We start from the raw sequence: 55,874 nt of genomic DNA on the forward strand, positions 1-55,874 counted from the left end.
ACGAGTTCACTCACCGACGTGGCGCCGGGCTCCAGCGTCGCCACCGTGCGCCCGCCGCGCATCACCGTCACGCGGTCGGCGTAGGTCTTCACGTCGGCCATCTTGTGCGTGACCAGCACCACGGCGGCGCCGCTGCGCGCGAGCCCTTGCACCGTCTGCAAGAGGCGTGCGGCCTCTTGGTCGGTCAGCACGGCCGTGGGTTCATCCAGGATCAGGATGCGCGCCCCTGCGAGCAGCACCTTGAGAATTTCGACGCGCTGCTGCTCCGCAATCGAGAGTGCATCAACACGCTTGGACGGATCGATCTCGAAGCCCAGTTCCGCGGCCTTGTTGTGGATGTCGCGTTCGATCTCGCGCAGCCGCTCGCCGTGGCTCTGGAACCCGGCCGGCGGCGGTGCGGTGAGCAGGATGTTCTGTGCCACCGTGAACGGTCGCACCAGCTTGAAGTGCTGGTGGACCATGCCGATGCGGTGCTTCGCCGCATCGCGCGGGCCGGCAAAGCGAACGATGTTGTCGTCGACCAGCAGTTGCCCCGCTTCGGGCGCATAGAGCCCGGCGGCGATGTTCATCAGCGACGACTTGCCCGCGCCGTTCTCACCGAGCAGCGCATGCACCTCGCCCCAGCGTGCGGCGAAGTGGGCGTCGGTGAGGGCCGCGAAGCCGTCGAAGGTCTTGCGGATGCCGGTGAGTTCGAGCGCGTTGGGCATGGCTTCTTCTGGGCTCCGGCCTACTTTTGCGTGACCACGCCCTTGACGAACCAGTCCATCTTCCAGAGGTCGGCATCCGAGAGCACCGCGCCCTTGGCCACGCGCTCCTTGCCATCGCGGTCCGCGAGCGGGCCGGCGTAGACCTGCTTGCCCTTGAGGATCGCTTCGCGCTCGGCGGTGATCACCGCGGCCTTGTCCTTGGGCACCGCGGGGCCGAAGCCCGCGATGTCGGTGCCGCCGTCCTTCATGGCGATGAAGGCGCCGTATGGCGCGGGCTTCCAGCCGCCGGCCATCACCTTCTTGAGTTCAGGCACAAGGAACCGGTCCCACACCCACACCGACGAGCACAGCGTGGCCTTGGGCGCGAACTGGCGAAGGTCCCGGTGGTGGCCGGTGCCGTACACGCCGCGCTCCTGCGCCACGATCTGGGGCGTGGGGCTGTCCACGTGCTGGCCGATCACGTCGGCGCCCTGGTCGATGAGGGCTGCCGCGGCGGCGCGTTCCTTGATGGGGTCGTTCCACGCGCCGGTGTAGATCACGTTGACGGTGGCGTTGGGGTTCATCTTCTGCGCACCGAGCGCGAAGGCGTTGATGGTCCAGTTCACCACGCCGAAGGGGTTGGCCGCGACGAAGCCGAGCTTGCCGGTCTTGGACGCCGCCCCCGCGGCCATGCCGCACAGGTACTGGCTCTCGTAGGTGCGGCCGTAGAACGATTCGAGGTTCGTGCCGTTGGTGGTGCCCGAGCCGTTCAAGAAGGCGACATCGGGGTACTTGGCGGCCAGGTCCTTGAAGCTGTCGGAGTAGCCGAAGGCGGTGCCGATCACGATGTTGGCGCCGCGCTGGATGAACTTCTCGGCGGCCGGCTTGATGGCCGAGGCGTCTTCGGGCACGTTCTCCACGAACTGGATCTTCTGGCCGATTTCTTTCTCGATCTTGATGCGCGCTTCGTCGAAGGCCTGTGTCCAGCCGCCATCGTTCTTGGGGCCGAAGTACAGCATCGCGATCTTGGGCTTGTCCTTGAGCGTGAAGCCGTCGGCGGCCATGGCGGGCAGCGTGAAGAAGAACGCGCCGCCGGCTGCGAGCGTCAGTGCAAGGCCGAGGAAGCCAGTGGTGGGTGTGCGCAGCATGGAGCAACCTTTCGTGGGAAGCAGGGGAAGTGACAGAAGGAAAAGAGAAGAGGCGTCGCGCGCGTCACATCATGAAGTTGATGCGGAACACATTGCCCTCGGGATCGAGCAGCACCGACTGGTACCAGTTGTAGTAGGTGACGTAGGGAGGCTTGATCAGCGTGGCGCCGGCCTCGAGCGCAACGGGCACCATGCGGTCGACATCGGCCTGGCTGTCGACGTCGATGTTCAGCAGGAACTTCACGCCGCGCGTGTCGGAGAACTCGGCCAGGTGCAGCAGCTCGTAGGCATCGAGCGCGTTGAAGCCCAGGCTCGACTTGCCGGTGTCCAGGCCGCGGAAGATCGGCGAGCGGATCGCCTCGATCTCGGGGAAGCCGAACACGCGCCGGTAGAAACCGCTGAGCGCGACCACGTCTTTTGCGAAGACGTTGACGTAGGAGAGGTGGGCCATATCGGGTTTCAGCTCAGGCCGTCGCCTTGGTGCCGCCGAAGGTCGTTTGTTTCACGAACTTGGAGGTGAGGTGATCGCCCGACGAAATGGGCGCGTACTTGGGCGACTCGCCCGGCGCGAGGCAGCTCGGCAGGCACTCGACCATCGCGTCGTAGTTCGGCTGGTGGAAGAACACCAGCGACTGGCGGCGGTTGGTGCTCGCCACTTCGAAAGGCGGATTCACCACGCGGTGCAGCGTCGACACCCACAGGTCGTTGGTCCACTGCATCATCAGATCGGCGATGTTGACGACCATGCCGCCCTCGACCTGCGGCACGTCGACCCACTGCCCCGCCTTGTTGAAGACCTGCAGGCCCTTGTCGTCGGGCAGCACGATCGTGAGGCTGCCGTAGTCGCTGTGCGCGCCCGCGCGCAGCTGGCCGGGCAGCGGCTGCTCGCGCTGCGGCGGATAGCTCAGCACGCGGAACATGCTGATGTGCGCGTCGATCTTGTCGTCGAAAAAGGTCTCGGGCAGTTCGAGGCCGAGCGCGAAGATGCGCATCAGCGAACGCGAGAGATCGCTCATGGCCTCGAAGTAGCCTTCGTACGCTTCGCGGAAACCATCGATGGGCGGCCAGCTGTTGGGTTCGAAATGCGGGCCGGCGGCGGGGCCGTGGTGGTAGTCGTCGTCGGGCACGTTCGAGGGACCGATGGAAAACGATTCCTTCAGGTCGCCGGGCGCCGCTTCTTCGAGGCTGTACGAGAGGCCCTCTTCGCCGACCGCGCTGTAGCCGCGCACCGCGTCTTCGCGCGGACGGTCGACCTTGCGTTTTTCCGCCAGCGGCATGTTGAAGAATTCGCGCGAGAGCGACGAGACGCGCGATACCAGCTCGGGTGGAATGCCGTGGTTGGTGATGACAAGGAAGCCGATGCTGCGGCAGGCCTCGTCGACTTTCTTCGCGATCTGCGCCTTGCCTTCGGCCGTGCCGGCGAAGTAGGGCGCGAGATCGATGATGGGTACGGACAGCAGGGTCATGGGCGGGTCCTCATGCTTGGCATGCCTTTCGCCATGCAACGTCTGTGCCAGTTGGACCAAATGGACAAATCGCATTTGTCGCGTCAGCATGGTGCGCGCCGCGAGGGCCTGAGGGCCGCCGTGGCGCAACGCGATGCACCGCGGCCTTACAGTGGTGCGCCGTTCAGAGAACCTGCAATCCGTACATGAAGAGCGAGGGAAGATGCCGAAGACCAAGGCGCTGGCAGCAGCCAGCAGCACCGACAAGAGCCCGGCGCGCAAGCGCGCGAAACCCGCGGTGCGGAGCGCCTCCGCCGTGAGCCGGCGCCTGCGCCAGATCGAGGACAAGCGCAGCGCCATCCTCGGCGCGGCGCTGGGTCTGTTCTCGCGCTTCGGGTTGCACGGCACCTCGATCGACCAGGTGGCGGCGCGCGCCGATGTGTCCAAGAGCAACCTGCTCTATTACTTCGCGAACAAGGAGGAGCTGTACGTCAACGTGCTGCGCGATCTGCTCGCGGTGTGGCTCGAGCCGCTGCGCGGCTTCAGCGCCGAGCAGGACCCCAGTGAAGCCATTGGCGACTACATCCGCCGCAAGCTCGTGATCTCGCGCGACAGGCCCGATGCATCACGCCTGTTCTGTCTTGAAATGATCCAGGGCGCGCCGTTGTTGCGCGACGAACTCGACCGCGAACTGCGCACGCTGGTGGAGCGCAAATCGGAGGTGATTCGCGCCTGGGTGGAGGCCGGCAAGCTCGCACCGGTCGATCCGCATCACCTGATCTTCGCGCTGTGGGCGATCACGCAGCACTATGCCGATTTCGGTGTGCAGGTGCATGCGCTGTCGGGACACACGCTGGACGATGCGGGCTTCTTCGAGCAGACAGTGGAGAACGTGCAGCGCATCGTTCTCCAGGGCATCACGGTGCGCTGACTCAGTGCGGCGGTGCCGCGATCTCGTGGTACTTGCGATCGAAGTAGATGAGGCTTTGCGCCGCACCACCCATGGCGATCGCCACTGCTTCGCAGAACAGCACATCGTGCGTGCCGGCGCTGGTGGCGCTCACCACGCGGCAGTCGAAGGACGCGGCCGCATCGTCGAGCACCGGCGAGCCGGTGGCCTTGCGGCTCCAGCGGCCGGCGGCGAAGCGTTCGTCCATCGGCGTCTTGCCGCCGAACAGGCCCGAGAGCGTCTGGTGGCCCGCGGCCAGCACGTTCACGCAGAGCACGCCGTTGGTGGCGAAAGCGGGGTACACCGAAGCCGAGCGGTTCAGGCACACGAGCAGCATCGGCGGCTCGTCGGTCACGCTGCACACCGCCGAAGCGGTGAAGCCGGCGCGGCCTGCGGGGCCATCGGTCGTGATGATGTTCACCGCCGCACCCAGCCGCGCCATCGCGTTGCGGTAGTCGGCCTTGGGCAGCGCCGGCAGCAGGCCGCTCGGCGGAACATGGGATGCAGTGGCGTTCAGCATGGAGAACTCCGGAGGCGTCAGGCCAGGATGCAGGCTTCGTCGAAAGGAAGGCGCGGCAAACGCCCGAACACCTTCGACGCATCGCCGTGGCCGAGGTTGATGAGGAAGTTGGCGGTCCAGTCGGTGCCTTCGAAGAAAGCGGCATCGACCTTCGCCTTGTCGAAGCCCGACATCGGGCCGGCGTCGAGGCCCACGGCGCGCGCGGCGAGCAGCAGGTAGCCCGCCTGCAGGCTGGCATTGCGGAAGGCGGTCTCGTGCGCGGCCTCGGGGCTGCCGGTGAACCAGCTGCGCGCATCGGCATGCGGAAACAGCGTGGGCAGCCTGTCGTAGAACTTGCGGTCCCATGCGGCGATGACCGTGACCGGCGCGCTCATGGTCTTGTCGAGGTTGCCTTTGGAAAGCGCGGGCGCGAGGCGCTGCTTGCCTTCGGGCGTTCGCACGAACACGAAGCGCGCGGGCGAGCAGTTGGCCGAGGTCGGTCCCAGGCTGGCGAGTGTGTAGATGCGCTGCAGCTGGGCATCGGGCACGGGCTCGCCGGTCCAGCCGTTGTGGCTGCGCGCGCTGGTGAAGAGGAGTGCCAGTGCGGCATCTTCGAGAATCTGTGTGGAGGTCATGCGGGAATGGGGGGAAGGGCGGGTGTGCCGACCCGGGCAAGAAAATCGAGCAGGCTGCGGTTGAAGGCATCGGCTTCGGTCACGCTGTGCGCGTGGCCGCCGTGCGGCATGAAATCGAGCGTGACATCGCGCAGGCCATCGGCGAGGCGTTGCGAACAGGTCCAGGGGACGAGCACATCGTCTCTTGCGGCCGCCACCAGCGTGGGCACCGTGATGTCGGCAAGGTGCGCATCGATGTCGAAGGCGCGTAGTGCGGCGATGCGCGCGCGCATGTTGGATTCACCGGGGAAATGCGCGAAGGCGTGATCGACTTCGTCGGCCACGCGCTGCGCATGTTCGGCGCACCAGGCGGCGGGGTACAGGAAGATCGGCTGCGCTTCCACATATGCGCGCGGACCGAGTGCGCCGAGCAGTGCGAGCCGCGCATCGAAGCAGCGCGCCGAATGCGGGTTCGGCTTCGACCATGCGTTGACGAGCACCAGGCTCGCCACGCAGTCCGGCGCATCGAGCGCGAGCTGCAAGCCGACCAGTCCACCGAGCGCATGGCCCGCGAAGTGGCATTGCGCCGTGTCGGTGGCATCGAGGATCTCGATCACGTCGAGCGCCATGTCAGCGATCGCGTAGTCGCCCTCGGGCAGCGTGTCGGGGCTGCGGCCCGTGCCGCGCTGGTCGTACACGATGACGCGATGGCCCGCATCGACCAGCGCGCCGAGCTGCGGCTTCCAGAAGCCGGCCGAGCCGCCGAGGCCGGAGGACAGCAGCACGGTGGCGATCGCATCCGACGGCCCATGCACCTCGTAGTGCAGCGAGGTCATGAGGCTCAGGCCTTCTTGCCGACGTGGGCGATCGAGGCGATCTCGATCAACGCGTCGGGCTTCACCAGGCCGCACTGGATGCAGTAGCGCGCGGGCTTGGTGCCGGGAAAGAACTCCGCATACACCGCGTTGATCTTCGCGTAGTCGGCCCAGTCCTTGAGCATGATCTGGTTGAAGGTCACGTCGTCCATGGTGCCGCCCGCAGCCTCGACCACGCCCTGGATGGTGGTGAGCACATGCCGCGCCTGCGCGCTCGCGTCGCCGACGTGGACCACGTTGTTGTCCTTGTCGAAGGGCAGCGTGCCCGAGACGTAGAGCACACCATCGGCGAGCGTGCCGGGAACGTAGGGGGCGAGGGGCACGCCGGTGCCGGGCGGGATGATGGCTTGCTTGGGCATTCGGGGACTCCTTGAAAAACTTGAAAAATGAATCAGGCGATGGCCGCTTCGGCCGTTGCGGGTCGAGTGGCGGCTTGCGGCGCGAAGGTGCTGCAGAACTGATCGACCGTGGAGACCCAGCCGAAGAAGGTCTCGACGTTGTAGACCGAGGCCTTCTGGATGGCCGCGCCGCCCAGTTCGTGCGTCGCGTCTTCGAGCATCACGGCGAAATATTCGAGATGGAAGGCATCGCGCAGCGTCGATTCGACGCACACGTTGGTTGCGATGCCGGTGAATACCAGGTGGCGGATGCCGCGTGCGCGCAGGCTGCTGTCGAGCGTGCTGTTGAAGAAGCCGCTGTAGCGCGTCTTGGGCACCACGATGTCGCCGGGCTGCGGCTTCATCTGGTCGATGAGTTCGTAGTCCCAGCCGCCCTTGGCGAGGAACTTGCCCTGCAGCTCGGGCCGGGCGCGCATGGTTTTGAGCGCGTTCGACTTGTGCCAGTTGGGCGAGCCAGGGCCGCCCGCTTCGACATATGCCGCGTCCCAGCCGTTCTGCAGGAACACGACCAGCATGCCGGCCGCGCGCGCGGCGGCGATGGTGCGCGCGATGTTGGCGATGGTGCCCTGGGCGCCCGAGATGTCGAAGCCGGCCGAGTCGACATACCCGCCGAGCGAGGCGTAGGCGTTCTGCATGTCGACGACGATGAGTGCGCAGTCGCTGGCGTGCAGCGCGAGTGGCTCGGGGCGCGCGGGCAGCACGAGCGGGGCGGGCGCACCGGGCAGGCGCGGCGCGCCGACGGGCGTGGTTGAAGTGAGGGTGGTGTTCTTCGGAGTGGGCGTGGTCATGCGCGTCTCCTTTCAGGCCGCAAGGCGCTCGGGCTCGACCTGCGAAGGCACGGGGCTCTGCACGTGCGCGCGGCTCTTCATCAGCGGCTGGATGCGCTCGCCGAAAGCCTCGACGCCCTGCACGAAATCGTCGAAGGTCAGCAGCACGCCTTCGGTGCCAGGCACCTCGGCCACTTCGTCGAGCAGGCGCGCGACGGTTGCGTAGGAGCCGACGAGCGTGCCCATGTTGATGTTCACGGCCGAGGTCGGGTCGGCCATCTGGCGCACGTTGGTGTCGGCGCCGGACTTGGTGTCGGCCGCGCCCTGCTGCCCGAGCCAGGCGATGGCCTCGTGGTCGGCGCCGGCCTTGTAGTGCTCCCACTTGGCGCGTGCGGCCTCGTCGGTTTCGTCGGCGATCACCATCATCAGCACGTAGGTGGTGACGTGGCGGCCGGTCTTGCGCGTGGCCTCGATGAGCTTTTCGGCGGCGGGCGCGAAGGCCTTGGGCGTGTTCACGCCCTTGCCGAAGCAGAAGTTGTAGTCGGCGTACTTCGCGGAGAAGTCCATGCCTGCGTCGCTCTGGCCGGCGCAGATCACCTTCATGTCGGCCTGTGGCTGCGGGCTCAGGCGGCAGTCGTCCATCTGGAAGTGGTCGCCCTTGAAGTCGGACTTGCCGGTGCCCCAGAGGTCGCGCAGCACCTGGATGTATTCGGAGAGGTACTGGTAGCGCGTGCCGAAGAACTGGTCGCCGGGCCACATGCCCATCTGCGAATACTCTGGGCGCTGCCAGCCGGTGACGAGGTTCAGGCCAAAGCGGCCGCCGGAGATGGAGTCGATGGTCGAGGCCATGCGCGCGACGATGGCCGGCGGCATCACCAGCGAGGCGGAGGTGGCGAAGAGCTTGATCTTCGTCGTGACGGCCGCGAGCCCGGCCATGAGCGTGAAGGACTCGAGGTTGTGGTCCCAGAACTCGGTCTTGCCGCCGAAGCCACGCAGCTTGATCATCGACAGCGCGAAGTCGACACCGTAGTGCTCGGCCTTCAGCGTGATCTCCTTGTTGAGCGCGAAGCTGGGCTTGTACTGCGGTGCGTTCTCGGAAAGCAGCCAGCCGTTGTTGCCGATGGGAATGAAGATGCCGACGTTCATGAAGGGCTCCTGTTGCGGGGTTACAGAGCCCTATGCATGGTGCGTGCCAGTCGGATAAGTCGTTTCAAATCAATGAGTTATGGTTTTTTCATGTTTTTGTTTTGACCACTTGGTCCAAAGTGGAGCAGGCGAACCGGAAAAACTGCGGCGACGCGGTGCAGGCCGGACCAAAGCGGTGCAGCGTCGGCGTCACGAACGGCACGGCAAAATCACGCCATGCCCAAGACCCCACACCGCACTGCCGCGGCCATCGGCGGCACCGCCGACGACGTCGAGGCGGCTTTCTACGAAGCGCTGCAGCGCGGCGACATCGACGCGCTGATGGCCTGCTGGGCCGACGAGGACGAGGTGTTCTGCGTACACCCTGGCGGCCCGCGGCTTGTAGGCGCCGTGGCGATCCGCGCGGCCTTCGAGCAGATGTTCGGCAACGGCGCGATCCACGCCATGCCGGCGCGGGTGCGCAAGATCGAGTCGCTCGCGAGCGCGGTGCACAACGTGCTGGAGCGCATCGAGGTGCTCACCGCCGAAGGCCCGCGCCATGCCTTCGTGCTGGCCACCAACGTCTATCACAAGACCGCGCAGGGCTGGCGCATGGTGGCGCACCACGCGAGCCCGGGCAGCGCGCGCGAGCCGGACGACGCGAACGATCCGCCTCAGACCCTGCATTGATGTCTTCCGCCGATTCTTCTTCTTCCTCTCTTCGGTCGTCGATGGACTACGTGGCGCCGCGCTGGCTGCCCGGCGGCAACCTGCAGACCATCTGGGCCGCGCTCTATGCGCGCCGCTTCGACGGTGCCGCGCCGGTGTACCGCCGCGAGCGCTGGAATGCGCCCGACGGGGATTTCATCGACGTCGATTTCATCGATGCGCCGCTGTCGGGCCCACGGCCGCTGCTGGTGCTGTTCCATGGGCTCGAGGGCTCGTCGCGCAGCCACTATGCGGAGGCTTTCGCGGCATTTGCGGCCGAGCGCGGCATGGCCTTCGCGGTGCCGCATTTCCGGGGCTGCAGCGGCGAGCTGAACCTCGCGCCGCGCGCGTACCACTCCGGCGACTACGAAGAGATCGGCTGGATCCTGCGGCGCATGCACGAGCAGCACACGCTGCGCGGCGGCGGCCCGGTGCTCGCCGCGGGCGTCTCGCTCGGCGGCAACGCATTGCTGCGCTGGGCCTGCGAGGCGGGCGACACGGCGCGCGAATCGGTCAGCGCCGTGGCTTCGGTGAGCGCGCCGCTCGACCTGGCCGCGGGCGGTGAGGCGATCGGCCGGGGCTTCAACAGGCTGGTCTACACGCGCATGTTCCTCGCGACCATGAAGCCCAAGGCGATGGCCAAGCTCGCGCAGTTCCCGGGCCTGTTCGACCGCGACCGGCTGCTGGCCGCACGCGACCTCTATACCTTCGACGACGTGTTCACCGCGCCGCTGCACGGGTTTCGCAACACCGACGACTACTGGGCGCGAGGCTCGTCCAAGCCGCACCTGGGCCAGATCCGCGTGCCCACGCTGGTGGTGAATGCGCTCAACGATCCGTTCATTCCGGCCCGCAGCCTGCCGGGGCCGGGCGAGGTCGGGCGGCACGTCACGCTGTGGCAGCCGGCGCATGGCGGGCACGTCGGCTTTCCGCTGGGGCTGCCGCCGGGGCACGTGCGCGGGATGCCGGAGCGTGTCGGCGGCTGGCTGCAGGTGCATGGCGGCGTTTTGGCTGACGCCTCCGTGGCGCAACCGGCAGGAGAATGACCAGATGGACGACATCGTCAAACAGGCGCTCGCCAAATGGCCCAACGTGCCGCACTGCTACGGCTGGCTGGGTCTCGACGCGCGCGGCAACTGGTACATGCGCGACGACCGCACGCAAGCCGAGGGGCCGTTCGTGCAGGCCAAGGGCTCGATGCTGCGGCACGACAAGCTGATCGACTTCATCCATCGCAACTACGAGCACGACGGCGAAGGGCAGTGGTTCTTCCAGAACGGGCCACAGCGCGTGTATGTCGAGCTGGAGGCTGCGCCGCTGGTCTGGCGCGTGGCAGACGAGGGCGGCGGCAGATTCACCGTCACGGCCCATACCGGCGAGGCGGTCGATGTCTCGGGCTGTCTGCTAGACGAGGCCGGGCGGCTTTATCTGGTCGCGCCGATCGGGCTCGGGCTGGTTCACACGCAGGATGTGGGCATTGCGGCCGAAGCCATCGAGCAGGGCCTGTGGACGCCCGAGGCGGTGCAGGCCAGCGAACTGCCGCAGCGCTTCGGCCATGTCATGAGCCCGGCGGAACACCATGCCAGTCCCGCCGCGGCGCTATCAAAACAATAGTTCTTCAAGCGCGGATCGCCCACAAAAAAGCCGGCGCTGGGCCGGCTTTTTCTTTGGAGCGAAGCGGATTACTTGGCGGGAGCAGCAGCCGTCGAGGCTGCGGCAGCAGGTGCCGACGCGGCAGGCGCCGCACCCGAAGCACCTTCTGCAGGCGCCGCGGCCGCCGGACGGTCGGGCACCGGGAACTTGGCGCCGCCGGCATTGGCCATGTAGACCACCGCACGGCCGATTTCGAGGTCTTCGAAGTCGCCGCCGCCCTGGGGAGGCATCGCGCCCTTGCCCTTGAGCGCATGTTCCAGCAGCGTTGCATAGCCCTGGCCGATGCGGGGGCCCCAGGCTGCGGCGTCGTTCAGGTGAGGGGCGCCGGGGATGCCCGGTGCGCCGTGGCAGGCCACGCACTGGGCCTTGAATACGGCGTCGCCGGCCGTGAGGGGGCGGTTGGCGTCACGGATCTCGATGGCGCCGACCTTCTTGAGGCGTTCGGCCACTTCCTTGTCGCGCGATTCCTTCGACACGCCGTAGAGCGCCATGTTCTCGCCCTCCACGGTGCCGGCGGGCTTGGTGCCCGAGACCACGTAGGCGACAAGCCCCACGATGATCAGAATCGGTGCAATGAAGGAGAAAAATACCGCGAGCAGCAGTTGCTTCGGGTTCTTGATGGGGCCGGTATGGGCTTCTTCTGTGGCCTGGTAGTGCGGGTCTGCGCTCATGGCGTCCTCAATAACGGGGGCTCGTCGGGGGGCTTTTTCTAGATCAACCGACGATTATAGAGAGGCCCCTCGCCCCGGCGGGTGATGGGCCTCCCGATATCGAGTGCGCAAGCGCCTCAGCCCTTGTCGCGCGTTGCCCAGCCGCCACCCAGCGCCTTGTACAGCGTGACCTGGTTCTGCAACTGCAGGAGCCGCGCATTGACCGCCAGTTGTTGCGCCGTGAACAGCGAGCGCTGCGCGTCGAGCAGGTCGAGCGCGCTGGCGATGCCGTTGCGATAGCGCAGATCGGAGAGTTTGAAGCGCACCGCTTCCGCGGTGGCCTGCGCGCGCTGCGCTCGCACCTCTTCGCCCAGCGTGGCGCGGCCGGCCAGGGCATCCGCCACTTCGCGGAACGCGGTCTGGATCGACTTCTCGTACTGCGCGACCGCGATTTCGCGCCCGGCCTTCGACGATTGCAGCGTGGCCCAGTTGCGGCCCGCATCGAAGATCGGCAGCGTGACCGTGGGCGCGAACGACCAGGCCTTGGAGCCCCGGTCGAACAGGCCCGAGAACTCGCTGCTCGCGGTGCCGATGCCACTGGTCAGCGACACGCGCGGGAAGAAGTTCGCGCGTGCAGCGCCGATGTTCGCGTTGGCGGCCATCAGCGTTTGCTCGGCCGCGCGGATGTCCGGCCGCTCGATCAGCATGTCGGAGGGCAGGCCCGCCGGCACGTCGGGCATCGGCTGGATGCCTTCGAGGCCCTTGGCGCCGCCCACGAGGGCGTTCGTCGGCACCGGCGCGCCCAGCAGCAGGGCGAGCGCGTTCTCGTCCTGCAGGCGCGCGCGCTGCTGCTGCGCGTAGGTGGCGCGGGCGCTTTCCGCAGCCGTGTTGGCGGCCTGGAAGTCGATTTCGGACGACACGCCGTTGTCGAAGCGCAGCTTTGCCAGGCGCACCGACTCTTCGCGCGTGACCATCGTCTGGCGCGTGATCTCGAGCAGTTCGTCGTCGGCGATCAGCGTGAGCCAGCCGGTGGCGACCGACGCGATCAGGCTGATCTGCGCGGCCTTGCGCGCTTCCTCGGTGGAGAGGTACTGCGCGAGCGCCTGGTCCTTCAGCGCGCGGATGCGGCCGAAGAAGTCGAGCTCCCAGGCGTTGAAGCCGAAGTTGACGCTGTACTGCGATCCCACGCTGCCGCCGACGCCAGTGACGTTGGGACGCGAGCGCGAGCCACTGCCCGTCAGGTCGAGCGCCGGGAACAGCGCCGATCGCTCGATCTGGAACTGCGCGCGCGCCTGCTCGATGTTGAGCACCGACACGCGCAGGTCGCGGTTGTTCGCGATCGCGGTCTGGATCAGGCCCGCCAGGCGCGGGTCGGTGAAGAAGTCCTGCCACGGCAGGGCCGCTGCGGCGGCGCCGGCCGGTTGCGACGGGTCACCCGGGAAGGTGGTCGGCACCGGCGCGGCGGGGCGCTCGTAGGTCGGGATCAGCGAGCAGCCCGCCAGCAGCATTGCCGCGGCCAGGACTGTGGGAATCAGTTTCTTAGTCATGTTTCTCCTCCGCAATGCCCGCGGCTTGCGCGTGCTTGCGATTCATTTCCTGCTGGCGCGCGCTGCCCTTGAACAGCGTGCGCACCACCACGAAAAACACGGGCACGAAGATCACCGCGAGCACCGTGCCGGTCACCATGCCGCCGAGCACGCCAGTGCCGATCGCGCGCTGGCTCGCCGAACCTGCGCCCGAAGCGATGAACAGCGGCACCACGCCCAGGCCGAAGGCCAGCGAGGTCATGATGATCGGGCGGAACCGCAGGTGCGCCGCTTCGAGGGCCGACTCGACCACGCCGCGCCCCTGCGCCTGCAGGTCCTTGGCGAACTCGATGATCAGGATCGCGTTCTTCGCCGAGAGCCCGATGATCGTGATCAGCCCCACCTGGAAGTACACGTCGTTCGCATACGAGCGGAACATGGTCGCGAGCAGCACGCCCAGCACGCCCAGCGGCACCACCAGAATCACCGACAGCGGGATCGACCAGCTCTCGTACAGCGCGGCTAGGCACAGGAACACCGCCAGGATCGCGAAGCCGTACAGGATGATGGCCTGCGAACCCGCGAGCTTTTCTTCACGCGACTGGCCCGTCCATTCGAAGCCGAAGCCTTGCGGCAGTTGCGCGGCGAGCTTTTCCATTTCGGCCATGGCGGCACCCGTGCTCTGTCCCGGCGCCGCCTCGCCGCTGATGCGCATGGCGGGATAGCCGTTGTAGCGCACGGTCTGCGTCGCACCGGTGACCCACCGCGTGGTCGCGAAGGTCGCGAACGGCACCGGTTGACCCTGGGCGTTGGGAGCGTTGAGCTTGAGCATGTCCTCGGGCTGCATCCGCGCCGGCGCATCGGCCTGCACCACCACACGCTGGAAGCGGCCGCGGTTCGGGAAATCGTTGACGTAGCTCGAACCGAGCGTCGTCGACAGCGTGGTGTTGATCGCGTCGAAGCTCACGCCCAGCGCATTCGCCTTGTCGCGGTCGATGTCGATCTGCAGCTGCGGCGCGTCTTCCAGGCCGTCGGGCCGTACCCCTGTGATGATCTTGCTCTGCGAGGCCATGCCCAGGATCTGGTTGCGCGCGTTGACGAGGGCGTCGTGGCCCGCGCCCGAGCGGTCCTGCAGCCGGAAGCTGAAGCCGCTGGAATTGCCAAGTTCGAGAATTGGCGGCGGACTCAGCGGGTAGATGAAGGCATCCCGGATGCCTGAGAGCGCGCCGAAGGAACGGCCCGCGAGCGCCTTGGCCGAGTGGGCCGGGTCCTTGCGTTCCTCCCAGCTCTTGAGCGTCACGAACGCCAGGCCCGCGTTCTGGCCCTGGCCCGAGAAGCTGAAGCCCATCACGCTCACCATGCTCTCGACCTCGGGCTGCTTGAGCATGAAGCCTTCGACCTGCTTCATCACGTCCAGCGCGCGCTCCTGGGTCGCACCCGGCGGCAGCTGCACGTTCACGATGATGTAGCCCAGGTCCTCCTCCGGCAGGAAGGAGGTCGGCAGTTGCCGGTAGGTGACCACCACCGCACCGATGATCGCGACGTAGATCACGAGGTAGCGCGCGGCACGGCGCAGGATGCGCGCGACCATGCCCTCGTAGCCCTTGGCCGTGCGCGTGAAGCCGCGGTTGAACCAGCCGAAGAAGCCGGACTTCTCGTGGTGATGGCCCGCCTCCACCGGCTTGAGCAGCGTGGCGCACAGCGCCGGCGTGAGCGACAGCGCCAGGAAGGCCGAGAACGCGATCGAGGTCACCATCGTCGCCGAGAACTGGCGGTAGATGTTGCCGGTCGAGCCCGCGAAGAAGGCCAGCGGCACGAACACCGAGATCAGCACCACGGTCACGCCGATGATGGCGCCCGAGATCTGCTGCATCGCCTTGCGGGTGGCCTCCAGCGGTGGCAGCCCTTCCTCGCTCATGATGCGCTCGACGTTCTCCACCACCACGATCGCATCGTCCACCACGATGCCGATCACCAGCACCATGCCGAACATCGTCAGCACGTTGATCGAGAAGCCCAGTGCGAACAGCACGGCGAAGGTGCCCAGGAGCGCGATCGGCACCACGATGGTCGGGATGATCGTGTAGCGCCAGTTCTGCAGGAACAGGAACATCACGAGGAACACCAGCGCCACGGCTTCGAGCAGGGTCTTGACCACTTCGGTGATCGAGATCCGCACCACGGGTGTCGTGTCGTACGGCATGCTCCACTTCACGCCTTCGGGGAAGTAGCGCTGCAGCTCGGTCAGCCGCTCGCGCACGGCCTTGGACGACTTCAGCGCGTTGCCGCTGGGCGTGGGAAGCACGGCAATGCCGACCGCGGGCACGCCGTTCAGGCGCGCCGAAGTGGCATAGGCCTGGCCACCGATCTCGATGCGTGCGACGTCCTTGAGCCGCACGGTCGAGCCGTCGGTGTTGGCGCGCAGCACGATCTCCTTGAACTGGTCGACGTTGGCGAGCTGGCCGTTGACCGTCACCGTGGCCGCGATCGCCTGGCCCGGCACGTTCGGCAGGTCGCCGATGGTGCCCGAGGCCACCTGCGCGTTCTGCGCGCGGATCGCGTTGTTGACGTCGGCCGGCGACAGGTTGAAGCCCTGCAGCTTGGCCGGGTCGATCCAGATGCGCATCGCGTTCTCGGAGCCGAACAGCTGGACCTGGCCCACGCCGTCGATCCGTTGCAGTTCCGGCACGATGTTGCGCGCGGCATAGTCGCCCAGCGCCGAGGTGTCGGTGCTGGCGTTGCTCGACGACAGCATCGCGAACAGCAGGAAGTTGGAGCGCGACTTGTCGACGCGCACGCCCTGCTGCGTCACCGAGGACGGCAGCCGGGGCGTGGCGCGCGAGAGCCGGTTCTGGACGTCCACCTGCGCGAGGTCTTCATTGGTGCCGGGCTCGAAGCTGATCGTGATGGTGCCGGTGCCGTCGGCCTGGGCCACCGATTCCATGTAGATCATGCCCGGCGAGCCGTTCATTTCGCGCTCGATGATGGCCAGCACGCTGTCTTCGAGCGTCTGGGCCGAGGCACCGGGGTAGGCGACGGTGATCTGGATGGCGGGCGGTGCCACCGGCGGGTACTGCGAGATCGGGAGCTGGGTGATTGATACGCCGCCTATCACGAGGATGAACAGCGCGATCACCCACGCGAAGATCGGTCGATCGATGAAAAATTTGGCCATGCGGGCGCGCTCCTAATTACTTCTTCTCGGCCGGGGCGGACGCCTGGCCGTTCGCGGCGGGGGCGGCGCCAGGCGCGGGTGCCGCAGGTGCCGGGGCTGCGTTCGGGTCCGGCTTTTTCCAGGGCACGGCCTTCACGGGCGTGCCGGGCGGCATCATCTGCAGCTTCTGGAAGCCGTCGACCATCACCTGTTCGCCCGCTTTCAGGCCATCGAGCACCACCCACTGGTTGTCCTTGGCGGCGCTGATCTTCACGGTGCGCTTGCTGATCTTGCCGTCCTTGTCGACCACCGAGACGGTGTCGCCCTGCTGGGTGCGGGTGACGGCCTGCTGCGGCAGCGTGATCGCGTTGGTGGCCTGGGCCTGCTCGAGCTTCACGCGCACGTAGAGGCCGGGCAGCAGTTCGCCCTTGGGGTTGGGCACTTCGGCGCGCAGCGTGACCTGGCCGGTGGTCGAGTCGACCGTGAGGTCGGAGAACAGCAGCTTGCCGGGCAGCGGGTAGTCGCTGCCGTCTTCCAGCACGATGCTCACGCTGGCGGCTTCTTCGCCACCCGCGCGCTTGTACTGGCCAGCCGCCAGCGCGCGGCGCAGCTTCAGCACGTCGGAGGCCGACTGCGTGAAGTTCACGTACACCGGGTTGATCTGCTGCACCACGGCGAGCTCGGTGGCGTCGCCCTGGCCCACCAGCGCGCCTTCGGTCACGAGGGCGCGGCCGATGCGGCCTGCGATGGGCGAGGTCACGTCGGCATAGCCGAGGTTGATCTTCGCGGTCGTCACTGCGGCGCGACCCGAGGCCACGTCGGCTTCGGCGGTCTTTTGCGAGGCGACTGCGTTCGCGTACTCCTGCTTGCTCACCGCATTGGCCTCGACCAGCGGCTTGTAGCGGTCGGCGAGGGCCTTGGCCTGCACGGCGTTGGCTTCGGCGCGGGCCAGCGTGGCCTGGGCGTTCTGCGAAGCGGCCACCAGCGGTGCCGGGTCGATGCGGAACAGGAGCTGGCCTGCCTTCACGTCGCTGCCTTCGCGGAATTCGCGCTTGAGCAGGATGCCCGAGGCGCGGGCGCGGACCTGGGCGATGCGCGAGGCCTCCAGGCGGCCCGGCAGTTCTGTCACGAGGCCGACATCGGTCGGCGCGGCAACGACCACGCCCACTTCGGGGGCTGGCGGGTGGCCGCCGCCACCTGCGCCGCCCGGACCGGCGGGCGCATCGCCCTTGCCGCAGCCCGCGAGGACCAGCAGGACAACGGCGGCCACGGTCGCGAGACGCGGCGAAAAGGAGGATGAGCGCGAGACATGCAGGAGAGGCATGCGATTCCTTTGAAGCGAAGACGGGAGATGGCGTGTTCGCGAGGCGAACAGGAAGACAGCATAAACAGTCGGGCCATCGGGGAAGTCCGGTAGTTTACATACATTCATGGATGTATAGTGACTGCTCGCAATGGCCCCACGGCGTAGAAGGGGCGTTGCCTTTACAAATCAGGAGACTTGGTGGCACGTCGTACGAAGGAAGAAGCACTGGCTACGCGGAATCGGTTGCTCGATGCCGCAGAGCTGCTGTTTCAGGCGCAAGGCGTCTCGCAGACCTCGCTGCAGCAGATCGCGCAGCAGGCCGGCGCGACGCGCGGCGCCATCTACTGGCACTTCAAGGACAAGGCCGATCTCTTCAACGCGATGATGGAGCGCGTCATCCTGCCGCTGGAGGCCGGGCCCAAGAGCGATGCCGCGGCCGGCAGCGACGATCCGCTGGTCGAGATCGAGGAGGGCATGGTCCACGCGCTGACCCTCATGACGACCGACCCGCAGGTGCGTCGCGTGTTTGACGTCGCCACCCACAAGGTCGAATACACGCACGACATGGCCTCGGTGCAGCAGCGCCACCTCGATGCACGCAATGCCTGCGTGGTCGACTTCGAAAAAGCCCTGCGGCTGGCGGCCCGCCGCGCCCACGTCAAGCTGCCGGTGCCCAGCCACATGGCGGCGCAGGGCATGCATGCGCTGATCAGCGGCCTCATCCAGAACTGGCTGCTCGACCCGACGGCTTTCGACCTGGTACCGACCGGGCGGCGCACCCTCCGCGTCTATCTGGCGGGGCTCGGGTTCGAGCGTCCGGCGATCGGCGCGGTGGTTGCACATGAAGCCGAAACTGCTGTCGCCTGATAGGCGATAATCTCTGGCTCCGGACGTTTTCCGGAGCCTATCTCTCGCTGTATTTCAACGGATAGAATTCGGCCCTCCGAAGGCTGAGATCCAGGTTCGATTCCTGGCGGCGGGACCAAATACAAGACCGGAAGCCTCTCAAGGGCTTCCGGTTTTTTTCTTGGGTTTTCTCCTTCCGGCGTTCTCCCCGCGACCATTCACCACGCGCTGGCGTCTCCTCGCCACCGCGCACATGCAAGATTTCCACCGATGACGGAGTTGACTGATCTGGACGAGGCCAGCCTGGCGGAACACGCCGCGGAATGGCGCCGGCGCGCACTGCGCGGCGAGAAACAGGCGCGCGGCATCGCGCATGCCCTCGAGACCGAAATGCGCCGCCGCACCGGCGACACGGTCACCCAGAACATTGACCTGGACACCCGCCCGCAGGCACTGCGCCTCGCGCCACGGCCTTGGTGGAAATTCTGGTGAGCCTTCTTCTTCAGCAACGCGGCGCGTGAAGGGCCGGGCCGGTTGCAGGGCTGTACAGACCCTGACACCATGCCCGCATGCCTTACCAACTCCATTACTGGCCCACGATCCAGGGCCGCGGTGAATTCGTGCGGCTCGCGCTCGAGGCAGCGGGTGCCGACTATGTCGACGTGGCGCGGCTGCCCGAATCGAAAGGCGGTGGCGAATCAGCACTGGGCGAGCGGCTCGGCGACCCCAACAACGCCCGCGCAGCCTTTGCGCCGCCCTTCCTGGTCGACGGCGACATCGTGGTGGGCCAGACCGCCGCGATCCTGCTGTACCTCGGGCCGCGCCTGGGACTCTCGGGCGTCGGCGAATCCGACGGCCTGTGGACCCACCAGCTGCAGCTCACCATCGCCGACACGGTGGCCGAGGCGCACGACACGCACCATCCGATCTCGACCGGCGCCTATTATGAAGACCAGCGCGATGCCGCCGTGCAGCGTGCACGCGCTTTCCGCGAAGCGCGCATTCCCAAGTTCCTGAACTGGTTCGAGCAGGTGCTCCAGCGCAACCCCGCAGGCGATTTGCATCTGGTCGGCGACATGCTGACTTATGCCGATCTCTCGCTGTTCCAGCTGGTCGACGGCTTGCACTACGCGTTCCCGAAAGCCACCGTGCGAGCGTTGGCCCGCACACCGGCCGTCGAGAAGCTGCACGCCAACGTCAAGCGCCGCCAGCGCGTGCACGACTACCTGCAGAGCCCGCGCCGCATTGCGTTCAACGAGGACGGGATCTTCAGGCGGTATGCGGAGCTGGACGGTTAGTCGCCCGGCTCGTCGTTGCCGTCATTGCGGATGCGCAGCGCCGTCTCGTACAGCGCATTGCGCGGCGCCCCGCTGATCTCGGCAGCCAGCCGCACCGCGGTCTTCACGGGCAGTTCGGCCAGCAGCAGGCGCAGCACGCGCTCACCTTCCGCGCCGCCGTCGCCGCTCACCGCGACAGGGTGCAGCACCAGCGCGAATTCACCCCGAATGCGGTCGCGATCCGCGCTGAACCAGTCGGGAAGGGCGCTCGCCGCCACCGTCGCGATCTCCTCGAACTGCTTGGTGAGCTCGCGGCCCACGGTGATGCGGCGCTCGCCCAGCACGGCGAGTGCGCGCGCGAGGCTTTCGATACGGTGCGGCGCCTCCAGCAGCACCACGGCGCGCGGCTCCTGCGAGAGCGCCTGCACGGCGGTGTCGCGTTCGCCGGCCTTGCTCGGCAGGAAGCCCGCGAAGACGAAGGCGCTGCTCGCGTTGCCGTCCGCGCCATCTGCCACCAATCCGGCGGCGCCGATCAGCGTCGTGACGCTGCTCGCGCCCGGCAGCGGCAGCACGCGCTGGCCCGCCGCGCGCACGGCAGCGACGAGCCGCGCGCCGGGGTCGCTCACACCGGGCGTGCCGGCATCGCTGACGTAGGCGATGCGCTCTCCCTGCGCGAGCCGCGCGACCACGGCCTGTGCGGCCTCGGCTTCGTTGTGCTGGTGCACGGCCAGCAGCCGGGCGCCGGGGCGGTCGATGCCGTAGGCACGCAAGAGGCTCTGCGTGTGGCGCGTGTCCTCGCAGGCGATCACGTCGACCAGCTGCAGTACATGCAGCGCGCGCAGCGTGATGTCGGCCAGGTTGCCGATCGGCGTGGCGACCACGTAGAGCGTGGCCTGCGGATAATGCTGCGCACCCGCGGCGTCGTGCGCGGCCGCAAGGGCGGCGCCGAAAGAAGCAGGGGCGAGTGAAGCCAAGAGGTTTCTCCGTGAGAGCGAACGACAAAAAAAGAGAAGACGGCAGGGAGCCATGAAGATCAACACCACAACGAAGCGTCGCGGCGATGCGGCGGAAGACGCCGCGCTCGCGCATCTGCAGGACGCCGGCCTCGTGCTGATCGCCCGCAATTATCGAACGCCCGGCCGTGGCGGCGGCGAGATCGACCTGATCATGCGCGATCCGCGTGGTCCGGGCGGTGGCACGCTGGTGTTCGTCGAGGTCCGTCAGCGCAGTGCCGGCACGCATGGCGGCGCGGGCGGCAGCATCACGGGACTGAAGCAGCGGCGCATCGTGTTCGCCGCGCAGCACTACCTGGGCCGGCTGCGCTCGGTGCCGCCGTGCCGCTTCGATGTGGTGCTGGTCGAGGAGAAAATCACCTGGCTCCAGGCGGCGTTCGACGCGGCCTGATGCATCCATCGCGGGAACCGAAGCCCCGGCTGACGGCTCCACACACGAACTTCTTGTTTCACAGCCCCCAGTTATCATCCCGCCCCATGCTCGAGCAACGGATTCAGCAGCACTTCATCGACAGTGCCGACCTCAAATACCAGACCGGACCGGTCCTCAGCAAACCCATCTCTCAAGCGATGCAGGCCATCCTGGCCTGCGTGACCAGCGGCGGCAAGGTGCTGGCTTGCGGCGCCGGCGTGTCAGGTCTGCTGGCGGCGCAGTTCGCGGCGCAGTTCGTCGGCCGCTTCGAACGCGAGCGGCCCGAGCTGGGTGCGATCGCGCTGCCCGGCGACACCACCGACCCGGACGCCGACAGCGCCAATGCCATGGATGCCGACCGCTTCGCCCGCCAGGTGCGCGCGCTGGGCCAGGCTGGTGACGTGCTGCTCGCGTTGAGCGCCAGCGGCCAGTCGGCTGCGGTGCTCGCCGCCGTGCTGGCCGCGCATGAGCGCGACATGACCGTGGTCGCGCTGCTCGGCAATGCCGTCTCGGGTCCGCCCGCGGCGCCCGGCGCAGGCAGCAGCGGCACCGGTGGCGTCATCGGCCGTGCGCTGCGCGAAACCGACGTCCAGATCAGCGTGCCACACGAACGTGCGGCGCGCATCCATGAAGTCCACCTGCTCGCACTGCACTGCCTGTGCGACGGCGTGGATGCCCAGTTACTCGGAGAACAGGAAGCTTCCTCATGACCATGAACACCATGACGGCCACGTCGACCCAGCGTTTCGCCCTCGCACTCACCCTGGGTGCCGCCCTGGTCGCGGGCCTTTCGGCCTGCGTGCCCCTCGTGGTGGGTGGCGCCGTGGTGGCGGGCGTGGGCATGGTGGCGACCGATCGCCGCAGCTCCGGCGCCCAGCTCGACGACCAGGGCATCGAACTGCGTGCCGCCGCCCGCGTGCGCGACATCGCGAACGACCAGATGTACGTGAGCGTCACCAGCTACAACCGCCAGGTGCTGCTGACCGGCGCGGTGGGCAACGAGGCCGACCGTCGCCGCGTCGAGGACGAAGTGGGCCGCGTGGTGAACGTGCGCTCCGTGGTGAACGAGCTCACGCTCGGCGCGCCCAGCACCTTCCAGGACCGCTCGAACGATCTCTACATCACGGGCAAGGTCAAGGCCTCGCTGCTCGATGCGAAGGACATCTTCGCCAATTCGTTCAAGGTGATCACCGAGCGCGGCGTGGTCTACCTGATGGGCATCGCCACGCGGCGCGAGACCGATCGCGCGACCGAGATCACGCGCGGCGTGGGCGGTGTGGTGAAGGTGGTGCGCGTGGTCGAGGTGGTGAGCGAGGCCGACCTCGCCGCGAGCCAGGCCGCGAACCAGTCTTCGGCACAGCGTGGCGGCACGGGCCCCGCGCCGGTGAGCAACGCGACGCCGTCGGCGCCTTCTTCTTCGTCATCCTCGCGCGTGCCGTTGCCGCCGATGGAGCCGCTGCCGGCGCCGGGCTCGACGCCCGCGCAGCCGGCGGTGACGACCTCGCCGGTTCGCTGAAGCAAGAAGGCCCGCATCCGCGGGCCTTTTTCATTTGAGCCGGATGATCAGGCTCGATGTGTCCCAGCGCCTGCCGCCGGCCTGCTGCACGTCGGCATAGAACTGGTCGACCAGCGCCGTCACCGGCACGCGTGCGCCGTTGCGCTTGGCTTCGTCGAGCACCAGGCCCAGGTCCTTGCGCATCCAGTCGACCGCAAAACCGTAGTCGAACTTGCCGTCGATCATGGTCTTGCCGCGGTTGTCCATCTGCCAGCTCTGGGCCGCGCCCTTGCCAATGACGCCGAGCACGGCTTCCATGTCCAGCCCGGCGCGCTGGCCGAAGGCGATGGCCTCCGACAGGCCCTGCACCAGGCCCGCGATGGCGATCTGGTTCACCATCTTCGCGAGCTGGCCGGCACCACTTTTGCCCAGCAGTGTGACGGCGCGCGAAAACGCCGCCGCCACCGGCTTGATGCGCTCGAAGGCGGCCGCGTCGCCGCCGCACATCACGGTCAGCGCGCCGTTCTGCGCGCCGGCCTGGCCGCCGGACACCGGCGCGTCGATGAAGTGCAGGCCCAGCGCCTCGGCTGCCTTCGACAGCTCGCGCGCCACGTCGGCCGAAGCGGTCGTGTGGTCGACCAGCACGGCGCCCTTCTTCATGCCGGCGAAGGCGCCGTCGTCGCCCAGCACCACGGAGCGCAGGTCCTCGTCGTTGCCGACGCAGCAGAAGACGATGTCGGCGCCTGCCGCGGCTTCGCGCGGGGTGGTGGCGTGGCGGCCGGGTGGGCCGAATTCGGTGGCCCAGGCCTGGGCCTTGGCGGCCGTGCGGTTGTAGACCGTGACGCTGTGGCCGGCCTTGGCCAGGTGGCCGGCCATCGGCCCGCCCATGACGCCGAGGCCGAGAAAGGCCACCGTCTGCGCGGGGATGGATTCGTAGGTTCGGGTGTTGATGCTGCTCATAAGGCAAGAGCTTAAAGCCATTTCGTGACCGGTGTGATGGCCTCAAACCTGTACGTAAACGTACAGGTTTTAGTAGAATCGGCCCGTCATGACCACCGACGCCACCTCCCCCAAGACCATCACCGTGCGCGATGCCGCGGCCCGCCTGGGCGTGACGCCGCGCACGCTCAAGTACTACGAGGAGCTGGGCATCGTCGTGCCCGTGCGCAGCGAGGGCGGCTACCGGCTCTACGAGGCGGCCGATCTCGGCAAGCTGGCGCGGGTGCTGCGCATGCGCTCGCTGGGTTTCTCGCTCACGACCATCACCGCCATGCTGCAGCAGCCGATGGAGGCGCCGGCCGAGGGCGGGCGCCCCCGCCTGTCGAACGCTTCGCTGAAGACCCTGCGCGAAACGCTCGGCGAGCAGCTCGCCACGCTCGATGCGCGCGTCGCCCAGGTCCGCCGCGAGCTCAAGGAGGCCGCCGCATTGCAGGCGCAACTGCGCCGCGACCTCGACTATGTGGAGCGCCGCCTGGCCGGCGAGCCGGTGGAAGAGGCGCTGGAGCAGCGCCGCAAGGAGCGGCCTGCGCCATGAACTCCCCGGCCCTGGCATGGCCCTCGCGCGGCAACGCCGCCGTGGCGCTGCTGCCCTGGGCGATCGGCCTCGTGACGGCCATCGACTATTTCGACAACGCCCTGTTCGCTTTCTTCGCGAGCTACATCGCGGGCGGCGTGAACGCGTCGCCCGACGAGCTGGTCTGGGCCTCGAGCGCCTACGCACTCGGCGCCGTGCTCGGCATCCTGCACCAGCATGCGTGGATCGAGCGGCTGGGCTACCGGCGCTACCTCGCGATCTGCATGTTCGCCTTCGCCGCGGGCGGCGTGGGCGCGGCGCTGTGCGAAAGCTCGATGCAGCTCACGTTCGTGCGCGCGGTGCAGGGCTACTTCGTCGGCCCGATGCTCGGCGCCTGCCGCATCCTGATCCAGATCGGCATTCCACCCGCGCGGCGCGGCAAGGCGCTCAAGGCCTTCATGGTGCTGATCGTGTTCGGCGGCGCGCTGGCACCGATCGCCGGTGCCTTCCTGGTCACCAACTTCGACTGGCGCTGGCTCTTCGCGAGCACCGCGCCGGTGGCCGCGCTGATCGGCCTGTTGGTGCTCTGGACCTTGCCCGACATCGGCGACGTCGCGCCGCACGAACGCACCGAGCCGCACTACGTCGCCTACCTCGTGTTCGCGCTCGCGCAGGCGGCGCTGCAGGTGGTGCTGACGCGCTCGCACTTCGAACTCTTCACCGGCTCGCCGGCGCTGATCGGCCTCACGATCGCCGGCGTGGCGGGGCTCGCATGGTTCGGTTGGCAGCAGTGGCGGCATCCCGCGCCGCTGGTGCGGCTGCATGCGCTGCGGAACGCATCCTTTCGCGTGGGGCTCGCGCTCTACGTCGTCTATTACTACCTGTCGACGGGTTTCAGCTACCTGCTGCCGCGGCTGATGGAAGGCGGGCTCGGTTTCACCGTGGGCGACACCGGGTACTTCACGGGTGCGATGTCGCTGGCCACCGGGTTGCTGGTGTTCGTCTACCTGCGGTTTTCAGGGCGGCTCACGCGCAAGAAGTGGCTCATCGTCGCGGGCTTCGGCATCGCGGCGCTGGCGGCGTGGTGGCTGTCGCGGGTCACGCCGCAGGCGGGGCGCGAGGCCCTTGTCGTGCCGTTGCTGCTGCGCGGGCTCTTGATGCTCTTCGTCGTGCTGCCGGTGGCCAACCTCACCTTCCGCCCCTTCGCCGCCGAGGAGTTCGCGCACGGCTATCGGCTCAAGAATCTGGTGCGCCAGCTCGCCATTTCGTTCGCGACCTCGAGCGTGATCGCGCTGCAGCAGCACCGCCAGGCGTTGCACGAGGTGCGGCTGAGCGAGTCGGCGAACCCGGCCAATTCCGCCTTCATGCAGGCGCTGGATTCATTGACCCATGGATTCGCGGCCGCAGGGCATGCCGCCGGCGAGGCGCATGCCATGGCGCTCGGCACGCTGTGGCGCACGCTCGAGCAGCAGGCGACCTTCATGGCCTCGCTCGACGGGTTCACGGCGATGGCCGTGATTGCACTGACAGCGGGGATCTTCGCCGCGTGGCAGCGGCAGATCGACTAGCGGGCTTCCCCGATCAAACGATCGCGAAGTGCTCGGTGCCGGCGGCCAGGTCGGTGCTGCGCGCACGCTGGCTGTTGAGCTTGATCTGCAGCCGCAGGTCGTTGGCCGAGTCGGCGTTGCGGATCGCGTCTTCGAAGGTGATCGAGTGGCTTTCGAACAGGTCGAACAGCGCCTGGTCGAAGGTCTGCATGCCCAAGTTGCGGCTCTTGCGCATGATCTCCTTGATTTCGCCGACCTCGCCCTTGAAGATCAGGTCGGAAATCAGCGGCGTGTTCAGCAGCACCTCGACGGCGGCCACGCGGCCCTGGCCGTCTTCGGTCGGCACCAGGCGCTGCGAGACCAGCGAGCGCAGGTTCAGCGACAAGTCCATCAAGAGCTGCGCGCGGCGCTCTTCGGGGAAGAAGTTGATGATCCGGTCCAGCGCCTGGTTGGCGCTGTTGGCGTGTAGCGTGGCCATGCAGAGGTGACCCGTTTCGGCGAAGGCCACCGCGTGCTCCATGGTTTCGCGGTCGCGGATTTCGCCCATCAGGATCACGTCGGGCGCCTGGCGCAGCGTGTTCTTGAGCGCCGCTTCCCAGCTGTCGGTGTCGATGCCCACTTCGCGCTGCGTGATCACGCAGTTCTTGTGCGGGTGCACGAATTCGACCGGGTCTTCCACCGTGACGATGTGGCCGTAGGAGTTTTCGTTGCGCCAATCGATCATCGCGGCCAGCGTGGTCGACTTGCCCGAGCCCGTGGCGCCCACCATGATGGTGAGGCCGCGCTTGGTCATCGACACATCCTTCAGGATCTGCGGCATGCCCAGGCCGTCGATGGTCGGCAGCTTGGCGGGAATGGTCCGCAGCACCATGCCGACCTTGCCCTGCTGCACGAAGGCGTTGACGCGGAAGCGCCCGATACCGGTCGGCGAGATCGCGAAGTTGCACTCCTTGGAGCGCTCGAAATCGGCCACCTGCCGGTCGTTCATGACCGAGCGCGTGAGCGCCAGCGTGTGCTGCGCGCCCAGCGCCTGCTGCGACACCTTGGTGACCTTGCCGTCGACCTTGATCGCGGGCGGGAAGTCGGCGGTGATGAACAGGTCGCTGCCGTTGCGGCTCACCATGAGCTTGAGCAGGTCGTTGATGAACTGGCTGGCTTGATCGCGTTCCATGATGTCGGTACTCCGATGGGCTGTGGATCAGCCGGGGAAATTTTCTGGGATCTTTGCTTTTCCGCGGGCTTCTGCGGCGGAAATCGTATTGCGGCGAACCAGCTCCATCAGGTTCTGGTCCAGCGTCTGCATGCCGGAGCCCTGGCCGGTCTGGATGGTGGAGTACATCTGCGCCACCTTGGCCTCGCGGATCAGGTTCCGGATGGCGGGCGTGCCCAGCATGATCTCGTGCGCCGCCACGCGGCTCTGGCCGTCCTTGGTCTTGCACAGCGTCTGCGAAATCACGGCCTGCAGCGACTCCGAGAGCATCGCGCGGATCATTTCTTTCTCTTCGCCCGGGAACACGTCGATGATCCGGTCGATGGTCTTGGCGGCCGACGAGGTGTGCAGCGTGCCGAACACCAAGTGGCCCGTTTCGGCCGCGGTCATCGCGAGGCGAATGGTTTCCAGGTCGCGCAGCTCGCCCACCAGGATGGCGTCCGGGTCTTCGCGCAGGGCAGAGCGCAGCGCGTTGGAGAACGACAGCGTCATCGGCCCCACTTCGCGCTGGTTGATGAGGCACTTCTTCGATTCGTGCACGAATTCGATCGGGTCTTCCACCGTGAGGATGTGGCCGTACTCGTTTTCGTTGAGGTAGTTCACCATCGCCGCGAGCGTGGTCGACTTGCCCGAGCCCGTGGGGCCCGTCACCAGCACCAGCCCGCGTGGCTTGAGGGCCAGTTCACCGAAAATCTTCGGTGCGTTCAGCTGCTCCAGCGTGAGGATCTTCGAGGGAATGGTCCGGAACACCGCGGCCGCGCCGCGTGCCTGGTTGAAGGCGTTCACGCGGAAGCGCGCGAGGCCGTCGATCTCGAACGAGAAGTCGACCTCCAGGAACTCTTCGTAGTGCTTGCGGTGCGTGTCGCTCATGATGTCGTACACCATCGCGTGCACGCCCTTGTGGTCGAGCGCATCGACATTGATGCGGCGCACGTCGCCATTGACGCGGATCATGGGCGGCAGCCCGGCCGACAAGTGCAGGTCGGAGGCTTTGTTCTTGACGCTGAATGCCAGCAGTTGGGTGATGTCCACGGGGCTCCTCGGCTCGAGTTCGGTGACGTTTTGATACGATTTTGGACGATTATGACGATGATTGGCGACGACCTCCAGCAAGTAAAGAACCGGATCGAGGCGGCATGTGTAACGGCCGGCCGCGACCCGGCCGGGGTCCGGCTGCTGGCGGTGTCCAAGACCTTCGGGGCCGACGCGGTGCGCGAGGCGCATGCGGCCGGTCAAACGGCCTTCGGCGAGAACTACGTGCAGGAGGGGCTGGACAAGATCGAGGCGCTCGCCGATCTGCGCGCCTCCCTCGAATGGCACTGCATCGGCCCTCTGCAAAGCAACAAGACGCGGCCGGTGGCCGAGCAGTTCGACTGGGTCCACAGCGTCGACCGGCTCAAGATTGCCGAGCGTCTGTCGGCGCAGCGGCCGGCTCATCTGGCGCCGCTCAATGTATGCCTTCAGGTTAACGTGGACGGCGGGGCGAACAAGTCCGGCGTGCCGCCGGAAGAGGCCGTCGAACTCGCCCGCGCTGTGGCGGCGTTGCCACATCTGCGGCTGCGCGGGCTCATGGTGATCCCCGAACCGGCGCCGGATTTCGCGGCGCAGCGCGATCTGTGCCTGCGGGCGCATGCAGTTTTCGAATCGATCAGGGGAGCGGGCATCGAACTCGACACGCTCTCGCTCGGCATGAGCGCAGACCTCGAAGCGGCGATCAGCGCCGGCAGCACGATGGTGCGGGTCGGCACCGCCATCTTCGGCGGCCGGGCCCGAAAACCCGCTTGAGCTTCAGATCCCCAGCGGCAGCCGCGCGCTGCTCTTCACTTCTTCCATCACCGCATAGGTCCGCGTCTCGCGCACGCCGGGCAGCTGCCACAGCACCGTGCCCGCGAACTCGCGGTATGCGGCCATGTCGGCCATGCGGGTCTTGAGCAGATAGTCGAAGCCGCCGGCGACCATGTGGCATTCCATGATTTCGTCGCGCACCTGCACCGCGGCCTTGAACTGGTCGAACACGTTGGGCGTGGTGCGGTCGAGCAGCACCTCGACGAACACCGTGAAGCCCCGGCCCAGCTTCTCGGGGTCCAGGCGCGCCTCGTAGCCCAGGATGAAGCCGTCGCGCGTCAGGCGCTGCACGCGCGCCAGCACCGCGGTGGGCGAGAGCGCCACCGCCTCGGCCAGCTTGAGGTTGGTGATGCGCCCATCCTCCTGAAGGATCTTCAGCAGGCGCAGGTCGATGCGGTCCAGGTCGAGCATCGGAGAATTATCCGGTTCCGGCATCGATTCTTTGCAGAAGATGCGGCCTATGGCGGCTGGCCATAGGAGATAGAACCGAGGAAATGCCCTGTGCCTACCCCGCGCGGACCCTTTCCGTGGCGCGCAGTTCCTTCCCGGTTCAGCGCACGGTGGTGCGCGACTGCGCAGCCGCCTGCTGGCCCTTGAGTTGATCGACCAGCGCGCCGTAGGCGGGGCTCGCACGCAGCTTGGTGTATTCGGCCATGGCCTGGCGGTAGGCGGGCCGCGTCGGGTCGGCACCGGCCTCGCTGTTCTGCAGCGCCGCCATCCCGGACTGGACCCAGAGGCGTGCATCGGCCGCCACGGCGGCGCGGCTGTTCGCGGGACCGACGGCAGTCGGCGGCGCGTAGCTGGCGGTGTAGCCCTGCGTGGGCGCGCTCTTGAGCCACTGCTGTGCATCGGTCGTCACGGCAGCGCGCGTTGTGGACGAGGCGAGCGGCACGGGCCGCGGATCGCCTTCGGCGTAGTTGCCTGCAAGGCTCGGTGCCGAGGCGATGGCCAGCAGTGCGGCGACGGTAGCGGTGCCCAGGATGCGGGTGGTGCGGGTGGTGGAAGAAGAGGACTTCATTTGCTAGCTCCTTGAGGTGGTTGGTTGGTGAAGCCAACTCTATGAAGTGGATCTGCGCGATCGATAACCGGTCGATGACAGTTTGGTTATCTGCGGCGGCCCCTGCGTACCCGGGCCGCTGGCTGTGCCTTCTATCGCTCGCCCGAAGGGATCGTCCCTTCGCGCATGGCCTTGATCGCTTCCGCCTCCACGGCCTCGCGCGTGGCCGGCTGGCCCGTGCGGGGTGCGGGCCAAGGCGCGCCGCGGCTTACCGTCTTCCACGCGGGCTGCTTTTGCGCCGCCTCGAGTTCGGCGACGACCTTGTCGCGCGACGGCTCCTGGCGCAGATGCCCGGGATAGCGTTCCACCCCGGCCTCGGTGGGCGCGAAGTGGTATTCGCCGGCGGCCGAAGCGGCCAGGGGCGCCAGCGCGGCGAAGGCCAGGGCGGCTGTGGACAGCGGGGCGAGGAAAAGCGTGCGGTGCAACATGATGAGGATCTCCTTGGGTTGTCGTTCGCCGGCGCCAGATGGCGCCGGCGAACCAATCTAGGAATCCAGGCCGTCAATGGCCGCACGCCGCGATTACATCGGCGCAATCCAGGCAAGGGGTGGTCGGGAACAACGCCGCATAACGTCTCTTGCATAACCGTCAGCGCGGCGCGCATAAGCCATGGCGCGACGGGCGCGAGAGGTCTATCGTTGCGGCCACCTCAGTTCCAACCCAAGGGATCTCTCATGAGTGAAAAACTCTCCTTCGTCTCCCCCACCGCCAACAGCCCGTGGGGAACGTACCTCTCCCAGGTCGACCGTGTCGTGCCGTACCTCGGCCCGCTGGCTCGCTGGGTCGAAACCCTCAAGCGCCCCAAGCGCGCGCTGATCGTCGACGTGCCGATCGAAATGGACGACGGCCGCATTGCCCACTACGAGGGCTACCGCGTGCAGCACAACATGAGCCGCGGCCCGGGCAAGGGCGGCGTGCGCTTCCACCCCGACGTCACGCTCGAAGAAGTGATGGCCCTGTCGGCCTGGATGACCATCAAGACCGCCGCGGTGAACCTGCCCTACGGCGGCGCCAAGGGCGGCATCCGCGTCGATCCGAAGAAGCTCTCGCAGAACGAACTGGAAAAGATCACCCGCCGCTACACCAGCGAGATCGGCATCATCATCGGCCCGCACACCGACATCCCCGCGCCCGACGTCAACACCAACGGCCAGATCATGGCCTGGATGATGGACACCTACTCGATGAACACCGGCGGCACCGCCACCGGCGTCGTCACCGGCAAGCCGCTGCACCTGGGCGGTTCGCTCGGCCGCGTGAAGGCCACCGGCCGCGGCGTGTTCGTCACCGGCCGCGAAGCGGCCCGTCGCCTGGGCCTGGACCTGCGCGGCGCGCGCATCGCGGTGCAGGGCTTCGGCAACGTGGGCTCGGTCGCGGCCGAGCTCTTTGCCGAAGCGGGCGCCAAGATCGTGGCGGTGCAGGACCACACCGGCACCATCGTCAACACCAACGGCCTGGACCTCGCGACGCTCATCCCCATCGCCAACAAGGATGGCGTCATCGCCTTCAAGGGCGGCGACGTGGTGCCCAACGAAGCCTTCTGGGACACGGCCTGCGACATCCTGATCCCGGCCGCCCTCGAAGGCCAGATCACCGCCGAGCGCGCACAGAAAACGACCGCCAAGCTGGTGCTCGAAGGCGCCAACGGCCCCACGGTGCCCACGGCCGACGACATCCTCGCCGAGCGCGGCGTGCTGGTGGTGCCCGACGTGATCTGCAACGCCGGCGGCGTGACGGTGAGCTACTTCGAATGGGTGCAGGACTTCTCGTCCTTCTTCTGGGACGAGGACGAGATCAACGTGCGCCTGGACCGCATCATGATGAACGCGCTCAACCAGATCTGGGACACGGCCGACAAGCACAAGATCACGCTGCGCACGGCGACGTATGCGGTGGCTTGCGAGCGCATCCTGATGGCGCGTCAAGAGCGCGGCCTGTACCCGTGATTTTTTGACAGGAAGGGACGGTACGCTCGGGGCATGACCACCATCCCCGTGCAAAACCTCCCCTCCATTCCCGCGGACGGCCTGGCCCGTCTGCAGGCCCTGATGGCCAGCGGGCAGCGCAAGCTGCTGGGGCTGGTCGGCGCGCCCGGCGCGGGCAAGTCCACGCTCGCGATGGCGCTGCTCGAAGCCGTCGGCGCCGACCGTGCGCAGGTCGTGCCGATGGACGGCTTCCACCTCGCTAACGTCGAACTCCAGCGTCTTGGCCGTGCCGACCGCAAGGGCGCGCCCGACACCTTCGACAGCGCCGGCTACGTGGCCCTGCTTCAGCGGCTGCGCGACCAGCAGCCCGACGGCGACATCGTCTACGCCCCCGAATTCCGCCGCGAGATCGAGGAACCGATCGCCGGCGCCATCGCGGTGCTGCCCTCGACGCAGCTCGTCATCACCGAGGGCAACTACCTGCTGCACGACGTCGGCCCCTGGGCTGGCGCGGCGGCGATGCTCGATGAAGTCTGGTATGTCGACATCGACGACGCGGTGCGCGAGGCACGGCTGGTCGCACGCCACCAGCAGTTCGGCCGCAGCGCCGAGGCTGCACGCGACTGGGTGGCCAGCACTGATGCGCCCAACGCACGGCTGATCGCCGCCACCAAGGCGCGGGCGCATCACGTGCTGATGTGGTCCTGAAAATAGTCCGCCGCGAGGGAACGTCGGCGCGTTGCCGCGCTCGAAGCCTTGCCGGCGGAGGCGCCGGTTAGCATTCGCCGCGCCATGCCGTCCCACTTCAATTCCTTTTCCTCCGCTTCTTCCTTTCGCACGTCGGTCCTCGTCCTGGGCCTGCTGTCCGCCCTCGTGCTCGCCGGCTGCGGCAGCGCCTCGCGGCGCGTGTCGTACGAGCCGGAGGAGTTCGACTCCACCACCACCCACACGCGCAACTACGCCGCCACCGAGGCCCAGACCTGCGAGGCCGCGCGGCGCGCGCTGCTGAGCCAGGGCTACATGGTCACCGCGGCCAACGCCGACCTGGTGACCGGGCGCAAGAGTTTCCAGCCGGCCGCCGAAGTGCACGTCGAGGTCGAGTTCCGCGTGGTCTGCGCACGAGAGGGCGGCAAGTCCGGCAAGCAGAGCACCGTGGCTTTCGCAACCGCGCTGCAGGACCGCTACGGCATCAAGAAGGTCAACAACTCGGCCAGCGTGGGCGTCGGCGCGATCGGCTCGCTCTCGCTGCCGTTCTCCGGCAGCGACGACGCGATGGTCAAGGTGGCCAGCGAGACGCTGACCGACGAACGTTTCTACGACCGCTTCTTCACGCTGCTCGACCGTTTCCTCGAAGGCGGTGGCGCCGATGCACCGCCGGACATGCCGGCCGAAGCGCCGGCGGCGCCTCCCGCGCCCGCGGCGCCTCCCGCGCCCGCGACCAGCTTCCCGGTCGCTCCCTCGCCGAACCGCGGCTGAACGCCTAGGGTCAACGCACCAGCGTTGACTTGCCGAACAGGCTCTCGATCAGCTCCACAGCGATTTCTGCGGTCTGGTTGCGCACATCGAGCGCGGGGTTGAGTTCCACCACGTCGAGCGAACAGAGCCGCCCGGTGTCGGAGATCATTTCCATGCACAGCTGCATCTCGCGATAAGTCGGGCCGCCGCGCACGCCAGTGCCCACGCCGGGCGCGATGTTGGGGTCCAGGCAGTCGAGGTCGAAGCTCACGTGCAGATGGGTGTCCTCGTCCACGTCCTGCAGCGCCTCGGTCATGGTGGTGCGCATGCCGTGCTCGTCGATGTGGCGCATGTCGAACACGTTCAGGCCGAAGGTGCGAATGGCTTCCTTCTCGGCGCCATCGACGCTGCGGATGCCGATGAAGCGGATCGCCTCGTGCGCCAGCGCCGCGGGCTCGCCGCTCCAGCCGGTCAGCTCCGCGGGACCGTGGCCCAGCAGGCACGAGACCGGCATGCCGTGCAGGTTGCCGCTGGGGCTCGTCGTTTCGGTGTTGACGTCGGAATGCGCATCGAGCCACAGCACGCGCAGCTTCTTGCCGCGCTTGCGCGCATGCCACGCCACCGCGCTGATCGAGCCGATGGCCAGGCAGTGGTCGCCGCCCATCATCAGCGGCACGTGGTTCGCGCCCAGCGCGGTGTCGACGGCGTTGTAGACCGAGCGGTTCCACGCGATCACCTCGGCGAGGTGGCGCAGTCCGTTGGCCGGCGGTGCCCAGGGCGTGGCCGGGCCTGCGAGGTTGCCGCGGTCGATGACCATGAAGCCTTGCTTGGCGAGCGCTTCGGCCACGCCCGCCACGCGCAGCGCGTCGGGGCCCATGCCCGCGCCGCGAACGCTGGCGCCGATGTCGGTCGGCGCGCCGATCAGTTCGAGGGTGGTGTTCATTCAGTTGACCTCCGTGCTTCGTACTGGGTTCGGCCCGCCTGGCGGCTCATGCCGGCTTGCCGATGTGTTGCCACAGATATGCATAGCCCAGCGCATCCATGAAGGCGGATTCCTTGTTGTCCGAGGCCGCGCTGTGCCCGCCTTCCATGTTCTCGTAGAAGCTGGTGTCGTGGCCCTGTGCGGCCAGCTTCGCGTGCATCTTGCGCGCATGCACCGGGCCCACGCGGTCGTCGCGGGTCGAGGTGGTGAAGAGCGCGGGCGGGTAGTGCGCGTCGGCCTTCGCGTTCTCGTAGGGCGAGAAGGTGCGGATGAAGGCCCACTCCTCGGGCTGGTCTGGATCGCCGTACTCCGCAATCCACGAGGCGCCGGCCGACAGGTGCGTGTAGCGCTGCATGTCGAGCAGCGCCACCTCGCTCACGATCGCGCCGTAGAGCTGCGGGTACAGCGTGAGCATGTTGCCCATCAGCAGGCCGCCGTTGCTGCCGCCCATCGCGCCCAGGTGCGCGGGCGAGGTGATCTTGCGTGCGATGAGGTCTTCGGACACGGCCGCGAAGTCTTCGCAGGTGCGCAGCCGGTTCTCCTGCAGCGCGGCCTGGTGCCAGCGCGGGCCGTACTCGCCGCCGCCGCGGATGTTGGCGATCACGTAGACGCCGCCCTGTTCGAGCCACGCGCGGCCGATGCTGCCGCTGTAGCTGGGCTGCAGCGAGATCTCGAAGCCGCCGTAGGCGTACTGCAGCGTCGGGTTCGTGCCGTCGGCCTTCAGGTCCTTGGCGGCGATCTCGAAGTAGGGCACGCGCGTGCCGTCCTTCGACACCGCGAAATGCTGGCTCACGCCGTAGCGCGACGCGTCGAAGAAGCCGGGGCTGTCCTTCAGCACCTCGGGCTCACCCCGGCCGATGGTGCCGATGTAGAGCGTGGTCGGCTGCAGGAAGCCGCTCACGGTGAGGAAGTAGTCGTCGTTCTCGTCCTCGTCGATGCCGCCGGCCGCGATGGTGGAGAGCGCGGGCGCGCCGCCCAGGCTCTCGCGCTTCCACGGGCCGCCGTCCTGCGGCGTGAGCACTTCCAGCTTGTTCACCACGTCGTGCATCACGTTGAGGATCAGGTGGTGGCGCGTCCACGAATGGCTGTCGAGCGCGGTCGTGTTGTCGGGCGTGAAGAGCACGGTGAGCTCGCGCTTGCCCGCCATGTAGTCGTCGAACTTCGCGGCCAGCAGCGAGCCCGACTTGTAGGTTGCGCCGCCCACGGTCCAGTCTTCCCGCGGCTCGATCAGCATCCACTCGCGGCAGATGTCGGTGTTGGAGTCGTCGGGCACGTCGATCTTGGTGAGCGTGCCGCCCGCGCCGCGCAGCCAGGTCTCGCTCTCGTAGAAATCGATCTGGCGCGAGACGAAGTCGCGCTCGAAGCCGGGCGTGTTGTCGCGGTAGGCGCTCACGGACATGTCCTCGTGCGCGCCTTCGTACACCGTGACGGCGGCCTCCAGCGGCGTGCCGCGCTTCCACTCCTTCACGATGCGCGGGTAGCTCGAGCTGGTCATCGAGCCGGGGCCGAAATCGGTGGCCACGTAGAGGTGGTCGATGTCTTTCCAGCCCACGTGGTTCTTCGCCTCGGGGAGCGTGAAGCCGCCCTCGACGAAGGTCTTGCTGTGCAGGTCGAACTCGCGCACCACGTCGGCATCGGCGCCGCCGCGCGAGAGCGAAACGAGGCAGCGTTGGTAGTCGGGCTCCAGGCAGTCGGCGCCATGCCACACCCAGTTCTCCTTGTCGGCCGCGGCCAGCGCGTCGATGTCGATCACGGTTTCCCATGCGGGCTGCGGCTTGCGGTACTCGGCCAGCGTGGTGCGGCGCCAGAGGCCCTTGGGGTGCTCCTTGTCGCGCCAGAAGTTGTAGAAGTTCGGGCCGATCTTGCGGACCATCGGAATCCGGTCGTCCGAGTCGAGCACTTCGAGGATGCCCGCCTCGAGCGCCTTGAAGGCGGGCGACTGTGCATACGTCTGCACGGTCTTCGCGTTCTCCTTGCGGGCCCAGTCGAGCTGGGCGTCGCCATCGATGTCTTCGAGCCAGAGGTGGTCGTCTTGCGGGGTCGGGGAGGGGGTGGACGTCATGGCCGCAGTGTACGAAGCCCCCGTGAAAAAGGCGCTGCGAGCCGTTGTTGCGGTCGCGGTCACTTTTTCATTACAGCGGAAAACCTCGGTGGAAACACTGAAGGAGGCGGGGCCCACGAACGCCATGTGCGGGGTATCCTGCCGAACGGCGCATGCCCCACCAAGGAGACACAACACATGAAACACCTGAGCGGACTTGATGCCACCTTCCTGCACCTGGAAACGCCCGAGATGCCGATGCACGTGGGCTCGCTGAATGTGCTGGACCTGCCCAAGGGCTACAAGGGCGATTTCTACGAAGACGCCAAGCAGTTCATGGCCAGCCGCATCCACCTGGCCGACGTGTTCACGCGCAAGCTCGCGCTCATGCCCTTCGACATGTCGAACCCGGTGTGGGTGGAGGACGAGGACATCGACCTCGACTACCACGTGCGCCACATCACGCTGCCCAAGCCCGGCACCAACCGCCAGCTGCAGCAGTACGTGGCGCGGCTGCATTCCACGCTCATCGACCGCAGCCGCCCGATGTGGGAGTTCTTCATCATCGACGGCTTGAAGAGCGGGCAGGTCGCGCTCTACACCAAGGTGCACCATGCCGGCATCGACGGGCAGGCCGGCGTGGAAGTGGGCAAGGCCATCTTCGACCTGGAGGCCACGGGCCGCGTGGTGAAGCCGCCGCGCTCGCGTCCGCGCGCCCACAACTACCAGCTCGGCATGGCCGAACTCGCGACCGCGGCGCTGCGCAACACGGCGCAGCAGTACGTCAAGCTCTTCAAGATGGCACCAGCCATCGCGCGTGCGATCGGCGGCCTCGCCAAGCCCGACGAAAAAGCCGCCGAGAAGGCCACGGCCACCGCGCCGAAGAAGTTCAACCTCTTCGCGCCGCGCACCTCGCTCAACGTGTCGATCACCAACCAGCGCACCTTTGCCGGCCGCACCATCTCGCTGGCCGAGACCAAGTACATCGCCAAGCACTTCGGCGTGTCGCTCAACGACGTGGTCATGGCCACCGTGGCCGGTGCGCTGCGCCACTACCTGGCCGACAACAACGAACTGCCCGCCAAGCCGCTGGTGGCCGGCGTGCCGGTGAGCCTGCGCGAAGCGGGCGACGACACGGCCAACAACCAGGCCAGCATGATCCTGGTGAGCCTGGCGACCGACATCACCGACCCGATCCAGCGGCTGAAGGCGATCAATGCGTCGTCGAACAGCTCCAAGTCGACGATGAACCGCTTCAAGGCCGTGATCCTCGATGACTTCCCCACCTTCGCCGCGCCCTGGCTGGTGTCGGGCATCGCCTCGATGGTGGGCCGCTCGGGCCTCGTGAATCTGCTGCCGCCGGCCGCCAACGTGGCCATCTCCAACGTGGCGGGCGCGCCGTTCCCGATGTACTTCGCGGGCGCCCTGGTCACCTGCTACTACCCGGTGTCGATCGCCAGCCACGGCACGGCGCTCAACGTGACGGTGCAGAGCTACAACGGCCGCATGGACTACGGCCTCATCGCCTGCCGCCGCGCGGTGCCCGACATCACCGAGATCGGCGACTACATGCTGGCCGAGCACAAGCTGCTGATGGAGCTGACGCAGAAGCACCCGTCCGCGGCCGGCGTCACAGCCCCCAAGCCCGCGCCCGTTGCGGCCCATGCGCCGGATGTCGAGGAGGCCGCGCCTGCCGCCGCCAAGAAGCCGGCAGCACGCAAGAAGGCGCCGGTGAGCGCAACCGCCAAGAAGTCCGCGCCGGTCAAGGCTGCGGCCAAGAAGGCGCCCGCGAAGAAGGCAGTCAAGACACCCATCAAGACGACCGCCAAGCCTGTAGCCCGAAAGGCCGCACCGGCCAAGCGGGCCAGTGCCCCCAGGGCGGCAGCGGCATGATCAGAGGGCAGTAGAGGGCACTGGGCCCGAAAATTGGGGCAGTTGGACTAGTTTTCCGACGGTTCTAGTTTTGCAGGCCTAGGCCCTTCGGAAGAAGATGGGCCCATCGCATCCAGCGACCCATTCAACTTCAAGGAAATCTTCATCATGTCCACGCAAACCACCCTCGCTTCCGCAGCCATCCACGTCGTCGGCCAATACAACGACGCGGGCAAGACCCTGGTCGGCGCCTACCGCACCGGCGTGCATCGCCTCCTGGGCGGCGCCGCTACGCGCTACAGCAACTTCCTGGGCAGCCGCCAGATTCCGCTGGTGAGCGAACAGATCAAGGCCAACCTGATCGGCGCGCAAGAGAAGGTCAACGGCTTCCTGGCCAACCGCCTGGACATCGACACCAGCCGCATCGTCTCGGTGATGGACCGCGTTGCCGCCGGCACCACCAGCGGCATCGAAACCGTCGCCGGCCGCGTGGCCCGCGTCGAATCGCCTGTTGCCACCTCGGTGCTGAACACGCTGAACGCCATCAACCAGCCGATCGCCACCGTCTCGGTGCAGATCGCCGACCGCATCGCCGCCGGCGCCAAGCAAATCGAAACCCGCGTGGCTGGCCTGGACAGCGAAAGTGCCAAGCCCGTGCGCACGGTGAAGGCCAAGGCCCCCGTGGCCAAGAAGCCGATCCGCCGCGCTGCTGCCCGCAAGGCGGCCTGATCCCCGAGGCGCTCTGCGCCTCTTTTTCTTTCTGCTATCTGGAGCACCACTGAATGGCGACCCGCACTGACGAAACTGCAAAGTTGAAGAAGAAGGCGACGCCTGCGAAGAACGCTCCGGCCAAAGCTCCGGTTGGGAAGAAAGCCGCGGTGTCCCGCAAGGCCGCGCCCGCAGCAAAGAAGACCACCACCGCCGCACCCGGCAAGGCCGAAGGCCTGCTGCGTGCCGGCCTCAAGGCGCTGGACAACGTGCGCAACGACGTCGCCAAGCGCCAGGCCAATGTCATCGAAGGCCTGCTCGGCATCGGGCAGGGCAAGACCGATGCGGCGGCCGGAGCCAAGGCGGCGCTTACCCGCGGCTTTCCCAGCCTCGACAGCTTCGGCATCCGCAAGTTCGAGGACGTGTTCGACCAGCGCGTCGCCACCGCCCTGCAACGCCTGGGCATGCCGAGCGCGGAAGAAGTGCAGGCGCTGCGCGAAGAAGTGGCGCACCTGCGCGAACGCCTCGCGCAACTCGAAAGCAACGCCGGCCCCCGCCGCAGCGACGGCACCAGCAAACGCTGAGCGACGACAACGCAAGCCGGTTGTGGCCAGCTCCAACACCACGCGCGATCGCATCCTGCAGACCAGCCTCGCGCTGTTCAACGCGGAAGGCCTTGCGGCCGTGTCGACGCACAAGATCGCCGCCGAGCTCGGCATGAGCCCGGGCAATCTTCACTACCACTTCAAGGCCAAGCAGCTGATCGTCGAATGGCTGTTCCGGCGTTTCGAGCAGCGGCTCGAAGCCCTCAACGGTTCGTCGACATCGATCTCGGCCATCGATGACCTCTGGCTCGCGTTGCACCTGCGCTTCGAGGCCATCGACGAATACCGCTTCATCTACCGCGACATGGCCTTCCTGGCCAGCGAATACCCAACCCTCGGCCAGCGCGCGCAGGCGCTCACCGCGCAGAACCTGCTGGCCGCGCAAACGCTGTGCGAAGGGCTTGTCGCCTCGGGCGTGATCGAGACCAGTGCCGAGCAGGCGCGCATCCTCGCGCTGCAGATGGTGTTCACCACCACCTGCTGGCTGTCGTTCGAGCGACTGGTGCCCGGGCGCGATGCCTTGGCGCAGGCCGATCCCGGTTTGGCGGCTTTCTACACGCTCACGCTGGTTTCTCCGTATGTTTCCAGCGAATCGAGGGCTTACCTTGATTACCTGAGGGGCAAATACCTCGGATAAATGACGATGTCGTCCGACGGGAGAGTGCAACCATGGCCCCTCATGCTCGTCCTATAAAACAGAAAACGCTAAAGACCCGAAAGGAAGCCGCCTCCATGACCACCGCCACCCACGACCACATCGCGCCGCCTTCGCGCCTGCTGCTGCTGGCCGAAGCGCGCGCCCTCTGGGAAACAGGTGCCGGCATCGCCATGTGGCCACTGCTGCAACTCACACCGCGCGGCGACGGGCACCCGGTGCTCGTGCTGCCGGGCCTGGTGGCGAGCGACGTTTCCACCCTGCTGCTGCGCCGCTACCTGGCGAGCCGCGGCTACGACGCCCATGGTTGGGGCCTGGGCCGCAACCTCGGTCCGCGCGAAGGCGTGGAAGACGGCATGGTCGAGCTGCTCAAGACCCTGAACGACAAGAGCGGCCAGAAGGTCAGCGTGATCGGCTGGAGCCTGGGCGGCGTCTATGCGCGGCTGCTGGCCTCGGCCCATTCGGGCCTGATCCGCAATGTCATCACCCTGGGCAGCCCGTTCTCCGGCAGCCCGCGCGCCACCAATGCCTGGCGCGTGTACGAAGGCGTGAGCGGCCAGAGCTCGCACGATCCGCGCCGCATGAAGTTCGTCGAACCCACGCCGCCCGTGCCGACCACTTCGATCTTCAGCCGCACCGATGGCGTCGTCGCCTGGCGCTGCAGCATCGAGAAGACCGGCCCGCAGTCGGAAAACATCGAAGTGATGGCGAGCCACCTGGGGCTCGGCGCGCACCCCGCGGTGCTCTATGCGGTGGCCGACCGGCTGGCGCAACCCGAGGGGCAGTGGAAGCCGTTCAATCGCGGGCTCCTCGGGCCGCTGGTCTATCCCGACCCCGACCGCGATTTGTAAAGCGGGGGATATCCAGAATCTAAAAGCCGGCAGTCGCCGGCTTTTTTATTTCGACCCATGACTTCTTGCACTTGTTGCGCCGTGGGGCCGTCCGAACAATCCGGACACCATGAAGCCGAACCCACCCCGGATCTATCCGCGCATCAAGCACGTCAGCTTTCTCGATACGGTCCAGGGCGGCAACCGGGAGGCGCAGACACCCGTTGCCCATCCCCTTGCCGGAGATGCGGGCCTGCTGGTTACCTACGCCATCGATGAACCCGCGCAGCCCGTCCCGCTCACGCAGGAGCACATGGACGAACTGGGGCTCAACGCGCAGAAGCTCCACGAACTGGCGATGGAGAACCTGATCCGCAAGACGGGTCCGAAGCTCGGCGCGCAAGACCTCGTCATGTACCAGGCGCTGGTCGCAGGCGACGGGTTCGAAGCCAGCACGCTGCTGCTGCCCGGTCTCTGGGAAACACTGGCGGAGGGTTTCGAAGGGGAACTGCTCGCGGTCGTGCCGAGCAGGAACACGGTCTACTTCATGGACGGCGGTGCCAAGCGCCAGCTCGCGGGACAGCAGCTCACGGCCCGCACGATGCTTGACCTCATGTGCGCGACCGCGGCCGACATCAAGGTGCAGGCCAGGGAGCACGGCCTCTCGGACAAGGTGATGGCGTTCACGCCGGACGGCTGGCAGATTCGCGGCTCTTTCGAAGACCACGCCTCGGCGCTCGGAGGCTCATCGCCGCACGCAATCACTCACGGACAGAACTTGTCGAAGTAGGCTTTCAGCGAATCGCCGCCCTCGGGCAGCGACGCCTTGACCGAGCCCGTCCGGCCGTCGATGGTCGACACGCTGAATGCCACGGATTTTCCGGCGATGAGCGCATCGCGGAACGCCACCGCGTTGTCCGCCGCAATGTTGAAGGACGTGCGAGAAAACTGCCTGGCATCGAAAGTCTTGCCGTCGACCTCGACCACCATCGTGCCGCGCTCCTTGCCCTTTGGGTCGTAGCCGGCCTCGAACGGAACCTCCACCGACGCGGCCCATTTCTGATTGCTCGAACTGCCCCAGGTGGCCGGGCATTGCAATCGGATGCGTGTGTTCCGAAAGGCCATCGGTCCTTCGTTCTTCAGCCCCGCGAACGTCAGGTAGGCCCCGCCCTGGAAGCTGCTGGCGTTGCCGGCGCTGGGCGCGGTGATTTGCCAGCGCTTGCCGGCCATCACGTCCATCATGCCGCTCAGGGCTTCGATGTCCGCGACATCCGATGGGCCCTTGAAGCCCAGCGCCGCGTAGCAGGCCAGCTTTTCCTTGTCGTCGGCGATCGCCACGCATTCGGCCAGCTTGTAGCCCTGCGCCGAGATGACGCGCGCGGCGGTGTCGAACACCGCCGGCAGTGGCTGCGTCGATGCCGATGAGCTGCCGGCCTTGGCTGCCGGTGCGCTGGGGGTCTTGTCGCAGGCTGCCAATGCAGCGGCTGCGATGACCAGCAGCACTGCCGTCGCCATTCGATCGAGATTCATTTTTTTCGAACTCCCTGGTCTTGTCTGTTGATCCGGATCCAGCGCTTTTTAGCACGGCCGGATGAACGCTACCGGAAAGCGCTCAGCTGCCTGCCCACACGTCCAGCACATAGCGTTGGTCGGCAATCATCTTGTCCATCCAAGCCGTGCTGTCGTGGCCGTGCTCGCGCGCGATGTCGGTCAGCGTGCGCCGCACGTCGGGCTCCATGCGCGAGCCGTCGCCGCACACGTAGATCACGCCGCCGGCTTCGAGCAGCTTCCACACGGCCGCGGCCTGCTCGCGGATCAGGTCCTGCACATACACCTTGCGCTCGCCCGAGCGCGAGAACGCGGTGTGCAGCTTCATCAGGCCGCGGTGCGACCAGGCCTGCAATTCCTCGGCATAGATGAAGTCCTGCTCCGGGTGGCGGCAGCCGAAGAACAGCATCGCCTCGCCCAGCGCCTCGCCGCGCTCGATGCGTGCCGCGCGTTCCTGCAGGAAGCCGCGGAACGGCGCGAGGCCGGTGCCGGGGCCGATCATGATCAGCGGACGGTTGGCGTCCTCCGGCAGGCGGAAGCCCTCGGCCGTGGTCTCGCGGATCACGCCATGCACCGTGTCGCCCGCCTCGGCGCGCGCCAGGTAGTTGGAACACACGCCCTCGAAGATGCCGTTGCCAGAGAGCGCAGGTTCGCTCACCACGCCCACGGTCACGCTGCAGCGGCCCGGTGTCATCGCCGGTGACGAGGAGATCGAGTAGTAGCGCGGTGACAGCGGCGACAGCATTTCCAGGAACACCGCGAACGGCACCTGGCAGGCGCGGTGTTCTTCGAGAAGTTCGAGCAGCGACTTGCGCTTGTGCAGCACCTCGGCCTTGTACGCGGCCTGCGAGGCCTCGTCGCTGCCCGAGAGTGCCGCGAGCTTCGGCTTGGTGAAGGGGCACTCGGTGTAGGCCGCGAGCGTGGCGATCTGCTTGCGCGTGGCCACATCCTGCAGCTCGACGTAGTCGCCCAGCAGGCGGTCGACCGCGATCACCTGGTCCACCGGCAGCGCGGCCTTGCGGCCCGGCACGGCTTGCAGGCGCACATGCGCGGAGCGGTCGAAGCCGAAGCGCGCCATCGCTCGCTCGACCTGCGCGGGGCTGTTGCGCGGCACCACGCTCAGGTGGTCGCCGGGTACGTAGTTCACGCCCTCAGGCAGCATCAGCTCGACGTGGCGGGTGGAGCGGCTGTTGTCGCCCTCGCTGCCGGGGCTTTGCAGTTCGCGGTTCTCGACGACGCGCAATGCCACGGCGCCCAGCGCATCGACCAGCGCGTTCTTCTGCGGCGGCGGCAATTCCTCGAGCGTGTAGAGCGGCTCGGCCTCGGCCGGCGTGTCGGCGCCGGCCTTGATGCCGAAGGCCTTCACCAGCGTCGGCCAGAGCGCATCGCTCCAGTCCTGGAAGGCGCCGTCCATGTCTTCGCGCGCATCGCCTTCGCCGCGCGGATGCACGCGCGTGGCGCCCAGCGTTTCGAGCCGTTCGTCGATGCGGCGCGGCACGGCCTGGTAGGTGGCGGCCCAGTCGGTGTTGCCGCAGCCGAACACGCTGAAGCGCACGCCGTTGAGCGCATCGTCGGCCTTGTCGAGCCAGCGATGGAACTCGGCCGCGTTGTCGGGCGCCACGCCGTTGTACGAGGCGCAGACGATGGCGACCGCGCCGTTGGCCGGCAGCCGCTCGGCGTAGTCGTCGAGCGAGGCGACCTGCGTGGAGAAGCCGCGCAGTTCGCCTGCCTCGGCCAGTTGCCGCGCGAGGTCTTCGGCGGTGCCGAGGTTGGAGCCCTGCAGCACCAGCAGCGAGGTCCCGTGGCGTGCCGCCTGGGGCTTGCGCACCACTGGCTTGGCGGGTGCGTCCGGCGTGGCAGCGGCCTCGCCGTTGCCGCGCGGGCGCGAGGCCGGATCGCGCAGCAGCGCCTTGATCTTGAAGTTCTCCGGCTTGATCGTCAGCGCTTCCTTGATCTTGAGCTTGTAGCCCGTGTGATCGACCAGGTTGAAGCGCTGCAGGATCATGCCCAGCGTGAGTACCGCCTCTTGCAATGCGAACTGCCGCCCGATGCAGGCGCGCTGCCCATTGCCGAAGGGCTTGAAGGCATTCACCGGCCGCTCGCGCTCGGCCTCGCGGCTGAAGTTGTCGGGGTTGAACTGGTCGGCGTTCTCGCCCCAGATGGCCTTGTCACGATGCAGCGCGAGCGCATGCATGATGACCATGTTGTTCTTCTTGATCGTGTACTGCCCACCGATGGTCGTGTCTTCCTTGGCGCGCATCGAGATCGCGGGCGCAGTGGGGAACATGCGCAGCGACTCCTTCAACACCTGCATCACATACTGCAGGCGATTGACCTGCGCATAGGTGGGTTTCTGCGAGGTGTCGCCGCCGAACACGCTGTCGACCTCGGCCTGCGCCTTGGCCATCGCCTCGGGGTTGTTCAGGAGGAAGTAGATCGCGAAGGAAAGCAGGCCGCTGGTGGTCTCGTGGCCCGCGATGAGGAATTCGATGCACTCGTCACGGATCATCTTGTCGGTGAGCTGCTCGCCGCTCTTCTTGTCCACGCCCGCGATCATGTAGCTCAGAAGGTCGGGCTTGGTGGCGATGTCGGCACCGCTCGTGCGACGCTCCTCGATGATGTCTTCCACCATCTTGTGCATGTAGCGGATGTCCTTGCGCTGCTGCGCGAGCTCCTTCTTGAGCATCAGCTCCTCGAGCGGCAGGCCCCGGCGGTTCTGCACCGTCTCCAGCGTACGCACCATCGCATCGACGAAGGGATGGAAGCCCTCGCGGTAGAACGAATTGAAGCGGTAGCCGAAGCCGCACAGGCCGATGGTGTCCAGCGTGAGCGCGGTCATGTCGCGCACCACGTCCACCTCTTCATCGAAGTTCAGCCGCTCCCACTTGGTGACCAGTTGCCCCGCGATGTCCAGCATCATCGGGTGATAGGCCTGCATCGCGCGTTGGCTGAAGTTGGCCAGGAGGATGTTGTGCGGCTTCGACCACGTCTCCTCGTGCGTGTCGGAGGTGAAGAGGCCGTGCGATGCGGCGCGCAACCGGCGCAGTGCGCCGCGCGTGCTCTTGTCGAAGCGGGCCTCTTCGCAGAGCTCGTCGACCAGCGCGGGCGACGACACCACGATCACCGGCATGCCCGGCATGTCGAGCCAATAGATGCCGCCGAGATCCTGCGCGATCTTCCACATGTCGAGCACTGGAGAGTCGGAGCCGATCGACAGCAGGTTCCCGACGAAGGGTTTCTTCGCCGGATGCGGGATCGGATAGAGCGAGTTTTTGCCTGCCATGGGTGCCTTGTTGTGCCTTCGGTATGGACCCGCTTCGGATGTCCGGGATGCGAATCCGGAGTATCCCGATGGCACGGCGGTGGGCGGGACGGGGTTTCCCTAAGGGCGTTCTGGGAGTTCAGGGCCGCGATCCCGCCGACGGGGTACCTTGCTCCGCGAATGTCCCCCGGCTTCGCCTCCTCCTTGATTTCGCTGCGCAAGGCACCCCATCGGCGCGCTCGGTTTCAGAGCAGTCGTTGATCAGCGATATGCCAGCAGTGCGTCCAGGTGCGCAGGGCATCGGGTGCTCCCCGCAGCGAAATCAAGGAGGAGGGCGAAGCCCGGGGGACATTCGCGGAGGGGAGTACCCGGTGGCCTGTGCACGTACCCCGAAAGAACTCAATCAGTCCCAGGCAAAGCGTTCAAGGCCGAACCATCTTGCACTCGGTCCCCTGTGCCAGCTCGTTCCCGCTATAGATAGCATCGGTGCGAAAGCCGTAGTTCGTCCCTTCCCAACCCACCTTCACCGCCTTGCCGTCCACAGGCGCGATGGTGTTCACCACCTGCGGCAGCAGCAGCTGGTGGTCTTCGGCCCGCATGCGCACCGTACCGACCACCGAATCGAAGCTCAGGTCTTCGAGCGCCCGGGCCACTTTCACGGTGTCGGCGCTGCCGGCCTTGTTGATGGCCAGCGCCAGGAGGCGCGGCGTCATGTCGATGCGCGGCGCGAGAAAGTCTTTGCCGGTCTTCGCCTTGTAGGCCTTGGCGAGCGCATCGGCCTTCGGCGTGTCGGCCTGGCCCGGATGCCACTCGGCCACCCAGGTGAGCTGCCCCGTCTTCGCCTGCGACACCGCAGTGACCGTGCCCGGCACCGAGCCCGCGCTGTGGTTGAAGTAGCGCAGGTTGTAGCCCGCATCGCCCGCGGCCTTGAGCAGCAGCGTCATGTCCTGCCCCCAGTTGCCGGTGATGACCGAATCGGCGCCGCTCTGGCGGATGTTGGCGATGTAGGGCGCGAAGTCTTTCACGCGGCCGATGGGGTGCAGCGCCTCGCCCACGAACTGCACGTCGGGCCGCGCGAGACCCACCATCTGCCGGCCGTAGCTGGCCCACTGCTTGCCGTGCGCGTAGTCCTGGTTGAGCAGGTAGACCTTCTTCACGTCGGACGTCTTCTTGATGTAGTTGGCCAGCGCCTTCATCTTCATCGCGGTGTTGGCCTCGGTCTGGAAGTGCCAGAAGCTGCAGCCCTTGCCGGTCATCTCGGGGTCGATGGAGGAGTGGTTCAAGACGATGAGTTCCTTGCCCGGATTGCGCTGGTTCCAGCGCGCCACCGACTGCACCAGCGCCGTGACCACCGACGAGCCCGAGCCGCCGGTCACGATTGCCTTCGCGCCCTGGTCGATGGCCGCCTGCAGCGCGCTCTGGCTTTCCTGCGCCGAGAGCTTGCTGTCGAACTGCAGCAGCTGCAGCTTGGTGCCGCCGAGCACTCCCCCCCTGGCGTTGATGTCCTCGATGGCGTACTGCGTGTGCATCAGCATCAGCTCGCCGACGTTGGCGAAGGGGCCGGAAAGCGGATCGATGTAGGCGATCTTGTAGGTCGGCTGCTGGGCATGCGTGGCACCTGCGATGCAAAGCAGGGAGGCGAGCGCGATCGGCGCCAGTGGCGCGTGCTTGAACTTCATGGGTTTGTCTCCGGGAGGGGTTTTGTTCGTCAGTCTCTGGCGTGCAGCCCGATCACGCGGCTCGCGAGCTTCGTGAGTTCGGCCACCACCTCGTCGGGCGAGAGCCGGCCGCCGGGGCGGTACCAGCTGTACAGGAAGCCCGGCAGGCTGCAGGCCGCGAGCGCGGTGATCTTGGTCTCGCCGAAGTCGAGGTCGCCGTCGCGCCGTGCCTCTTCGAGCAGCGGGCACAAGAGGTCGTAGAAGTGGTGCGCGAGCTTCTTCTGCGCCGCGATGTACTCGGGCCGGTACACCTGCGGCTCGCGGTATGCAAAGAAGGCGACCGGGTGATGCGCGATGGTCGCGCGAATCAGCCGCTCGATGCCCTCGAGCACCTTCTCGCTCGCGCGGCGCGGGTCGTCGGCCGCGAAGTCGAGCGCGGTGAAGCAGTCGACCGCGGGACGCCACGACAGCGTCTCGAAGATCTCCTGCTTGTCGCGGAAGTAGTAGTACACGAAGGGCTTGGTCACGCCGAGCGCGCGAACGATCTGCGCCATCGTCGTGTTGGCGTAGCCCTGCGCGGCGAAGAGCTGCGCGGCCGCCTGCAGGATGCGCTCGCGCTGCGCGTCGGTGCTCTGTGTGGCCGCGCGCTGACGGCCCGTGCCCTGCGGTAAGTGCGGCTGCGCCGTGGTGGCGGTCGCTGTCTTGTCGGCTTTGTCGGCCCCAGAGGGTTTGTGCCGTGTCGCGGAAGTTATACCCATGGGTAGGATTGTTCGTGCACCATGCACCCATTGGCAAGCGCCTGCCCCGCGCAGGCGGCTATCGATAACCCTGAGAAAGAGACGCCATGGAGACACTGCCCGACCGTCCGCAACAGCCCCTGCACGAATACCTGCGCACCCATGCGCGAGAGCGCGGCGAGCACGCCGCCTGCATCTGGTACGGCCACGCGATGAGCTGGTCCGAGCTCGACCGTGCGAGCGATGCCTTCGCCGCGCGGCTGCAGGCTGTCGGCGTGAAGAAGGGCGAGCCGGTGGTGCTCTTTCTCAACAACTGCCCGCAGTACCTGGTCGCGCACTTCGGCATCCAGAAGATCGGCGCCATCGTCTGCCCGAGCGGCCCGCTCAACAAGGAGCACGAACTGGCCTACCAGGTCAACGACCTGAAGGCGCGCGTGATCGTTGCGGCCGCGCCGCTCTTGCCGGTGGTGCGCAAGGTGCAGCCCGAGAGCGCGCTCGCGCATGTGTTCGTGGTGCACTACGCCGATCTGCTGCCTGCGCCGGCCGCGCTCGATCTGCCTGCGGAACTTGCCGCCGAGCGGAAGACCGAGCGCAACGTGCCCGACGATTGCGAAGACTTCCTCGCGGTGATGAAGTCCGGTGCGAAGCCTGGGGCGGTGTCCATCGACATGGACGACGTCGCGCTCATGACTTACACCTCCGGCACCACGGGTCTCCCCAAGGGCGCGATGCTGAGCTACGGCAATGCGCTCTTCAAGACGCGTGCAGTGGTCGATTGCAACGGCGTGCGCCCGGACGACGTGCTGCTCTCCATCGCGCCGCTGTATCACATCGCCGGCATGCTGATGGGCGTGAACGTGCCGGTGTTGAGCGGCGCCACCTCGGTGCTGCTGCACCGCTTCGATCCACGTGCGGTACTGCAGGCCATTGCCATGCACAAGGTGAGCTGGTGGTACAGCATCGCGCCGATGAACGTGGCGTGCATGCAGGTGCCCGACATCGCGGACTTCGACCTCGCGAGCCTGAAGATGAACCCGGTGACCAGCTTCGGCATCACCTTCACCGAACCGCTGGCCGCGCAGTGGCGCTCGCATGCCGCGAACTGCAGCTCGTTCGAGGCCGCTTACGGCCTGAGCGAAACCCACACCTGCGACACCTACACGCCGCACCATGCGCCGCGCTGGGGCACGCAGGGCATTGCGGTGCCGGGCGTGACGATCCGCATCGTGGATGCCGATACACAGGCCGACCTGCCCACCGGTGAGGTCGGCGAGATCGTGCTCGCCAGCGCGGGCTCGTTCAAGGGCTACTGGAACAAACCCGAAGCCACGGCCGCCACGCTGCGCAACGGCTGGGTCCACACGGGCGACATGGGCAAGCTCGATGCCGATGGCTACCTGACCTTCATCGGCCGCTTCAAGGAAATGATCAAGGTCTCGGGCTACAGCGTGTTCCCGGAAGAGGTCGAGACCATCCTCATCAAGCATCCCGCCGTGGCGCAGGCTGCGGTGATCGCGCAGCCCGACGCCGAGAAGGGCGAGGTCGTGAAGGCGTTCATCGTGCGCAAGCCCAATGCGGAACTCGATGTCGACGGGCTCATTGCCTGGTCGCGCGACAACATGGCGAGCTACAAGGCGCCGCGCGCGGTGAGCTTCATCGATGCATTGCCCACCACCGGCGCCGGCAAGGTGCTGCGCCGGTTGCTCAAAGACAAGAACTGAAAGACATCGCGTGTTCTCCAAAGTCCTGATTGCCAACCGCGGCGAGATCGCCGTGCGGCTGGTGCGCGCCTTGCGCGATCTGGGTATCGCCAGCGTGGCGGTGCATGCGCGCGACGATGCGTCGGCGCTTCATGTGCAGTTGGCAGACATCGCCGTGGCGCTCGATGCGACCGGGCCGTCTGCATATCTGGACGTGGCGGCGCTGATCGCGGTCGCGAAAGCGCAGGGCTGTGATGCGGTGCATCCCGGCTATGGCTTCCTGAGCGAGCGTGCGGATTTCGCTGCGGCGTGCGCGGATGCGGGGCTGGTCTTCATCGGGACGACGCCCGAGCAGCTGGGCCTGTTCGGCGACAAGGCGCGCGCACGCGAACTCGCCACGCAATGCGACGTGCCCGTGATGCCCGGCAGCGCGGGCGCCGTGACGCTCGCAGAGGCGCAGGCCTTCTTCGCCGAGCAGCATGCGCAAGGTGCGGGCGTGATGGTCAAGGCCATCGGCGGTGGCGGTGGGCGCGGCATGCGCGCGGTGCTGAATGCCGAGGAACTGCCCGAGGCGCATGCGCGCTGCATGTCCGAGGCCAAGGCGGCGTTCGGCATTGAGGGCGTGTACGTCGAGCGGTTGATGCGTAATGCGCGGCATATCGAGGTGCAGGTGCTGGGCGACGGGCAGGCCGTGGCGAGCCTCGGCGAGCGCGAGTGCACCTTGCAGCGGCGCTTCCAGAAGCTGGTGGAGATAGCGCCCAGTCCGTCGCTGCCGGAGGCGCTGCGAGCGCAGGTGACGCAGGCTGCGCTGCGCATGGCGAAGACGGTCGGCTATCGCGGCCTCGGCACCTTCGAATTTCTTGTCGATGCGGTATCGGCGACGCTGCCCTTCGTCTTCATCGAGGCGAATCCGCGTCTGCAGGTCGAGCACACGGTGACCGAGGCTGTCACGGGCCTCGACCTGGTGCAGCTACAGATCGCGGTGGCGGCCGGCCAGTCGCTGAGCGCATTGGGCGTGGAGGCCGATCGCACGGCGCTGCAGCGCGGCTTCGCGGTGCAGTGGCGCATCAACGCCGAGACGCTCGATGCGCAGGGCAATGCGCGGCCCTCGGGCGGCACGCTCGCACGCTTCGACCTGCCGAGCGGGCCGGGTGTACGCGTCGATACGCACGGCTATGCGGGCCTTGCGCCTTCACCGCACTACGACACGCTGCTCGCCAAGCTGATCGTGCATTCGCCGTCGCCGAACTTTGCCGATGCGCTGCGGCGCTCGCTGCGCGCACTGGACGAATGCCGCATCGACGGCATCGCGACCAATCTCTCGCTGCTGCGCGCCATTGCCGCGCGGCCCGAGTTCGCGACGCAGGCGGTGCATACGCGTTTCGTCGAAGCGCATCTGGGGGATCTGCTGGCCGCTGCGGCATCGCTTGAAAAGCATGCGAAGACAATGGTTCCTGCCGTGGCGCTGACGGTGACCTCTGCGGTCGATGAAGCAGACGAACTTACCGTCAGATCCCCGATGCCCGCAAAGCTGGTGCAGTTCGAAGTGGCCGTCGGCGACGTGCTCCCCGCCGGCGCGCAGCTCGGCGTGCTCGAAGCCATGAAGATGGAGCATCTGCTGCATGCGCCCGTTGCGGGCCGCGTGGTCGCACTGCTCGCAGAGCCCGGCGACTATCTCGTCGAGGGGCAATCGCTGGTCCGTCTGGAAGCCGTCGATGCGCAAGCCGTCGAAGCCGAGGCGCGCACCGAGCACGACCTCGACGCGATCCGCCCCGATCTGCAAAAGGTGATCGACCGCCACGCGCCCACGCTCGACGCCAACCGCAAGCCAGCCGTCGACAAGCGCCACGCGCAAGGCGGTCGCACCGCACGCGAGAACATCGCCGACCTCTGCGACACAGCCGCCGACCCCGGCAACTTCATCGAATACGGCGCACTCGCCATCGCAGCGCAAACGCGCCGCCGCACGCTCGAAGACCTGATCGCCAACACGCCGGCCGACGGCATGGTCACGGGCCTCGGCAGCATCAACGCCAAACAGTTCGGCCCCGAGACATCGCGCTGCGCCGTGCTCGCCTACGACTACACGGTGCTCGCCGGCACGCAGGGCATGCGCAACCACCACAAGACCGACCGGCTGCTGTCGGTGGCGCATCAGCTCAGCCTGCCGGTGGTGCTGTTCGCCGAAGGCGGTGGCGGCCGGCCGGGCGACACCGACATGCCGATCGTCGCGGGCCTCAACAACCACACCTTCAGCCAGTTCGCCGCGCTCTCGGGCAAGGTGCCGGTGGTCGGCATCGTGCATGGCCGCTGCTTCGCGGGCAATGCGGCGCTGCTGGGCTGCGCGGACGTGATCATCGCCACGCGCGGCAGCAACATCGGCATGAGCGGGCCCGCGATGATCGAAGGCGGCGGGCTCGGCACCTTCGCGCCGGAGCAGATCGGGCCGAGCAGCGTGCAGTCGCGCAACGGCGTGATCGACATCCTCGTGGAGGACGAAGCCGCCGCCGTCGCCGCCGCGAAGCAATACCTCTCGTACTTCCAGGGCCCGACCACCGACTGGCAATGCGCCGATCCGCGCACGCTGCGCCACGTGGTGCCCGAGAACCGCCTGCGCGTGTACGACGTGCGTGCCGCGATGCGCGGCGTGGCCGATACGGGCTCGCTGCTCGAGCTGCGCGCAGGCTTCGGCGCGGGCATCGTCACTGCGCTTGCACGCATCGAGGGCAAGCCAGTCGGGCTGATGGCCAACAACCCGCATCACCTCGGCGGCGCGATCGATGTGGAGGCTGCCGACAAGTCCGCGCGCTTCATGCAGCTGTGCAATGCGCACGGGCTGCCCATCGTCTCGCTGTGCGACACACCCGGCTTCATGGTCGGCCCGGAGATCGAAGCACAGGCGCAGGTGCGCCACGTGTGCCGCATGTTCATGGTGGCGTCGCACCTGCGCGTGCCCTTCTTCGCGGTCGTGCTGCGCAAGGGCTATGGCCTCGGTGCGCAGGCGATGACGGCCGGCGGCTTCGATGCGCCGGTGTTCACCGTGGCCTGGCCCACGGGCGAGTTCGGCGCGATGGGGCTCGAGGGCGCGGTGCGACTGGGCTTTCGCAAGGAGCTCGCGGCAGTGCCCGAAGGCGCCGAGCGCGATGCGCTCTTCAAGAAGCTCGTGGCGCAGCAATACGCGAACGGCGAGGCGATCCACATGGCGCAGACGCTGGAGATCGACGCGGTCATCGATCCGGCCGAAACCCGCACCTGGCTGGTGCGCGGGTTGACCTCCGCCACGCGTGCTGTAGCACCTGTTTCTCCCTATGTAGACACTTGGTAGGCGCACGCTAGACCTCGTCACGCACGAGGGCAAGGTGGCTCCGTACACTGGGCCGCTTTGCACGCATGAACCTCGTTTCCCGCGGGCTGTCCCGCCTTCGCGAAGTCGCACTGGCGCATTGGGTGGCTGCCCTCTGCCTCGCCGTGCTGGCCGTCGGCGTGCAGGCGGTGCAGCCCGATCACAAGCCGCGGCAACCGGTCGAAGCCCACTGGGTCGGCAGCTGGGCCGTGTCACCGCTGGACTTTCGCGAGCTGGCCGCGAACCCGGCCGTGGCGCACAAGCCTGCGCCCGGCGGCGATCAGTTCCGCGGGCAGACGCTGCGCCAGCAACTCGCGCCCACGCTCGGCGGTGAGCGCATCCGCATTCGTTTTTCCAATCGCTTCGGCAAGGCGCCGTTGCGCATCGCGGCGGCGAGCGTGGCGCGCAGCACGGGGGGCGATGCGATCTCTCCGGCTACGTTGCGGGTGCTGCGTTTCGGTGGTCGCGGCAACGTGACCATCGCGCCCGGCGCGGAGGTGTGGAGCGATGGCGTCGATCTGAAGATCGAGGCGGGGCAGACCATGGCGGTCAGCGCTTTCTTCGACCGCGCGACGCCCTACGGCACGGTGCACCTGCTCTCCGTCGACACGAGCTGGGTCGCACCGGGCAATGCCGTGACAGCGTCGAAATTGCAGGGCGCGACAACGCTGCCCATGAACCACATCGTGACGGGCCTGGACGTGTTGACCACGAAGTCCGTGCGCACCGTGGTCGCGTTCGGCGACTCGATCACAGCGGGCGGCGGCGAGTCCGGCGATGGCGCCTACCCCGACATGCTGGCCACGCGCCTGCGCGACAGTCCGCAGGCGGCGCATGAGGTGTCGGTGCTCAATGCCGGCATCGGCGGCAACCGCCTGCTGGTCGACGGCATCGGTCCACACGGGCTCTCGCGCTTCGCGCTCGACGCGCTGGGGCAGAGCGGCGTGACGCACACGATCGTGCTGCTGGGCACCAACGACATCGGCCGCAGCGTGTTCCTTGGGGTGCCCGGCAATCCCGACACCGTGCACGATCTCCCGACCGCAGAGCGCATCACCGAGGGGCTGCAGCAGCTGGTGAAGCAGGCGCGCGCCAAGGGCATCAAGGTGCTGCTCGGCACGGTGCCGCCGTTCCGCAATACGCCGTACTGGAACGAGGGCAACGAGGCCATGCGCAACGCGGTCAACCGCTGGATCCGAAGCCGCCAGGACGTGGATGGCGTGATCGATTTCGATGCCGCGCTGCGCGATCCCGCGGATCCGCAGATGTTGAATCCGCGGTTCGACAATGGCGACCACCTGCATCCCAACAAGGCGGGTCATGCGGCGATGGCCGCGGCCATCGATTTGAAGGAATTGCAGGAGTGAGCGCTCGCGCGGCGTCGAAAGCAGCCCCAAAGTCGCGAAACAGCTTTACACAAGATTTCGTGTAAGCCTTACAGGCGCTTCACATGGGCTGATCAGCATGAAGGCTCCAACCACTCATGAGGAGTCCCCCATGAAAAAACTCGCAATCACCCTTTCCGTCGGCGCAGCTTCGTTGCTGTCGATGGGCGCCGCAATGACCATTCCCACGACGGCGCAAGCGCAGCCGGTGGTCATCCAGGTCGCGCCCCCACCGCCGCGCTCGGAGCGCGTGCCGCCGCCGCGCCGTGGTTATGTGTGGGCACCGGGGCACTACGAATGGAATCGTGGCCGCCATGTCTGGGTGCGCGGCGTCTATGTGCGCGCCCGCCCGGGCTATGCGTACCGCGCCCCGGAATGGCGTGAGAACAATGGCCGTTGGGAATACAACCGCGGCCGCTGGGACCGTGACGGCGACGGCGTGCCGGATCGCAACGATCGTCGTCCCAACAACCCGAATCGCAACTGACGTTGCATCCCGGCGGTGACGCCGGGGTCGCGGAACCCTCTAGCGGATGCTGACCAGCTCGAGGGTCTCGCGCACCTGGAAAGCACCGCCGCTGGCGCCGCCGCGCGTCTGGGCTTCGAACCGGACGACGCGTCCGAGTTCGGACGAATACCAGACCTCGGCCCAGTACTTGCCGTACTGGTTGCCAAGCACCGAACCCGCATTCGCGAAGCGCTGCGTGTAGCCGCGGTACTCGATGCGCACTGCCTTGATCTCCTGGCCGCCGACGTTCACGATGGTGTCTTCCATCACCGTGGCGTCGAGCTCCATGTTGATGCGCGATCCGCCGAAGACGCTGCTGTAGCGCGTCCGCCAGGCGGCTTCTTCCTTGAGATTCGGCTTGCCCCAGCCGCCGGGCGGCATGGCCGCGTCGAAGTCGCCCGCGATGGCCGTGGTGACGCTGACGACCTCGCCGCCGGGCTTCTCGATCCAGCCGCCGTTGTTGAAGCTGATGCGATCGTCGGTGGCCGGGTCCGCGCGGTAGAACACCTTGCGGTAGGTATTGGTCAGCCGGTCGTGCAACTGGTATTCGATGACGCTCGGCCGGCCTGGTGCAGCGGCCGCGCTCGTCGTGGTCGCGCCGCCGGCCGTCGCCATGGGAGGCAGCGCGGCCAGGCGTTCGACGGCCACACGGCCGCGCGCCGGCAGTTCGGCGATCCACGCCGAGGGCATCGCGAGATTTTTCGCGGGCGTCGTGCCCAGCAGGCCCACCAGCCGGCCCTGGGAGTCGAACAGGCCGGCACCGCCAAGCCCTGCCTCAGGGGCTGATGCGAGTTGCAGTGCCTCGAGTTCGCCTGCGCCGCTGCGTCGCACGCCGGCGAGCATGCCGACGCCGAGCGTGAGTTCCTTGCCTCTGGGCGCTCCGACGATGTAGAGCGGCATGCCGACCTGCAATGCCGTCGCCGGTGCCATGGCCGGGATGGG

54 protein-coding genes and 1 tRNA gene (1 of these 55 running past the window's edge) are annotated in these 55,874 nt (G+C 67.2%); 27 read left to right on the top strand and 28 right to left on the bottom strand.

What is annotated here, in order from left to right:
- The 4 genes from NU688_RS33290 to NU688_RS33305 all read right to left on the bottom strand — a co-directional run.
- The coding region (locus NU688_RS33290) for an ATP-binding cassette domain-containing protein (RefSeq protein ID WP_257865248.1) at positions 1-707 on the bottom strand (707 nt) is incomplete at its 3' end.
- A gap of 20 nt (positions 708-727) precedes the next feature.
- On the bottom strand, positions 728-1,834 hold the full coding sequence (locus NU688_RS33295) for a BMP family ABC transporter substrate-binding protein (protein WP_257865250.1): 1,107 nt from the start codon (positions 1,832-1,834) through the stop codon (positions 728-730).
- Positions 1,835-1,898: 64 nt separating this feature from the next.
- Positions 1,899-2,285: a VOC family protein gene (locus tag NU688_RS33300; protein ID WP_257865251.1), complete on the bottom strand. Its 387-nt coding sequence runs from the start codon at positions 2,283-2,285 to the stop codon at positions 1,899-1,901.
- Between the two features lie 13 nt (positions 2,286-2,298).
- Positions 2,299-3,300: an isopenicillin N synthase family oxygenase gene (locus NU688_RS33305; RefSeq protein WP_257865252.1), complete on the bottom strand. Its 1,002-nt coding sequence runs from the start codon at positions 3,298-3,300 to the stop codon at positions 2,299-2,301.
- A gap of 202 nt (positions 3,301-3,502) precedes the next feature.
- On the opposite strand from NU688_RS33305, the gene rutR reads away from it, so the two are divergent.
- Positions 3,503-4,210 (top strand): HTH-type transcriptional regulator RutR, encoded by a 708-nt coding sequence (gene rutR / locus NU688_RS33310; protein WP_257865253.1) that lies wholly within the window; start codon positions 3,503-3,505, stop codon positions 4,208-4,210.
- Position 4,211: 1 nt separating this feature from the next.
- On the opposite strand, the gene rutF is transcribed toward rutR, so the two are convergent.
- The 6 genes from rutF to rutA are packed head-to-tail and all read right to left on the bottom strand — an operon-like array spanning position 4,212 to position 8,527.
- Positions 4,212-4,748, bottom strand: coding sequence for an NADH-dependent FMN reductase RutF (rutF, locus tag NU688_RS33315; protein ID WP_257865255.1), 537 nt, complete (start codon positions 4,746-4,748; stop codon positions 4,212-4,214).
- Between the two features lie 17 nt (positions 4,749-4,765).
- A complete protein-coding gene (locus NU688_RS33320; protein ID WP_257865256.1) occupies positions 4,766-5,362 on the bottom strand; it encodes a malonic semialdehyde reductase in 597 nt (198 codons plus the stop codon).
- Positions 5,359-6,177, bottom strand: coding sequence for a pyrimidine utilization protein D (gene rutD, locus NU688_RS33325; RefSeq protein ID WP_257865257.1), 819 nt, complete (start codon positions 6,175-6,177; stop codon positions 5,359-5,361). Before rutD ends, NU688_RS33320 begins: the two co-directional genes overlap by 4 nt.
- A gap of 5 nt (positions 6,178-6,182) precedes the next feature.
- Entirely contained in the window at positions 6,183-6,575 is a 393-nt protein-coding gene (gene rutC, locus NU688_RS33330; protein WP_042577573.1) for a pyrimidine utilization protein C, read from the bottom strand.
- A gap of 32 nt (positions 6,576-6,607) precedes the next feature.
- Entirely contained in the window at positions 6,608-7,402 is a 795-nt protein-coding gene (gene rutB, locus NU688_RS33335) for a pyrimidine utilization protein B (protein ID WP_257865258.1), read from the bottom strand.
- 12 nt (positions 7,403-7,414) lie between these two features.
- Complete coding sequence (gene rutA / locus NU688_RS33340; protein ID WP_257865259.1) at positions 7,415-8,527, bottom strand: pyrimidine utilization protein A; 1,113 nt, start codon at positions 8,525-8,527, stop codon at positions 7,415-7,417.
- A gap of 216 nt (positions 8,528-8,743) precedes the next feature.
- Here rutA and NU688_RS33345 point away from each other — a divergent pair, with 216 nt between their 5' ends.
- The 3 genes from NU688_RS33345 to NU688_RS33355 are packed head-to-tail and all read left to right on the top strand — an operon-like array spanning position 8,744 to position 10,828.
- Positions 8,744-9,196 (top strand): nuclear transport factor 2 family protein, encoded by a 453-nt coding sequence (locus NU688_RS33345; RefSeq protein ID WP_013543846.1) that lies wholly within the window; start codon positions 8,744-8,746, stop codon positions 9,194-9,196.
- Positions 9,197-9,237: 41 nt separating this feature from the next.
- A complete protein-coding gene (locus tag NU688_RS33350; protein WP_257865329.1) occupies positions 9,238-10,260 on the top strand; it encodes a YheT family hydrolase in 1,023 nt (340 codons plus the stop codon).
- Between the two features lie 4 nt (positions 10,261-10,264).
- Positions 10,265-10,828 carry a DUF2946 family protein gene (locus NU688_RS33355; RefSeq protein WP_257865260.1) on the top strand — a complete coding sequence of 188 codons (564 nt, stop codon included), beginning with the start codon at positions 10,265-10,267 and terminating at the stop codon, positions 10,826-10,828.
- Positions 10,829-10,896: 68 nt separating this feature from the next.
- On the opposite strand, the gene NU688_RS33360 is transcribed toward NU688_RS33355, so the two are convergent.
- The 4 genes from NU688_RS33360 to NU688_RS33375 all read right to left on the bottom strand — a co-directional run bounded on the left by NU688_RS33360 (position 10,897) and on the right by NU688_RS33375 (position 17,521).
- The gene (locus tag NU688_RS33360) at positions 10,897-11,538 is read right to left on the bottom strand and encodes a cytochrome c5 family protein (protein WP_257865262.1); all 642 of its coding nucleotides are present in this window, start codon (positions 11,536-11,538) and stop codon (positions 10,897-10,899) included.
- Positions 11,539-11,654: 116 nt separating this feature from the next.
- Positions 11,655-13,064 (bottom strand): efflux transporter outer membrane subunit, encoded by a 1,410-nt coding sequence (locus NU688_RS33365; RefSeq protein WP_257865263.1) that lies wholly within the window; start codon positions 13,062-13,064, stop codon positions 11,655-11,657.
- On the bottom strand, positions 13,057-16,218 hold the full coding sequence (locus NU688_RS33370; RefSeq protein ID WP_257865264.1) for an efflux RND transporter permease subunit: 3,162 nt from the start codon (positions 16,216-16,218) through the stop codon (positions 13,057-13,059). Before NU688_RS33370 ends, NU688_RS33365 begins: the two co-directional genes overlap by 8 nt.
- A 16-nt stretch (positions 16,219-16,234) precedes the next feature.
- A complete protein-coding gene (locus tag NU688_RS33375) occupies positions 16,235-17,521 on the bottom strand; it encodes an efflux RND transporter periplasmic adaptor subunit (protein WP_257865265.1) in 1,287 nt (428 codons plus the stop codon).
- Between the two features lie 180 nt (positions 17,522-17,701).
- Between NU688_RS33375 and NU688_RS33380 the strand changes: the two genes are divergently transcribed.
- The 4 genes from NU688_RS33380 to NU688_RS33395 all read left to right on the top strand — a co-directional run bounded on the left by NU688_RS33380 (position 17,702) and on the right by NU688_RS33395 (position 19,647).
- The gene (locus NU688_RS33380) at positions 17,702-18,370 is read left to right on the top strand and encodes a TetR family transcriptional regulator (protein WP_374684725.1); all 669 of its coding nucleotides are present in this window, start codon (positions 17,702-17,704) and stop codon (positions 18,368-18,370) included.
- Positions 18,371-18,413: 43 nt separating this feature from the next.
- Positions 18,414-18,488, top strand: a tRNA-Arg gene (locus NU688_RS33385).
- A gap of 131 nt (positions 18,489-18,619) precedes the next feature.
- A complete protein-coding gene (locus NU688_RS33390; RefSeq protein ID WP_257865267.1) occupies positions 18,620-18,841 on the top strand; it encodes a hypothetical protein in 222 nt (73 codons plus the stop codon).
- Positions 18,842-18,918: 77 nt separating this feature from the next.
- Positions 18,919-19,647, top strand: a complete 729-nt coding sequence (locus tag NU688_RS33395) for a glutathione S-transferase (RefSeq protein WP_257865268.1) — start codon at positions 18,919-18,921, stop codon at positions 19,645-19,647.
- On the opposite strand, the gene rsmI is transcribed toward NU688_RS33395, so the two are convergent.
- A complete protein-coding gene (gene rsmI, locus NU688_RS33400; protein WP_257865269.1) occupies positions 19,644-20,600 on the bottom strand; it encodes a 16S rRNA (cytidine(1402)-2'-O)-methyltransferase in 957 nt (318 codons plus the stop codon). The two genes, NU688_RS33395 and rsmI, sit on opposite strands and share 4 nt — an antisense overlap.
- A 52-nt stretch (positions 20,601-20,652) precedes the next feature.
- Between rsmI and NU688_RS33405 the strand changes: the two genes are divergently transcribed.
- The 3 genes from NU688_RS33405 to NU688_RS33415 all read left to right on the top strand — a co-directional run bounded on the left by NU688_RS33405 (position 20,653) and on the right by NU688_RS33415 (position 22,567).
- Complete coding sequence (locus NU688_RS33405) at positions 20,653-21,030, top strand: YraN family protein (protein WP_257865271.1); 378 nt, start codon at positions 20,653-20,655, stop codon at positions 21,028-21,030.
- 86 nt (positions 21,031-21,116) lie between these two features.
- Positions 21,117-21,761 (top strand): SIS domain-containing protein, encoded by a 645-nt coding sequence (locus tag NU688_RS33410; protein ID WP_257865272.1) that lies wholly within the window; start codon positions 21,117-21,119, stop codon positions 21,759-21,761.
- Positions 21,758-22,567: a BON domain-containing protein gene (locus NU688_RS33415; protein WP_257865273.1), complete on the top strand. Its 810-nt coding sequence runs from the start codon at positions 21,758-21,760 to the stop codon at positions 22,565-22,567. The genes NU688_RS33410 and NU688_RS33415 overlap by 4 nt, the downstream gene beginning before the upstream one ends.
- A gap of 30 nt (positions 22,568-22,597) precedes the next feature.
- On the opposite strand, the gene NU688_RS33420 is transcribed toward NU688_RS33415, so the two are convergent.
- Complete coding sequence (locus NU688_RS33420; protein ID WP_257865274.1) at positions 22,598-23,506, bottom strand: NAD(P)-dependent oxidoreductase; 909 nt, start codon at positions 23,504-23,506, stop codon at positions 22,598-22,600.
- An 88-nt stretch (positions 23,507-23,594) separates the two neighbouring features.
- Here NU688_RS33420 and NU688_RS33425 point away from each other — a divergent pair, with 88 nt between their 5' ends.
- Positions 23,595-24,080 carry a MerR family transcriptional regulator gene (locus NU688_RS33425; RefSeq protein WP_257865275.1) on the top strand — a complete coding sequence of 162 codons (486 nt, stop codon included), beginning with the start codon at positions 23,595-23,597 and terminating at the stop codon, positions 24,078-24,080.
- Positions 24,077-25,627 carry an MFS transporter gene (locus NU688_RS33430; RefSeq protein ID WP_257865276.1) on the top strand — a complete coding sequence of 517 codons (1,551 nt, stop codon included), beginning with the start codon at positions 24,077-24,079 and terminating at the stop codon, positions 25,625-25,627. The genes NU688_RS33425 and NU688_RS33430 overlap by 4 nt, the downstream gene beginning before the upstream one ends.
- Before the next feature lie 13 nt (positions 25,628-25,640).
- Here the strand turns inward: NU688_RS33430 and NU688_RS33435 are convergent, their stop codons facing one another.
- Together NU688_RS33435 and NU688_RS33440 are read right to left on the bottom strand one after the other, a co-directional pair.
- Entirely contained in the window at positions 25,641-26,777 is a 1,137-nt protein-coding gene (locus tag NU688_RS33435) for a PilT/PilU family type 4a pilus ATPase (RefSeq protein WP_257865277.1), read from the bottom strand.
- Between the two features lie 27 nt (positions 26,778-26,804).
- A complete protein-coding gene (locus NU688_RS33440; protein WP_013543830.1) occupies positions 26,805-27,848 on the bottom strand; it encodes a type IV pilus twitching motility protein PilT in 1,044 nt (347 codons plus the stop codon).
- 51 nt (positions 27,849-27,899) lie between these two features.
- On the opposite strand from NU688_RS33440, the gene NU688_RS33445 reads away from it, so the two are divergent.
- Positions 27,900-28,601 carry a YggS family pyridoxal phosphate-dependent enzyme gene (locus NU688_RS33445; RefSeq protein WP_257865278.1) on the top strand — a complete coding sequence of 234 codons (702 nt, stop codon included), beginning with the start codon at positions 27,900-27,902 and terminating at the stop codon, positions 28,599-28,601.
- Between the two features lie 3 nt (positions 28,602-28,604).
- On the opposite strand, the gene NU688_RS33450 is transcribed toward NU688_RS33445, so the two are convergent.
- From NU688_RS33450 to NU688_RS33460, 3 genes are all read right to left on the bottom strand, one after another.
- Complete coding sequence (locus NU688_RS33450) at positions 28,605-29,072, bottom strand: Lrp/AsnC ligand binding domain-containing protein (protein ID WP_013543828.1); 468 nt, start codon at positions 29,070-29,072, stop codon at positions 28,605-28,607.
- A gap of 139 nt (positions 29,073-29,211) precedes the next feature.
- On the bottom strand, positions 29,212-29,679 hold the full coding sequence (locus tag NU688_RS33455; protein WP_257865279.1) for a hypothetical protein: 468 nt from the start codon (positions 29,677-29,679) through the stop codon (positions 29,212-29,214).
- Between the two features lie 131 nt (positions 29,680-29,810).
- Positions 29,811-30,146 (bottom strand): DUF4148 domain-containing protein, encoded by a 336-nt coding sequence (locus NU688_RS33460; RefSeq protein ID WP_257865280.1) that lies wholly within the window; start codon positions 30,144-30,146, stop codon positions 29,811-29,813.
- Positions 30,147-30,392: 246 nt separating this feature from the next.
- On the opposite strand from NU688_RS33460, the gene NU688_RS33465 reads away from it, so the two are divergent.
- The 3 genes from NU688_RS33465 to NU688_RS33475 all read left to right on the top strand — a co-directional run bounded on the left by NU688_RS33465 (position 30,393) and on the right by NU688_RS33475 (position 33,119).
- A complete protein-coding gene (locus NU688_RS33465) occupies positions 30,393-31,664 on the top strand; it encodes a Glu/Leu/Phe/Val dehydrogenase (protein ID WP_257865281.1) in 1,272 nt (423 codons plus the stop codon).
- A 33-nt stretch (positions 31,665-31,697) separates the two neighbouring features.
- Positions 31,698-32,351 carry a nucleoside/nucleotide kinase family protein gene (locus NU688_RS33470; RefSeq protein WP_257865282.1) on the top strand — a complete coding sequence of 218 codons (654 nt, stop codon included), beginning with the start codon at positions 31,698-31,700 and terminating at the stop codon, positions 32,349-32,351.
- A gap of 84 nt (positions 32,352-32,435) precedes the next feature.
- Positions 32,436-33,119, top strand: coding sequence for a DUF2242 domain-containing protein (locus NU688_RS33475; protein ID WP_257865283.1), 684 nt, complete (start codon positions 32,436-32,438; stop codon positions 33,117-33,119).
- Between the two features lie 10 nt (positions 33,120-33,129).
- Here the strand turns inward: NU688_RS33475 and rocF are convergent, their stop codons facing one another.
- Both rocF and NU688_RS33485 read right to left on the bottom strand, forming a co-directional pair.
- Positions 33,130-34,041: an arginase gene (gene rocF / locus NU688_RS33480; RefSeq protein WP_257865284.1), complete on the bottom strand. Its 912-nt coding sequence runs from the start codon at positions 34,039-34,041 to the stop codon at positions 33,130-33,132.
- 46 nt (positions 34,042-34,087) lie between these two features.
- Positions 34,088-36,142: a prolyl oligopeptidase family protein gene (locus NU688_RS33485; protein WP_257865285.1), complete on the bottom strand. Its 2,055-nt coding sequence runs from the start codon at positions 36,140-36,142 to the stop codon at positions 34,088-34,090.
- A 177-nt stretch (positions 36,143-36,319) separates the two neighbouring features.
- Here NU688_RS33485 and NU688_RS33490 point away from each other — a divergent pair, with 177 nt between their 5' ends.
- From NU688_RS33490 to NU688_RS33515, 6 genes are all read left to right on the top strand, one after another.
- A complete protein-coding gene (locus tag NU688_RS33490) occupies positions 36,320-38,014 on the top strand; it encodes a wax ester/triacylglycerol synthase family O-acyltransferase (protein WP_257865286.1) in 1,695 nt (564 codons plus the stop codon).
- Between the two features lie 147 nt (positions 38,015-38,161).
- On the top strand, positions 38,162-38,722 hold the full coding sequence (locus NU688_RS33495; protein ID WP_257865287.1) for a hypothetical protein: 561 nt from the start codon (positions 38,162-38,164) through the stop codon (positions 38,720-38,722).
- 149 nt (positions 38,723-38,871) lie between these two features.
- The gene (locus tag NU688_RS33500) at positions 38,872-39,285 is read left to right on the top strand and encodes a phasin family protein (protein ID WP_308340356.1); all 414 of its coding nucleotides are present in this window, start codon (positions 38,872-38,874) and stop codon (positions 39,283-39,285) included.
- 22 nt (positions 39,286-39,307) lie between these two features.
- Positions 39,308-39,943 carry a TetR/AcrR family transcriptional regulator gene (locus NU688_RS33505; protein WP_257865289.1) on the top strand — a complete coding sequence of 212 codons (636 nt, stop codon included), beginning with the start codon at positions 39,308-39,310 and terminating at the stop codon, positions 39,941-39,943.
- Between the two features lie 95 nt (positions 39,944-40,038).
- Positions 40,039-40,812 carry a triacylglycerol lipase gene (locus NU688_RS33510; RefSeq protein WP_257865290.1) on the top strand — a complete coding sequence of 258 codons (774 nt, stop codon included), beginning with the start codon at positions 40,039-40,041 and terminating at the stop codon, positions 40,810-40,812.
- Between the two features lie 109 nt (positions 40,813-40,921).
- Entirely contained in the window at positions 40,922-41,581 is a 660-nt protein-coding gene (locus NU688_RS33515; RefSeq protein WP_257865291.1) for a DUF1444 family protein, read from the top strand.
- Here the strand turns inward: NU688_RS33515 and NU688_RS33520 are convergent.
- From NU688_RS33520 to NU688_RS33535, 4 genes are all read right to left on the bottom strand, one after another.
- Positions 41,557-42,321, bottom strand: coding sequence for a hypothetical protein (locus NU688_RS33520; RefSeq protein ID WP_257865293.1), 765 nt, complete (start codon positions 42,319-42,321; stop codon positions 41,557-41,559). The genes NU688_RS33515 and NU688_RS33520 overlap by 25 nt on opposite strands.
- 82 nt (positions 42,322-42,403) lie before the next feature.
- A complete protein-coding gene (locus tag NU688_RS33525) occupies positions 42,404-45,622 on the bottom strand; it encodes a bifunctional cytochrome P450/NADPH--P450 reductase (RefSeq protein ID WP_257865294.1) in 3,219 nt (1,072 codons plus the stop codon).
- A 401-nt stretch (positions 45,623-46,023) separates the two neighbouring features.
- Positions 46,024-47,280 carry a branched-chain amino acid ABC transporter substrate-binding protein gene (locus NU688_RS33530; protein WP_257865295.1) on the bottom strand — a complete coding sequence of 419 codons (1,257 nt, stop codon included), beginning with the start codon at positions 47,278-47,280 and terminating at the stop codon, positions 46,024-46,026.
- Between the two features lie 29 nt (positions 47,281-47,309).
- Positions 47,310-48,017 (bottom strand): TetR/AcrR family transcriptional regulator, encoded by a 708-nt coding sequence (locus tag NU688_RS33535; RefSeq protein ID WP_257865296.1) that lies wholly within the window; start codon positions 48,015-48,017, stop codon positions 47,310-47,312.
- Between the two features lie 86 nt (positions 48,018-48,103).
- On the opposite strand from NU688_RS33535, the gene NU688_RS33540 reads away from it, so the two are divergent.
- The 4 genes from NU688_RS33540 to NU688_RS33555 all read left to right on the top strand — a co-directional run bounded on the left by NU688_RS33540 (position 48,104) and on the right by NU688_RS33555 (position 54,911).
- Positions 48,104-49,717: an AMP-binding protein gene (locus NU688_RS33540; RefSeq protein WP_257865297.1), complete on the top strand. Its 1,614-nt coding sequence runs from the start codon at positions 48,104-48,106 to the stop codon at positions 49,715-49,717.
- Between the two features lie 10 nt (positions 49,718-49,727).
- Positions 49,728-53,021 (top strand): carboxyl transferase domain-containing protein, encoded by a 3,294-nt coding sequence (locus tag NU688_RS33545; RefSeq protein ID WP_257865298.1) that lies wholly within the window; start codon positions 49,728-49,730, stop codon positions 53,019-53,021.
- A 65-nt stretch (positions 53,022-53,086) separates the two neighbouring features.
- Positions 53,087-54,406 (top strand): GDSL-type esterase/lipase family protein, encoded by a 1,320-nt coding sequence (locus tag NU688_RS33550; RefSeq protein ID WP_257865299.1) that lies wholly within the window; start codon positions 53,087-53,089, stop codon positions 54,404-54,406.
- A 130-nt stretch (positions 54,407-54,536) separates the two neighbouring features.
- Positions 54,537-54,911, top strand: a complete 375-nt coding sequence (locus NU688_RS33555) for a YXWGXW repeat-containing protein (RefSeq protein WP_257865300.1) — start codon at positions 54,537-54,539, stop codon at positions 54,909-54,911.
- Between the two features lie 39 nt (positions 54,912-54,950).
- On the opposite strand, the gene NU688_RS33560 is transcribed toward NU688_RS33555, so the two are convergent.
- Positions 54,951-55,874, bottom strand: the 3' portion of a protein-coding gene (locus NU688_RS33560; protein WP_257865301.1) for a serine protease. The gene runs 324 nt beyond the window's last position; only the last 924 of its 1,248 coding nucleotides appear in the window; its start codon lies off the right edge, out of view — the gene reads right to left on this strand; it ends in the stop codon at positions 54,951-54,953.

Source organism: Variovorax sp. ZS18.2.2, from assembly GCF_024701975.1.
In the GTDB taxonomy this organism is placed as follows: Bacteria; Pseudomonadota; Gammaproteobacteria; order Burkholderiales; family Burkholderiaceae_C; genus Variovorax.

Coding starts and splice junctions, on each gene's coding strand:
- NU688_RS33320 (WP_257865256.1), bottom strand. CDS start 5,362: ATGACCTCCACACAGATTCTCGAAGATGCCGCACTGGCACTCCTCTTC.
- NU688_RS33520 (WP_257865293.1), bottom strand. CDS start 42,321: ATGAATCTCGATCGAATGGCGACGGCAGTGCTGCTGGTCATCGCAGCC.
- NU688_RS33460 (WP_257865280.1), bottom strand. CDS start 30,146: ATGTTGCACCGCACGCTTTTCCTCGCCCCGCTGTCCACAGCCGCCCTG.
- NU688_RS33370 (WP_257865264.1), bottom strand. CDS start 16,218: ATGGCCAAATTTTTCATCGATCGACCGATCTTCGCGTGGGTGATCGCG.
- NU688_RS33490 (WP_257865286.1), top strand. CDS start 36,320: ATGAAACACCTGAGCGGACTTGATGCCACCTTCCTGCACCTGGAAACG.
- rutC (WP_042577573.1), bottom strand. CDS start 6,575: ATGCCCAAGCAAGCCATCATCCCGCCCGGCACCGGCGTGCCCCTCGCC.
- rutB (WP_257865258.1), bottom strand. CDS start 7,402: ATGACCACGCCCACTCCGAAGAACACCACCCTCACTTCAACCACGCCC.
- NU688_RS33525 (WP_257865294.1), bottom strand. CDS start 45,622: ATGGCAGGCAAAAACTCGCTCTATCCGATCCCGCATCCGGCGAAGAAA.
- NU688_RS33510 (WP_257865290.1), top strand. CDS start 40,039: ATGACCACCGCCACCCACGACCACATCGCGCCGCCTTCGCGCCTGCTG.
- NU688_RS33410 (WP_257865272.1), top strand. CDS start 21,117: ATGCTCGAGCAACGGATTCAGCAGCACTTCATCGACAGTGCCGACCTC.
- NU688_RS33455 (WP_257865279.1), bottom strand. CDS start 29,679: ATGAAGTCCTCTTCTTCCACCACCCGCACCACCCGCATCCTGGGCACC.
- NU688_RS33360 (WP_257865262.1), bottom strand. CDS start 11,538: ATGAGCGCAGACCCGCACTACCAGGCCACAGAAGAAGCCCATACCGGC.
- NU688_RS33550 (WP_257865299.1), top strand. CDS start 53,087: ATGAACCTCGTTTCCCGCGGGCTGTCCCGCCTTCGCGAAGTCGCACTG.
- NU688_RS33390 (WP_257865267.1), top strand. CDS start 18,620: ATGACGGAGTTGACTGATCTGGACGAGGCCAGCCTGGCGGAACACGCC.
- NU688_RS33485 (WP_257865285.1), bottom strand. CDS start 36,142: ATGACGTCCACCCCCTCCCCGACCCCGCAAGACGACCACCTCTGGCTC.
- NU688_RS33445 (WP_257865278.1), top strand. CDS start 27,900: ATGACGATGATTGGCGACGACCTCCAGCAAGTAAAGAACCGGATCGAG.
- NU688_RS33465 (WP_257865281.1), top strand. CDS start 30,393: ATGAGTGAAAAACTCTCCTTCGTCTCCCCCACCGCCAACAGCCCGTGG.
- NU688_RS33305 (WP_257865252.1), bottom strand. CDS start 3,300: ATGACCCTGCTGTCCGTACCCATCATCGATCTCGCGCCCTACTTCGCC.
- NU688_RS33365 (WP_257865263.1), bottom strand. CDS start 13,064: ATGACTAAGAAACTGATTCCCACAGTCCTGGCCGCGGCAATGCTGCTG.
- NU688_RS33475 (WP_257865283.1), top strand. CDS start 32,436: ATGCCGTCCCACTTCAATTCCTTTTCCTCCGCTTCTTCCTTTCGCACG.
- NU688_RS33540 (WP_257865297.1), top strand. CDS start 48,104: ATGGAGACACTGCCCGACCGTCCGCAACAGCCCCTGCACGAATACCTG.
- NU688_RS33515 (WP_257865291.1), top strand. CDS start 40,922: ATGAAGCCGAACCCACCCCGGATCTATCCGCGCATCAAGCACGTCAGC.
- NU688_RS33355 (WP_257865260.1), top strand. CDS start 10,265: ATGGACGACATCGTCAAACAGGCGCTCGCCAAATGGCCCAACGTGCCG.
- NU688_RS33530 (WP_257865295.1), bottom strand. CDS start 47,280: ATGAAGTTCAAGCACGCGCCACTGGCGCCGATCGCGCTCGCCTCCCTG.
- NU688_RS33350 (WP_257865329.1), top strand. CDS start 9,238: ATGGACTACGTGGCGCCGCGCTGGCTGCCCGGCGGCAACCTGCAGACC.
- rutR (WP_257865253.1), top strand. CDS start 3,503: ATGCCGAAGACCAAGGCGCTGGCAGCAGCCAGCAGCACCGACAAGAGC.
- NU688_RS33375 (WP_257865265.1), bottom strand. CDS start 17,521: ATGCCTCTCCTGCATGTCTCGCGCTCATCCTCCTTTTCGCCGCGTCTC.
- NU688_RS33555 (WP_257865300.1), top strand. CDS start 54,537: ATGAAAAAACTCGCAATCACCCTTTCCGTCGGCGCAGCTTCGTTGCTG.
- NU688_RS33395 (WP_257865268.1), top strand. CDS start 18,919: ATGCCTTACCAACTCCATTACTGGCCCACGATCCAGGGCCGCGGTGAA.
- NU688_RS33345 (WP_013543846.1), top strand. CDS start 8,744: ATGCCCAAGACCCCACACCGCACTGCCGCGGCCATCGGCGGCACCGCC.
- NU688_RS33435 (WP_257865277.1), bottom strand. CDS start 26,777: ATGGAACGCGATCAAGCCAGCCAGTTCATCAACGACCTGCTCAAGCTC.
- NU688_RS33405 (WP_257865271.1), top strand. CDS start 20,653: ATGAAGATCAACACCACAACGAAGCGTCGCGGCGATGCGGCGGAAGAC.
- NU688_RS33470 (WP_257865282.1), top strand. CDS start 31,698: ATGACCACCATCCCCGTGCAAAACCTCCCCTCCATTCCCGCGGACGGC.
- NU688_RS33300 (WP_257865251.1), bottom strand. CDS start 2,285: ATGGCCCACCTCTCCTACGTCAACGTCTTCGCAAAAGACGTGGTCGCG.
- NU688_RS33420 (WP_257865274.1), bottom strand. CDS start 23,506: ATGAGCAGCATCAACACCCGAACCTACGAATCCATCCCCGCGCAGACG.
- NU688_RS33535 (WP_257865296.1), bottom strand. CDS start 48,017: ATGGGTATAACTTCCGCGACACGGCACAAACCCTCTGGGGCCGACAAA.
- rocF (WP_257865284.1), bottom strand. CDS start 34,041: ATGAACACCACCCTCGAACTGATCGGCGCGCCGACCGACATCGGCGCC.
- NU688_RS33415 (WP_257865273.1), top strand. CDS start 21,758: ATGACCATGAACACCATGACGGCCACGTCGACCCAGCGTTTCGCCCTC.
- rutF (WP_257865255.1), bottom strand. CDS start 4,748: ATGCTGAACGCCACTGCATCCCATGTTCCGCCGAGCGGCCTGCTGCCG.
- NU688_RS33425 (WP_257865275.1), top strand. CDS start 23,595: ATGACCACCGACGCCACCTCCCCCAAGACCATCACCGTGCGCGATGCC.
- rutD (WP_257865257.1), bottom strand. CDS start 6,177: ATGACCTCGCTGCACTACGAGGTGCATGGGCCGTCGGATGCGATCGCC.
- NU688_RS33450 (WP_013543828.1), bottom strand. CDS start 29,072: ATGCTCGACCTGGACCGCATCGACCTGCGCCTGCTGAAGATCCTTCAG.
- NU688_RS33495 (WP_257865287.1), top strand. CDS start 38,162: ATGTCCACGCAAACCACCCTCGCTTCCGCAGCCATCCACGTCGTCGGC.
- NU688_RS33295 (WP_257865250.1), bottom strand. CDS start 1,834: ATGCTGCGCACACCCACCACTGGCTTCCTCGGCCTTGCACTGACGCTC.
- rutA (WP_257865259.1), bottom strand. CDS start 8,527: ATGAACGTCGGCATCTTCATTCCCATCGGCAACAACGGCTGGCTGCTT.
- NU688_RS33430 (WP_257865276.1), top strand. CDS start 24,077: ATGAACTCCCCGGCCCTGGCATGGCCCTCGCGCGGCAACGCCGCCGTG.